This is a genomic window from Glutamicibacter sp. BSL13, assembly GCF_052928425.1.
The window spans coordinates 1-54,378 of record NZ_JAVGCZ010000006.1 but is presented as its reverse complement, the minus strand read 5'-3'; the positions used below and the strand labels follow the sequence as shown (position 1 = coordinate 54,378).

The following is a 54,378-nucleotide window of genomic DNA, read 5'->3' as shown; positions in this document are numbered from 1 at the left end:
GGTGCCGGTGGTGCTCTCTGACCCGGACGCGGAGGTGTCCCGGCGGCTGCGGCAGATCTCCCGCACCCTGGTGCACCGGCCCCGTGGCCTGGCCGGGCGCTCGCTGCCGCTAAACGTGTAGTCCGCGGCCGGTCACGGGGTGGACCGGCATCGCGCAGCGTCTTGCCCCGGCGCCGCGGCGCTGCTAATGTCCTAAGCACGCTGCGGCGTCCTGGATCAGCAGACAGGCAAACTGAGCTGGCATTTTACTTTTTCAACGAAAGGAATGTCGGCCATGCCGCACCCGAGCACCCTTTGGATCAAAAACCCGCAAGGCATCCTCAGCGACACCGATGCCGGCAACGGCATCGTCGTCCGGGACAATCTGATCATTGAACTGGTCCCCTGCGGGGCGCAGCCCACCACCGCGTATACCGAGGTCTTTGACGCGGCCAACCATGTGCTCACGCCGGGGTTGGTCAACACGCACCACCACTTCTACCAAACCCTGACCCGCGCCTGGGGACCGGCGGCCAACGCCCCGCTCTTCCCGTGGCTGCAGAACCTCTACCGGGTGTGGGCGCGGCTGACCCCACAAGCCCTGGACGCCGCGGTGCGGGTGGCGCTGGCAGAACTGCTGCTCTCGGGCTGCACCACCGCCGCCGACCACCACTACCTCTTCCCGGCGGGCATGGATGAATCCATTGACATTGAGGTCGCCGCGGTGCGGGACTTTGGGATGCGCGCCACCTTGACCCGCGGGTCGATGACGCTGGGAGAGGATGACGGAGGGCTGCCGCCCCAGTCCACGGTGCAGGAGCTGGATGTGGTGCTGGCCGACAGCCAGCGGCTGATCGAGGCCTACCACGAGCCCGGGGAGGGCGCCACGATCCAGATCGCCCTGGCCCCCTGCTCCCCGTTCTCGGTGACCACCCAGGCCATGAGCGAAAGCGCGCGCCTGGCCGGGCACTACGGGGTGCGCCTGCACACGCACCTGGCCGAAACCCTGGATGAGGAGGAGTTCTGCCTGAGCCGGTTCGGGCTGCGGCCACTGGACTACCTGGACAGCGTGGGCTGGCTGGGACCGCACACGTGGCTGGGGCACGGCATCCACTTCAATGACGCCGAGATCCGCCAGCTGGGCGCGGCGGGCACCGCCGTGGCCCACTGCGCCACCTCGAACATGCGCCTGTCCTCCGGCATTGCCCGGGTGCTGGAGCTTGAGCAGGCCGGGGTCCCGGTTGGGCTGGGCGTGGATGGTTCGGCCTCCAACGACGGCTCGAACATGATCCTGGAGGCCCGTCAGGCCCTGTACCTGCAACGGCTGCGCTACGGGGCGGACGTACCTGTGGAACGCGCGCTGCGCTGGGCCACCGAGGGGTCGGCGCGGGTGCTGGGACGCCGGGACATTGGCCGCATCGCGGTGGGCCAGCAGGCGGACCTGGCGTTCTTCAAGACCGATGAGCTGCGCTTCTCGGGCAGCCACGACCCGTTGGCCGCCCTGCTGCTGTGCGGTGCGGACAAGGCCGACCGGGTCATGGTCGCCGGGCGGTGGCGGGTGCTGGACGGTGCCATCCCGGGACTGGACCTGCCGGCGCTGATCCATGAGCACCGCCGCCACGCGCGGGCGCTGGTGGATTTGTCCACCCCGGTAATCCAGTACAGCTAGCCGTTCTCCGGCCGGATGCCGGTTCGCCCTTTACCGGCAGCGAACCGGTGTCGGGCTTTAGGAACAAGTAATCCCCTGCTGCCGGACTCATACCGGGGCAGGGGATTGTGTCGTTGGGGGAAGCCTCCAGGCTAGGTGGCCTCGTCGTCGAAGGGGGCCGGCTCCCCCGGGGCCAGGCGGTCGGTGGCCGCCGGGGCCACGGATTTGCGGATCGGGGCGGCCGGGGCGGATTTTGCGGCGGTGACCGCCTCATCGAATTCGTCGACTAGGGCTTCCTTGATGATCCGCCGCGGGTCGTACTGGCGCGGATCCAGTTTCTTCCAGTCCATGTCGGCGACTTCGTCGCCCACTTCCTCCCGCAGCTGCTCCCTGGCCCCGTTGGCCATGCGGCGCAGTTCCTTGACCAGGTTCGCCAGTTTCCGGGCGTACTCGGGAAGCTTTTCGGGGCCCAAGATCACCACCGCGAGAATCGCCAAAACGACGAACTCGCTACCGTTGATACCTGCAAACTCCACGATAGAAAGATTACCCTGTCATCCGGGCATCGGCCTAAGCGCGCTGCCGTGTCGAGAGCCGGTGCCCCGGCGTGCTAGCTGGCGCTGGGCATGATCTTGCCGGCGATGCGCGGCAGCGAAACCGTCAGCGGGGCCTTGGTGTTGGCGGGGTTGCGGTGTGCCAGCGCATCACGCAGCATCGCCCGTCCACGGTGGATGCGTGAGCGCACCGTGCCCAGTTTCACGTTCAGGGCGTTGGCGACTTCCTCGTAGGAGTACCCCTCCAGGTCACACAGGACAATCGCGGCTCGGAACTCCGGCGCCAACGCCTTCAGGGCGCTGTGCACGTCCACATCCAGGTTGTTCAGTTCAAAGCCGCGTTCGGGGCCCGGCGCGGTGCCTTCCAAACGGTCCTCGGCCCCTTCGGCGAAACGGTCGAAGCGGATCTTGGAGCGGCGGCGCGCCCCGTCCAGGAACAGGTTGGTGGTGATGCGGTGCAGCCAGCCGCCCAGGGTGCCCGGAGTGTAGTTCTCCAGGCCCTTGAAGGCGCGCACGAACGCTTCCTGGGACAGGTCCTCCGCGTCCTGGCGGTTACCGGTCAGCCGGTAGGCCAGGCGGAAGATGCGATCCCCATGTTCGCGCACCATGGCATCCCACGTGGGTGCGGGATCGGCGGGGGCGGCGAGTTCGTTGCGTGTAGTGCTCACGTATTAAGTCTCGGCTCTCCAGCTGAGCACAAGCTAAGAATCCACTGCGCTGAAGCCGTCAGTTGTCCTTGGGCAGCACGCCCCGGCCCGGTTAAGCCACTGCGGGGAACGCCCGCGATCGCATCAGCGCCGGGACTTCAAGGTTCTGTGACAAAGAGCGCTACGATGGACGGTGGCCGCCATTTTCATGGAATGAGGAACGCACCCACATGCCGTCGATGAACACCGAGTTGTTTGCCAGCTGGACCCATGCCCAGAACGCCGTGACCGAAGATGAGGTCATGACCCGCGCCCGGGAGCGCGGCAGCGAACTGGGAGCGCACACCATCGACCCGGCCGGCGCGTCCATCCTGCAGCTGCTCTCCAATCTTTACAGCCCCCGCAACGCAGTGCAGATCGGCGCCGGGGTCGGGGTCGCCTCCCTGTCGATCCTGCGCGGCATGGGAACCAACGGCACCCTGACCGTGATCGAAAGCGACCTGGAGAACGTGGGGGCGCTGCGCGAGGCGCTGCGCGAGGACCGGGTGCTGGGCGCCCGGGCGCGCATCATCACCGAACGCGCCGCCACGGTACTGGGCCGGCTCACCGATCGAGCGTACGACATGGTGCTGATCGATGCCGAGCACGAGAACCTGCTGGACTACGTCGCCGAGGCCAAGCGCCTGATCGGCAAGCGCGGGGTCATCATCATCTGCAACGCCTTTGACGAGCACCGCCTGGCCAAGCCAGCCGTGCGCAAGGCCTCCACGGTGGCCATGCGTGATGCCATGCGGATGCTGCGCGAGGACCCGAACCTGCTGTGCCACCTGCTGCCCACCGAGCAGGGCTTGTTCATCGCGGCAGCCAAGCACTAGTACGTCCGTAGGACGCAGGAGGAACGGGGCCGCCCGCCGCGGCGGGTGCGCGACGGGCTGGTGACAGACCAAAGGGCCGGCGAATGCCGGCCCTGAGAATCCTTATTCAGTGACGTTTACCAGACAATTACGCAGCTCGGTGGCCTCATCTGCATTCAATTCGACCACCAGGCGACCGCCGCCATCGATGGGCAGGCGCAGGATCAAGCTTCGGCCTTCCTTGGTGACTTCCATTGGCCCATCACCGGTGCGTGGCTTCATCGCCGCCATGTACGTTGTTCCCTTCGTCAGTGACCGGAACGTTCAACCGCATACCGGTTCAACGCCCGAGCCGTCCTATAGTCCGCTCAATCAGCTGGGATTACCTTGTTGATTTGGAGACTCTATACTCTCCATTATTCCTAATTTTCGCCCGTGTCGCTAATCACACGCCGCGACTCGATGTCATGAATCTTATTCTCCAGCCGGTTGATGCGCGCAGCGAGCTGATCCAGAACGTCGTCCACCTGGTCGCACCGGTAGCCGCGCAGCCCAATGGAAAAACGCACCGCATCCACGTCGCGGGCCGAGGGTTCATCGGGCAGCAGCACCGGCGGCAGTGACGCCTCGGGCTCAATCAGGCCGGCCACCGGTTCGCGCGGCACCTCGAAGCGCCGCCCCGCGGAGCGTGCCGGACGGCGCAGCGCACTGAGGTAGAACGCCGCCGCACCACACAGCACAATCGCCAGCGCCACCAGCAGGAAGGACATCAGATCCCTTCCGAGTTATGCGAGGAGTTTGCATCAATCAGCGCGCTGATCACCACGTCAACCGCTTCGTCCGGGTCATCGGTGAGGGTGAACAGGTTCAGGTCCTTCGGCGAGATGCAGCGCTCCTCGGCCACCACGTTCGTCAGCCAGTCGACCATGCCGCCCCAGTAGTCCTTCCCCACCAGCACGATGGGGAAGCTGGTGATCTTCTCGGTCTGAACCAGGGTCAGCGCCTCGAAGAGCTCATCCAGGGTTCCAAAGCCGCCGGGCAACACGATGAAGCCCTGGGAGTACTTCACGAACATCGTCTTGCGCACGAAGAAGTAGCGGAAGTTGATTCCCTTGTTCACCCACTGGTTCAGTCCGGTTTCGAAGGGCAGCTCAATGCCCAGCCCCACCGAGACTCCCCCGGCGTCGCTCGCGCCGCGGTTCGCCGCCCCCATGATGCCCGGGCCCCCGCCGGTGATGGTGATCAGTCCGGCTTCGGCCAGGCGGCGTCCGATGCGCTCTGCCTGTTGGTAGTAGGGGCTGTCTTCCCCGGTGCGGGCCGAACCAAAAACGGAGACGGCCGGGCCGATCCCCGCCAGGGTGCCGAAGCCGGAGACGAACTCGCTTTGAATCCGCAGCACGCGCCACACGTCATTGTGGGTGAAGTCCTCCTGCGGCCCGGAAAGCAGGTAGCGGTCCAGCTGCATGCCCGGGGTCTTGCCGGGCCACGAGGCTTCGACGTGCAGTTTTCTGCCGGCTCGTGCGTTTTGTTCACTCTTGCTTTTGTGGGCCATGACTTCACTCTATCCGTCCCGCCACCACTATGGGCTGCTTCATTGCATCCTGTTAGCGAACAAATGACGCCCTTGCTCCCGATCCGGCGCCGCACCCCTACCCCAGGGCAGGTGCCGCCACACCCACTCCGCTGCTGGCGGATGCCTTCACCGCCCTTGGCAGCTAAGACTGGGTTCACCTTTCGTGAATCGCTCGGACCCCAGGCACGCAAGGCGCCTGCCCGCGCACCGGCCTGGTCCCGCCTTTGCACCCCGAATTTGCGCGATTCCCGCTGCGACGTGCGCGTTACCATTTGGTAACAACTTCTGGACGAGTGTGATTCGTATCGCGTTACCCCGGTCACATGGGCTAATGTCTAATCTATGAAAAGAGATCCTGCGACTCAATCTTCATATGACGGCCCGATTGTTCAGCTGACCGCGGTCAACAAGCATTACGGTGCCCTGCATGTCTTGAACGACATCAACCTTGAAGTTACCAAGGGCGAAGTAGTCGTGATCCTCGGTCCGTCGGGCTCAGGGAAGTCGACCCTGTGCCGTGCCATCAACCGCTTGGAGACAATCGATGACGGCACGATCAAGATCGATGGCGAGACCCTGCCCGAAGAGGGCAAGGCCCTGGCCAACCTGCGGGCCGATGTCGGGATGGTTTTCCAGTCCTTCAACTTGTTTGCGCACAAGACGATTCTGGAGAACGTCACCCTGGGCCCGATCAAGGTCAAGGGTATGAAGAAGACCGAAGCCGAGAAGCTGGCCATGCAGCTGCTTGAGCGGGTGGGAGTGGCCAACCAGGCCAACAAGCTGCCGGCCCAGCTCTCCGGCGGCCAGCAGCAGCGTGTGGCCATCGCCCGCGCACTGGCCATGCGCCCGAAGGTCATGCTCTTTGATGAGCCGACCAGTGCGCTGGACCCGGAAATGATCAACGAGGTGCTGGACACCATGGTCACCCTGGCCAAGGAGGGGATGACCATGCTGGTGGTCACCCACGAAATGGGCTTCGCCCGCAAGGCCGCGGACCGGGTGATCTTCATGGCTGACGGAAAGATCGTCGAACAGGCCGCACCGAACGACTTCTTCACCAACCCGCAAACCGACCGGGCCAAGGACTTCCTTGGCAAGCTCATCACCAACCACTGATACACACACCCGCATCACAAGTAGGAGAACATCATGCGTAAGACACGTTTCGGTTCGATTCTCGCCATGGCCGCGGTGGCAGGCCTGGCCCTGACCTCATGCGGCGGATCGGGCTCCGATGACGCCGGAAGCGGCGACGGTGGCGGCGAGAAGGTGCGCATCGGCATCAAGTTCGACCAGCCGGGCCTGGGCTTCAAGGAAGGCGATGAGTACACCGGTTTTGACGTGGACGTCGCCAAGTACGTCGCCAAGGAGCTGGGCTACGACGAGGGCAACATCGAGTTCGTCTCCGCCCCCTCGGCCAACCGCGAAACCCTGCTGGAAACCAACCAGGTCGACATGATCTTCGCGACCTACACCATCAATGACGCCCGCAAGGAGCGCGTGGCCTTCGCTGGCCCGTACTTCGTGGCCGGCCAGGACCTGCTGGTGCGCACCGATGATTCCACGATCACGGGCAAGGACTCGCTCGATGGCAAGAACCTGTGCTCGGTCACCGGTTCCACCTCGGCCGAAAACGTGAAGAAGGACATCCCGGGCGTCAATCTGGTCGAGCAGCAGGGCTACGCCGACTGCCTGGGCCTGCTGGAGACCGGTGGGGTGGACGCGATCACCACCGATGACATCATCCTGGCCGGCTTGGCCGCCACCGAGGCGAACAAGGGCAAGTTCAAGGTCGTGGGCGCACCGTTCAGCGAAGAGCCCTACGGCGTGGGCCTGAACAAGGAAAACGACAAGTGCGAGGACATCAACACCGCCATCAAGAAAATGATCGATGAGGGCGAGTGGGAGAAGGCGCTGAACGCCAACACCGAAGGCACCGGCTACAAGCCGAACGCCGAGTTGAACCCGCCGACCGAATTCGAGGCCTGCAGCTAGTCAGGCCAGCGCACTAACGACGTGGTGCCGTGTTTCGGTTCGCACCGGGCACGGCACCACCGGTTTCCACCCCATCCACCGACCAAGGAGAACACGTCGTGGAAGGCTATTTAAGTCTTTGGGATGAGTACGGTGAGCGGATCCTGGAGTCCTTCTGGGCCAACCTGCAACTCACCTTCTGGGCCGCCTTGGCATCGCTGGTGCTGGGCACCTTGCTGGCCATCATGCGGATCAGCCCCATCCCCAGCCTGCGGGCCTTTGGCACCGCCTACGTCAACATCTTCCGAAACACCCCGCTGACCATCATCCTCACCTTCGGTGTGCTGGTGCTCTTTGGCGTTTTTGAGCTCAAGCTCAGCTCGGATTTCAACCTGAACTTCTTCCAGATCGCGATCATCGGCCTGAGCATCTACCATGCCGCGTTCTTCTGTGAAGCCATCCGCTCCGGGGTCAACACGGTGCCGCTGGGACAGGCCGAGGCGGCCCGCGCCATCGGGCTCAGCTTCCTGCCCGCGGCGCGCATCATCATCCTGCCCCAGGCGTTCCGCGGGGCGATCGCCCCGATGGGCAACGTGCTGATCGCACTGATCAAGAACACCACCGTGGCCATCGCCGGATCAGTCGCCGAGATTTCCGGGCTGATGAAGACGATGCTGGAGTACCGCGCCGACGTGGGCATCCTGATCTTCCTGACCGTGGCACTGATGTTCGTCATCGTCGTGCTGCCGATCGGAGCGCTGACCACCTGGCTGTCCAAGAAACTGGCGGTGGCACGATGAGCAACGCACAATCGGTTCTCTTCGATGCCCCGGGGCCCAAGGCGCGCCGGCGCATCATGGTCCTGAACATCATCGGCATCCTGCTGGCCCTGGCCCTGATCGGCTACATCCTGTACGTGATGAACAGCAAGGACCAGCTGAACCCCGAACGCTGGGCGGTCTTTGCCAAGGGTTCGATCTGGTCGAACTACGTGCTGCCGGGCCTGCTGAACACGCTGAAGGCCGCGGCGATCTCGATCGTGACCTCCCTGGTCTTTGGCTTCATCTTCGGCATGGGACGCCTGGCCCACAACAAGCTGATCAACTTCCTCAGCTCGGTGGTCGTGGAATTCTTCCGCGCCGTGCCGGTGCTGCTGATGATGCTGTTCCTGTGGATCATGCTGGCCCGGGCCGGCTGGGTTGAACCGGCCAGCTCACCGTTTGTCGCGGTCGTGATCGGGCTGACCCTTTACAACGGGTCCGTGGTGGCCGAACTGATTCGCTCCGGCGTGCATGGGCTGCCCAAGGGCCAGCGTGAAGCGGGCATCGCCATCGGGCTGACCCGTGGCCAGTCGCTGCGCCTGATCGAGATCCCGCAGGCGCTGACCGCGATGCTGCCGGCACTAATCAGCCAGTTCATCGTGATCCTGAAGGACTCGGCGCTGGGCTACATCATCAACTTCAACGAACTGCTGTTCAACTCGAAGCTGGTGGGTACCGGCAACTCGAACATGCTGCAGGCGCTGGTGATCTGTGCGCTGATTTTCATCCTGCTGAACTTCGCCCTGTCGAAGCTGGCGGAGATCGTCTCCCGCCGGCTGAGCAGCCGGGTTCCGCGGGACAAGAAGGCGGCCCCGGCACCCAGTGCCACCATGCCGCCGGATGTGGGGATCCCGGCCGCGGGAAACAACTAGGGATGAGGGGCCTGCCCCTTGCCACTCCCCCGAATAGCACTGCAGCGCCGGCGATGGAACACCCATCGCCGGCGCTGCAGTTTTTTCGTGCCCGGCGCCAGGGCCTGTCCGTAAAGGCCCGTAACGCTTCCGGCGCTACTCCTGGAGCCAGCTGCGCAGCGCCTGGGCGCAGCGCCGGATGGCCTCCAGGGGCACGTGCTCATCATCGGTGTGGGCCAACAGCGCGTCCCCGGGACCGAAGTTCACGGCCGGGATGCCCATGGCCGAGAACCGGGCCACATCCGTCCAGCCGTACTTGGGTTTGGGCTCCTGGCCCACGGCGGCCACCAGTGAGGCGGCGATCGGCTGGTCCAGGCCCGGGGTGGCCCCCAGCGCCCCGTCGGTGCGCTCCACCTCAAAGCCCTCCATCAGCTCCCGCACCACGGCCTCGGCCTGCTCCACGGTCTTGTCCGGGGCAAAGCGGTAGTTCACGCTCACCTCGCACAGGTCCGGGATCACGTTGCCGGCGATGCCGCCGCTGATCCGCACGGCGCTCAGCGACTCCCGGAAGGCCAGGCCCTGCACGTCCACGGTCTGGGCCCGGTAGTCGGCCAGGCGCTGCAGGATCGGGGCGGCGGCGTGGATCGCGTTCTGCCCCATCCAGGCGCGCGCAGAGTGCGCCGCCCGGCCCTGGGTGCGCACGATGAAACGGCTGGTGCCGTTGCAGCCGCCCTCCACCGTGCCGTTGGTGGGCTCCAGGAGTATTGCGAAGTCCGCGGCCAGCAGGTGCGGGGCCTCGCGCTGCAGCCGGCCCAGTCCGGACTTGGCCGCTTCCACCTCCTCATGGTCATAGAAGATGTAGGTGATGTCGTGGGTTGGGTTGCGCAAGGCGGCGGCCAGGTGCAGCTGCACCGCCACCCCGCCCTTCATGTCGGTGGCGCCGCGCCCGTAGAGCACCCCATCGATTTCGCGCGCGGGCACGCCGCCGCGGGCCAGCGGGTCGGTGGGCAACGGGACCGTGTCCAGGTGTCCGGCCAGCACGACCCGGCGTTCCCGGCCCAGGTTGGTGCGCGCCACGATCGCATCCCCGTATCGGTGCAGTTCCAGGTGCGGGCAGGCTTCGAGGGCGCGGTGGATCGCATCGGCCAGGGCGCGCTCGTTGCCGGAGACCGATTCCATGTCGATGAGTGTCGCGGTCAGCTGGGCGACATCCGCTTCCAGGTTCAATTCCATCGGGTTCAACCTACTCATTCCTGCTGCTCATTGCGTAATGGGAACGTCATTTGCCCACGATACCGGCAGGATACGCCGGTACGATATCTTCATGACTTCAGCAGTTGACTCAACCCATCCTCCCGTCCGCCTGGCGTCGGCGCACGGCCTGGCCACGATCGCCCAGGACGGCACCGTCCTGGATGTTTGGTACCCCGGCCCCTGCCTGGGAGTGCTCAACGACCTGGAGCCGCAAACCGGCGAGCTGGCGGCCCTGGCCGTGGAGGATACGGCCCGCGGCACCCGCCAGGAAGTCATCTCGCTGACCATCAACCTGGATGTCGCCCCGGCCGACACCGCTGACGTGTGGCTGCGCCTGCACCTGCTCTCGCACCGGCTGGTCACCCCGAACTCGATCAACCTGGACGGGATCTTCTCCCACCTGCCCAACATTGTCTGGACCAACTTCGGCCCCTGCCTGGCCGAGGGGTTTGAAAAGACCCGGCTGCGGCTGCGTTCACGCGGGGCGGTGACCGTGTACGGGGTGGACAAGTTCCCGCGCATGGTCGACTACGTGGTGCCCTCCGGTGTGCGCATCGCCGACGCGGACCGGGTGCGCCTGGGCGCGCACCTGGCCACCGGCACCACGGTCATGCACGAGGGGTTCGTGAACTTCAACGCCGGAACGCTGGGCGTCTCCATGGTGGAGGGCCGGATTTCGGCTTCGGTCGTGGTCGGCAACGGCTCGGACGTCGGCGGCGGCGCATCCATCATGGGGACCCTCTCCGGCGGCGGCAAGGAGCGCATCTCCATTGGTGAGCGCGTCCTGCTCGGGGCCAACGCCGGGGTGGGGATCTCCATCGGGGATGACTGCGTGGTGGAGGCCGGGCTCTATGTCACCGCCGGCACCCGGGTGAGCTTGCCCGATGGCCGCACCGTGAAGGCCCTGGAGCTCTCCGGGGTTCCCGGCCTGCTCTTCCGGCGCAACTCGGTGACCGGCGCCGTCGAGGCGCTGGCGCGCACCGGCGGGAAGGTGGAGCTGAACACCGAACTGCACCAGAACTGATCAGGCGGCGCCCAGCCCCGAAGCCGGGCTGCCCCCGCACGGCACAGGCCGTGGCCGCCACCTTTCCCCGGTGGGCGGCCACGGCCTGTGGTTGATCTGATTCCGTTGGGTCAGTGATCCGTTGGAAGGCTACCGGGAATCGGCATGGGTGCCTCCGCGCTCGTGGTCCAGATCGCTGTCTCCGCGGATCAGGCGGTAGCAACCGTAGACAATCACCATCACGCCCCAGATAACGGGGATCCACAGCGGACTGCGTGACACCTCATGGCCTTGCGGGACCAGGAACAGGAATGCCGCAAATGCCAAGGTAAAGATCAGTCCGCTGAAGGCAAAGGCCAGACCACGCGTGTTGCGTCGCGGGTGGCTGATTGCTCCATGGAACACCATGATGTCCTCCATCCTGCCGTGTTGCCGCATCGGCCGACCGCAAGGACGGCCGAGGGCTACTGAAGTTCAGGTCGCGAATCGTTCATATGTTCTCCCTCCCCCGGGATGCGCCACCGAAGCAAAGACCTCGCCCCGTGACCCGGCTTGGCTCTCATTATCCCCATTAAGCTCGACGACGGGAAGGGTGGGCAGGATCCTGTCCGGCTCTTCCGCTTGGTGGGCACTACATGAAGATGATGCTCACGATCGGCTCGATGTAGCCGTGGAAGGCCTTGCCGTCGCGCATCAGGGAACTGCTGGCCACCACGGTGGCCTGGCCCATCAGCCAGGCGCGCGGTTCGTTCAGCGGCACCTCCACCAGCTGCATGTGCACCGCTTCCCGCCCGGCCAGGTGCTCGATGCCCCGGTCGGCCAGCAGCACCTCGATCTCATCCATCCGCTTGGGAACATACTGGGCGCTGCGCAGCACAAAGTCTTCAAGGCATTCATGGGCAAACAACGTGGTTTGCCCGTAGTGCGCGTTGGCCAGCTTCGCCAGCTCCGGGTAGCCCTGAGCATCCAGGTCAGGGATCCCGCCCACGTGATGTCCGTTTTGCAGCGAGCGCCCGTCTTTGACCAGGCTTTCCCACCACGAATACCATTCCTGGCGGATCTGTCCGTGGGAGGCCGGCGGCTGCAGGGGTCGCAACCGTCCCCGCTGCTCCAGTGCGCAGTTGGGGCCGAGCTCGTGGGGGTTGATTCCCCCCAGCTCGCGCAGGTACAGGGCCATCAGCAGCTGCGGGTTGGCGCAAACACCAATTGACCAGTTATTCCCCTGCCGGAAATACATGCGCACCACCTTGCCTATCGACGCACATCCCCCATAACCTTCCACGATACGCCGTACCCACTGCTTAAAAAAGGGCACCGGCACCCCGTGGCCCGCTGGGGCCTGGGGGTGCCGGTGCCAGGAGACTGGCGCTACACGGGTTTAGAGGCCCGGGTAGTTGCGCTCGGTCTCGCCGATGTACAGCTGACGCGGACGGCCGATCTTGGTGTCCGGGTCCTTGATCATTTCGCGCCACTGGGCAATCCAGCCGGGCAGGCGACCGATGGCGAACAGCACGGTGAACATCTTCTCCGGGAAGCCCATCGCCTTGTAGATCAGGCCCGTGTAGAAGTCCACGTTCGGGTAGAGCTTGCGCTCGATGAAGTAGTCATCGTTCAGCGCCTTCTCTTCCAGGCTCATGGCGATGTCCAGCAGTTCGTTGCTGCCCTGCTTGGCCAGGATGTCATGGGCGGTCTTCTTGATGATCTTCGCGCGCGGGTCGTAGTTCTTGTAGACGCGGTGCCCGAAGCCCATCAGGCGCACGCCGTCTTCCTTGTTCTTGACCTTCTCCATGAACTTCTCCGGGGAGATGCCCTGGGCGTGGATTTCGCGCAGCATCTTCAGCACGGCCTCGTTCGCGCCGCCGTGGGCGGGACCGAACAGGGCGTTGATGCCGGCCGAGACCGAGGCGAAGAGGTTCGCATCGGAGGAGCCGACCAGGCGCACGGTGGAGGTGGAGCAGTTCTGCTCGTGGTCTGCGTGCAGGATCAGCAGCAGGTCCAGGGCCTTGACCATGTCCGGGTCCAGCTCGTACGGCTCGGCGGCGGTGCCGAAGCACAGGCGCATGAAGTTCTCGACCATGTTCATCGAGTTGTCCGGGTAGAGCAGTGCCTGCCCGATCGACTTCTTGTGCGCGTAGGCGGCCAGCACCGGCAGCTTGGCCAGCAGGCGCATCGTGGAGCGCTCGACCTGTTCGTCGTTGTTCGGGTCCAGCGAGTCCTGGTACCAGGTCGACAGTGCCGACACGGCCGAGGAAAGCACCGGCATCGGATGGGCGTCGCGCGGGAAGCCGCCGAAGAAGCCCTTGAGCTCCTCGTGCAGCAGGGTGTGGCGGCGCAGGCGGTTGTCAAAGTCTGCCAGCTGCTCGGCGGTGGGCAGCTCCCCGTAGATCAGCAGGTAGCTGACCTCGACGAAGCTGGACTTCTCCGCCAACTGCTCAATGGGGTAACCACGGTAGCGCAGGATCCCTGCATCCCCGTCGATGTAGGTGATCGCGGACTTGGTGGCCGCGGTGTTCATGAAGCCCGGGTCGTAGGTGACCGCACCGGTGGTCTTCAGCAGCGGAGCCACGCTCAGCCCCTGGTTGCCTTCGGCGGCCGGTACCACTGGTAGTTCCAGGTTCGTCTGCCCATATGTGAGCTGCGCAGAATTGATCTCTGTCATTGCTTCTCCTAACCGGAAAGCTTGTAGTTCCGAAAGGTCAGTCGTCATCGTCGAACATACCGCCAATTGGCCTCACCGCGCTAATCAGCGGATCATTTCAGCCCTGGCCGGCAGAGGTCAACCGCTCCACGGCCTGGGCGACGCGCTCGTCGGAGGCAGTGAGCGCGATCCGTACGTGCGCTTCGCCTTCAGAACCGTAAAAAGCGCCGGGACCTGCAATGATTCCCAGCTCGGCAAGCCGTTGCAGGGTGTCCCAGCTGGAACGGCGTTCGGTGCACCACAGGTACAGCCCGGCCACGGAGTCCTCGATCCGCAGCCCGAAGCCCTCCAACGCCGGGCGCAGCGCGTCGCGCCGGGCCCGATAAATGTCTTTTTGTTCACGGACATGCGCCTCATCGTTTAGCGCGATGACCATGGCGTGCTGCACGGGTGCCGGGACAATCATTCCCGCGTGCTTGCGGTTGTTGATCAGGGCCGGCATCAGGTTAGGGGCCCCGGCCACGAACGCGGCGCGGTACCCGGCCAGGTTGGATTGCTTGGACAGGGAGTACAGCGCCAGCAGGTCATCGATGTTTCCGTCGCACACCCGCGGATCAAGGATGCTGGGGACCTGGTCCTCGTATTCATCCCAGCCCAGCTCCGCATAGCATTCATCGGAGGCCACCACGGCCCCCAGCTCGCGGGCCTGGCAGACCAGTTCACGCAACTCCTGAATGTCGCGGACCTTGCCGGTGGGGTTCCCCGGCGAATTGACCCACACCAGTTTCAGGTTCGCCCGCTGCTGCTCGTCCAGGCTGGAGAGGTCATCGGTGGCCACACTGGTGGCGCCGACCAGTTGTGCGCCGATGTCGTAGGTCGGGTAGGCGATGCGCGGGCGCACCACCACGTCCCCGGGCCCCAGCCCGAGCAGCAGCGGCAGCCAGGCCACCATTTCCTTGGAACCGACCGTCGGCATGACGTCGTCGGTGCTCAGTGAGGTGACGTTGCGGCGCCGGGCGTACCAGTCCACGATGGCCTGGCGCAGCTCGGTGGTGCCGTGCGTGGTGGGGTATCCCGGCGCGTTGCTGGCTTCGCGCAGTGCTTCCTGGATCAGTTCCGGGGTCGGGTCCACCGGGGTTCCGATGGACAAATCGACACTGCCCCCCGGATGCTTGGCGGCCACCTCGCGGTACGGGGCCAACTGGTTCCAGGGGTAATCGGGAAGCTGGAGCATGCGGTGATGAACCTCAGTCTTGGTTTTGCGGCGGCAGGGCGGCGACCAGCGGGTGGTCAGTGCCGGTGTTGCCAATTTTAGCCGCACCACCGGGCGAGCCCAGTTCGTCGAAGAAATCAACGTTAACGTTGTAGTAGTCGGCCCACTGCTCCGGGACATCGTCCTCGTAGTAGATGGCCTCTACCGGGCAGACCGGCTCGCACGCGCCGCAGTCCACGCACTCATCCGGGTGAATGTACAAGGAGCGTTCACCTTCGTAGATGCAGTCGACCGGGCACTCTTCGACACACGCCTTGTCTTTCACGTCCACGCACGGCTGAGCGATGATGTAAGTCACGGACCCGAGACCTTTCCTTGCACTTTTGATAGTTTCAACGTCTAGTCACCAGCGCATTACCGGCCTGTAGGCGGAACGCATATCTGGCTTTCTGGATACCAGTCTAGTCCTGTTGTGCAATGTGGGAAGCTCCCGGAGGCCCGCTGTGACGTAACCGACCGAGGCCACCGGACGCAACGGTCTCGAAATGAAATTTTTGGAAATCTTGGAGCTGCACGGTGCTTAACATTGACGATTTAAGACCCGGGGACCGGGTTGTGTTGCGGTATCGGCTTGACCAGCCCGCACCGACGGGGCACGGAGAAACGCTAACCGACGCGTTGGGTGAGATCGTGACCGTCACCGAAACCAGCGTTAGCGTGCAGACCCGGCGCGAAGTCGTCACGGTGAAGCGTTCGCGCATTACCCACGCCAAGCGGGTTCCCCCGCCGCCGCCCCGCCGTGCCCGGCGCCCCCAGCAGCAATAGCGCGGTGCCGCCGACCGGCGTGGAGGAGCGCGAAACGCGATGTGATTTGAAGATACCAATCACTGACGGAAAATCACGTATGCTGGCTGTATGCCAACCGATGAGCAAGTCCAGGCCCGGGCGCGGGCCCTGAGTTCGCCCCTGCGGCTGAGGATTCTGCGCCTGTGTCTCCATGAGTCTCGCACGAACAAGGAGATCGCCGACATCCTTGAACTGAACCCGGCAACCTCGCTGCACCATGTGCGCACACTGGTCAGCAACGGGTTCCTGGCCGCCGAGGAGCCGCGGCGCGGCAACCGCGGGGCGAAGGAAGTCCCCTACCGCAGCACCCGGCAATCCTGGGGCACCCGGATCCCGGATGCGGCGCCGATGCTAGTTGACACGTTCCTGCAGGAGATCAACGGGCTGGATCCGGAGGAGATCCAGGTCATCCGGGTGGGTCTGAAGCTCTCCGAAGCCACCCAGAAGGAAATGATTGGCCGGTTGCGCGAAGTGATCGAGGACTACGCGTTGCGCGAGCCCGAAGCCGACGGGGTGCCGACCTCCCTGTTCATGGCCCACCACCTGGACATCACCGGCAACTGATGCGCCACGGGTGCGGCCTGGCTCCCACCCAAAAACCAGCAGCGGTCCCCGCGTCCCCCGGCAGTGCCGGGGACGCGGGGACCGCTGCTTGTCTGTTGCTGTTCTCTAGGGCCGGGCGCCAATCGCGGCGCGTGCGGGCCGGCGCAGGTTGCGCCGGGCCAACAGCAGGGCCACGACCGCCGGAACCAGCATGCCGTAGACCCATAGGGTCGAGGCCAGGGCCGGGCCGGGCATGTAGTCGTACAGGCTCAGCGGGGTGATCAACCGGTCGTTGCCGTTGAAGGTCAGCACCCCGACCACCACGTAGCATCCGATGAAGCCAAGGGCACCGCCCAGCAGCTTGCCGCTGGCCACGCTGGCCCAGTAGACCAGCAGGCCCAACAGCAGCCAGGCCAGTGCCAGACCCCAGAACACCGGGACATCCCCGGCGTAGAACAGGGAGGCGTGGATGGTGCTGCCCAGGAGCCCGGCCACGAGCGCTGTCACCAGCGCCCGCCACAGGGCCCCGGGCAGCGATCCGCGGAAGGGGCCCTGGTTAGCTGCGCGCGCGGGCACGGTAGGCCTTGACGCGGTCGTTGGCCGAGAGGATCACCTTGCGGATGCGGATCGCCTCCGGGGTGACCTCCACGCATTCGTCCTCACGGGCGAATTCCAGCGACTCTTCCAGGGTCAGGGTGCGCGGCGGGGTCAGGTTCTCGAAGCTGTCCGAGGATGCGGCACGCATGTTGGTCAGCTTCTTTTCCTTGGTGATGTTCACGTCCATGTCCTCGGAGCGCGAGTTCTCACCCACGATCATGCCCTCGTACACCTCGGAGGTCGGCTGCACGAAGAAGGTGCCGCGTTCCTGCAGGTTGATCATCGAGTACGGGGTGGCCACACCGGCGCGGTCGGCGACCAGCGAACCGTTGTTGCGGTATTCGATGGCACCGTGCCACGGCTCGTAGCCCTCGGCCAGCGAGGCGGCGATGCCGGCACCGCGGGTTTCGGTCATGAAGCGGGTGCGGAAGCCGATCAGGCCGCGGGCCGGAACCATGAACTCCATGCGCACCCAGCCGGTGCCGTGGTTGGTCATGTTGGTCATCCGGCCCTTGCGGGCGGCCATCAGCTGGGTGACGGCGCCCAGGAACTCCTCGGGCACGTCAATGGTCATCAGCTCCATCGGCTCATGCACCTTGCCGTCGATGACCTGGGTGACCACCTGCGGCTTGCCCACGGTCAGTTCGAAGCCCTCACGGCGCATCTGCTCGACCAGGATCGCCAGGGCCAGTTCGCCACGGCCCTGCACCTCCCAGGCGTCCGGACGCTCGGTCGGCAGCACCTTCAGCGACACGTTGCCGATCAGTTCGCGGTCCAGACGGTCCTTGACCTGACGGGCGGTGACCTTGGCTCCCTTGACCTTGCCGGCCAGCGGGGAGGTGTTGATCCCGATGGTCATCGAGATGGCCGGCGGGTCAACGGTGATCATCGGCAGCGGCTTCGGGTTTTCCAGGTCGGTAAGGGTTTCACCGATCATGATGTCCTCGATGCCGGCCACGGCCACGATTTCACCCGGCCCGGCTTCGGTCGCCGGGACACGGTTCAGGCCTTCGGTGGCCAGCAGCTCGGTGATCTTCACCTGCTTGTAGGTGCCGTCCTGGCGTGCCCAGGTCACCTGCTGGCCCTTGCGCAGGGTGCCGTTGAAGATGCGCAGCAGCGCCAGGCGGCCCAGGAACGGTGAGGCGTCCAGGTTGGTGACGTGCGCCTGCAGCACTTCGCCCGGGGTGTAGGACGGGGCCGGGACGTGGTCGATGATGGTCTTGAACAGCGGCTCAAGGTTGTCATTGTCCGGCAGTTCGCCGTCGCCGGGCTGGTTGGTGGAGGCGTAGCCGGCCTTGCCCGAGGCAAAGACGATCGGCACGTTCAGGATCTGGTCGATGTCCAGGTCCGGGGCCTCGTCGGCCAGGTCGGAGGCCAGGCCCAGCAGCAGGTCCATGGAGTCGGAGATGACCCCGTCAATGCGGGCATCGGGGCGGTCGGTCTTGTTGACCACGATGATCACCGGCAGGTTGGCGCTCAGCGCCTTGCGCAGCACGAAGCGGGTCTGCGGCAGCGGGCCCTCGGAGGCGTCCACCAGCAGCACCACGCCGTCGACCATGGACAGGCCGCGCTCCACCTCGCCGCCGAAGTCGGCGTGCCCGGGGGTGTCGATGATGTTCATGGTGATCTTGTGGCCGTTCGCGGCCGGGCCCTCATAGAACACGGTGGTGTTCTTGGCCAGGATGGTGATGCCCTTTTCGCGTTCCAGCTCACCGGAGTCCATCACGCGGTCTTCGGTTTCGCCGTGGCTGTCGAACGCACCGGTCTGCTGCAGCATCGCGTTGACCATGGTGGTCTTGCCGTGGTCAACGTGCGCCACAATGGCAACGTTGCGAAGATCTTCGCGAAGTGTGGTGTTTTCTGACATGCGTGAAGGCTCACTTCCGTCCGAGGAATTTCGGGTCATAGGGATCGGGGCCACTTTTGACCCAGCTATTTATTTTACGCGCTGCCGAGAAGTCCTCCGGTTTTCTGTGGCGTATTGAACACAAAAAAACTTCGGGAACCGCGTTTCAGGCGGTCGGGACCCAGAACCTGAGCACCGTGGTGTCCCCGTTGTAGACGACGGCGGGTTGCGCCGCATCGGGCACTCCCCCACATCGTTCGATGGTAGCCCGGGACGCGGCGTTTGTCTCATTACAGGTAATCAGCGCCTGCTTTATCCCACGCTGGGCCAGCTCGGCGAGCGCGAAACGGCAGAGCCTGGTGGCCACCCCCTGGCCCCGGAAACCCGGTCGCACCCCGTAGCCGATGTGTCCGGCGAATTCGCGCAGGTAGTCGTTTAATTCATAGCGCACTCCGACACGCCCGACCAGCCGTCCGTCGATGAAACCACCGAAGGTGCCCGAGGCGACCCACCCGTCGGGAAGCCCCACCCCCTGGCGGTTGGCCTCCAACCTGTCCACAAAGTCCGCCCAGCTCTCCTTCGCCCCTCGGCCAACCAAAAAGTCGAAGTCATCGGCCTGAAGTTCGGCCTGGGCGGCCAGCGCCTGCTGCTCATCGGCCAGCTCGAATGGTCTGACCTGCCAGGACATTGTGTTCTCCATTCAGCCATTATTCGCGCCCGGGCCTTGAATCGTCGAATTTCTGCAGCCACACTGGTCACAATGGCGGCGCACCTGCCGGCACGGAGGGCGCCGGGAAGGAGCGGGAGCTTGACGATTCCCGATATCGGGCAGCGGCCGCGGGTTCCTGCCGCCACCCAGGTGCTGGTGCTCAGTGCCGCCTCGGCCCTGGGCTGCTACCTGCTGGCCCTCTCGCTGCCGGCCCCGCACACCTGGTTGCTGATTCCCTTTGCCACCGGCACCGGTCTGCTGATCGCTTTGGCCGGTGGCCTGGAACAGGCCTGGATGCGTATCCTGAGTGCCGTGCTGTTGGCGGCCTGTGTGCTCGCCGCGGTGCTGATCGGCTCCGCGGCCCTGTTTTCCTGGAGCTTCGCTCCGCTGGTGTTTGTGCACCTGCCCGCCGCGGTCGCCACCTGGATGCGCCGGCGCAAGGCGATGACTCCCCGGGCAGGGGCCGGCAGACGGTGAAACACTGCCGGCTCGCTGGCACTAGTAGACCAGGGTCCGGCCCCGAACCTGTTCGAACCACTGCACCGTTCCGCCCTGAAGGCTGAAGACCTGCGCATCCGGGCGCTCTTCGCTCAGGATGCGTGCGGCACGCTGGGAACGCACCCCGGACTTGCAGGCCAGCACCAGCTGGTCCGCCGTGGCCAGCCCATCCAGCGCCGCCCAGCCCTGCTCCGTCAGCCGTTCCAGGGGGATGTGCACGCTGCCGGGGATGCTTCCCATTTCGCGTTCCCAGGCTTCACGCACGTCCACCACCAGCACCTGGTTTCGTCCCTGCCCGTCCTGCAGTTGCCCGGCATCAATCTGCCGTACCGCGGCCGGCAGGGCGCACCCGTGCTCGTAGTCCTGCAGCTCGGTGACGGGCTGGCGATGCGGGTCCGCGGCAAAACGCAGGATGTCGGTGGTGGCTTGCAGGGCGTCGTAGCGCCAAAAGCGACCGATCAGGGGTTCCCCGATCCCGCAGATCAGTTTCAGCGCCTCGGCGGCCATGGTGGAGCCCACCACCCCGCACAGCGCCCCGAACACCCCGCCTTCGGCGCAGCTGGGCACCGAGTCGGCGTCGGGGATTTCCGGGAACAAATCGCGCAGCATCGGGCCGCGGCCCGGGGCAAAGACTGACACCTGGCCGCTGAAGCGGAAAATGGTTCCCCAGATCAGTGGGGTGCCGCTCAGCTCCGCGGCGTCATTGGACAGGTAACGGGTGGCGAAGTTGTCGGTCCCGTCCAGCACCAGGTCGTGGGCGGCGAACAGTTCCACCGCATTGTGCCGGGTGAGCTTGTCCACGACGGCGGTGAGGTTGGCCTGCGGGTCCAGGCGCAGCGCGGCCTGGCGCGCCGACTCCGCCTTCGCCCGGCCCAGGTCCTGGTGCCGGTGGATCACCTGGCGCTGCAGGTTGGAGGCTTCCACCACGTCATCATCGATGACGCTTAGCTGCCCCACCCCGGCGGCGACCAGGTAGTTGATGATGGGGGCGCCCAGTCCCCCGGCCCCCACCACCAGCACCCTGGCGTTGCGGATCCGGCGCTGGCCCTCGGGCCCGACCCCGGGCAGCGTCAGGTGCCGGGAGTAGCGGGCCAGCTGGTCCGGCGTCAGTTCGGGGCCCGGGGCCACCAGCGGTTCCAACGGGCTCATGAGAACTGTCCCGCCAGGCTTTGCATGGTGCCCTCGACCGGGGAGGAGGCCAGGGCCAAGTCCCGTTTGGGGATGCGCCCGGCCAGCCGGGCGGCCCGTCCGGCGCTGACCGCGTCCCGCATGGCCGTGGCCATCAGCGGGGCGTTGTGCGCCCGGGTTACCGCGCTGGCCAGCAGCACCGCCTCACAGCCCAGTTCCATGGCCAGGGCCGCGTCCGAGGCGGTGCCCACCCCGGCATCCAGGATCACCGGGACGCTGGCCCGGTTCACGATGGTGGCGATGTTGTGCGGGTTCAGGATGCCCAGCCCGGAACCGATCGGGGCGCCGGCCGGCATGATCGCCGCGACTCCCACATCATCCAGTCGCTGGGCCAGGGCCGGGTCGTCATTGGTGTAGGCAAAGACCTGGAACCCGTCGGCCACCAGCTGTTCGGCGGCGGTAAACAGTTCGATCGGATCCGGCAGCAGGGTGTGCTCGTCGGCGATCACCTCCAGCTTGATCCAGTCCGTTTCCAGGGCCTCGCGCGCCAGCCTGGCGGTGAGCACCGCATCGCGGGCGGTGTAGCAGCCGGCGGTGTTCGGCAACGTCAGCACGCCCAGGCGCTGGAGCATGGCGAACACCGAATCCCCACCGGCTGCGGCATAGTGCCTGATGGCCACGGTGGTGACCTCGGTGCCCGAGGCGACCAGGGCCTCTTCCAGGGTGCTTAGGGAGGTCGCTCCCCCGGTGCCCATCACCAGGCGGGAGCGCAGTTGTGCCCCGGCAATGCTGAAGACATCTTCGGGCGTGTGGGGTGCTTCGTTGCTCTGGGTCATCTTCCTCATCCTCCCTGTGCGGCGGTGACCAGGTCTATGCGCGCCCCGGGCGCCACCGTGTGGCTGGCCCAGGCGCTGCGCGGAATTACGTCCCCGTCGATGGCGAGGGCGATTCCCAGCCGGGAGCCGTCCACGGCCAGGCCTTGTTCGTTGATGAGCTTTTTGGTGTGCCCGGCGACGATGTCACGCACGGTGGCCCCGTCGGGCAGGTTCAGTCTCTGGCCGTTGAGCTGCACCTCGATCTCGGTGATTTCAGGCATTGCGTCTCGTGCCTCTCTTTCTGGTTGCTTTGGCTTTGTCTGGTGGCGCTCACCGGGGTGGCGGGCGGCGCCGGATGTCTGGGGTTGCCCGGGTTCGGGGCCGGCTGCGCGGCGGACAGGACCGCCTGATCGGGTGACCGGGATCAGTGGCTGGTGCTGCTGGCCGCGACCGGAAAGCGGTGCAGCCCCAACAGCCCACGGTGCGTCCCCGGGTCGGCGCCCAGCAGCAGGTCACTGGCGATCCGGGCGCCCAGGGGTGCCAGCAGGACGCCGTGGCGGAAGAACCCGTTGCTCACCACCGTGTGCGCGTCCACCCGGTCGATGATGGGCCGGTCATCGGGGGTGCCGGGCCGGGGCCGGGCGATCACCTCACGCAGGGAGGCGTCCATGATCCCGGGCACCAGGCGCCGGGCATCATCCAGCAGGGTGTACAGCGCCTCCACACTGACCAGGTCGTTGCCGTCCTCGCGGCTGCTGGCGCCAAGCACGATGCTGCCGTCGCTGCGCGGCACCAGGTACACGTTGCGCCGGTGCACCACCCCGCGCACCGTGTGGGTGAGCAGCGGGTGTAGGTGGGCCGGCAAGTGCAGGCGCAGGATGTCGCCGTGCACCGCCCGCAACGGCAGCCGCGGGGTGCCGGGCACCTGTCCCAGGCCCGTGGCCAGCAGCACCTGGTCCGCCTCCAGCACCCGCCCGGTCTGGGTGTGCACCCGCGCCGTGGCGCCGCAGTGCTCCACTTCGCTGACCTGCTCCCGGATCAGGTCCTGCCCAAAATGCTCGATGAGGATGCCGGTCAGCGAGCGCGGATCGACCTGGTGGTCCTCGGGGAATACCAGGGCTCCGGCGATGTTCCCGGCCAGGGCCGGTTCCCTGCGCCGCGCCTGGGAGCCCAGCAACATTTGGGTGGGCAACCCCAGCCGGTGGCGGACCTCCTCCAGCTCCGCCAGCGCCTGGCGGTCGGCGGCCTCGGCGGCGACGACCATGGTCGGGTTTTGCCGGTACGCCACCGTCGCACCGGTGGCCTGCTGCACGCGCGCCACCAGTTCCGGGTAGAGCTGCGCCGAGTCGGCCATCATCTGGTGCAGCCGGTCCTGTCCCCAGACGATTTCCGCGGCCGGGGCCAGCATGCCCGCCGCCGCATGGCTGGCGCCCCCGGCGGGGTCAGGGTCGCAGAGCGTGACGCGCACCCCGCGGCTGCGCAGTTCAAAAGCGGTACATAGTCCGGCGATCCCGGCACCAACGATCACGACATGCATCAGGGCACTTTCCTTCCTACGGCGGCATGACCCGCATCAGGTGTGGCGGTCGGCACGAAGCCCTCTCAGCCCGGATCAACAGATCGCGCAGGCTCCCGCGGAGTTAGAAGGATTATAGGCATGGTGCAGCTCACAAACACCAATTGCATGACGGCCGGTCCCGCCGGCGGGCCGCCGCACACACAACCCGTGGTTCACTGGGAGGCATGAACGCATCCGGCACCACTCACAACGCGCAGTCCTACCCCCGGCTCCTGGAGCGCAGCGACCCGTTGGCCCAAGAGCTGCTGGCCCTGGAAGAGCAGTTGCTCTCACCAGCGGTCCGGGGGGATGCGCAGCAGCTGGCTGTGCTGCTGCACGAGATGTTTGAGGAGGTGGGGGTCTCGGGCCGGCACTACACGAAGGACGAGATCATCGCGCTGTTGGCCACCCAAACGCGCACCGATAATCCCCCGGCCGCCCTGCACGCCCCGAGCCTGTTGGCCTTGTCCGAGCATCAGGTGCTGCTGCGCTGGCAGAGCACCGGGGTGCGTACCGCCCACCGTAGTTCCCTGTGGCAGTTGGAGCGGGGACGCTGGCAGCTGCTGTACCACCAGGGCACCGCCAGTGCCGTTGGCGCGCAGCAGCAGTCGACCCCGGCGCCACGCCCGGCCCCAGCCCCGGCAGGACTGGAAGCGACGAGGGCGCGTCTGCGCCCGCTGCGCCCCACCGACGCCCCGGCGGTGTTGGCCGCGTTCACCTCGGATGCGCAGATGAAGCGCCAGGGATCGGTAAGAACCCTGGATGAAGCCCACGCCTACATCGACCGGCTGCTGGCGTCCCCGCAGGAGCAGCGCCCCTACGCCATCGACGTGGACGGGACGCTGGTGGGCCTAGTGTGCGCGAGCCTGGACCGGGCCAACACGCTGGGCTGGTTCTGGTACTGGGTGGCCGCCGGATACCGCGGCCGGCAGCTGGCCAGCCGGGCCGCGGCCACCGTGGCTGATCACCTGCTCAGCAGTGGCGGCGTGCACCGGCTGGAACTGGGGGCGCGGGCGAACAATCCCGCGTCCCTGCGGGTGGCCCGGGCCGCTGGCTTCATCCAGGAGGGTGTGGAACGCGAAAAGTTCGTCATGGACGGCACCCGGGTGGATGTGCTGACCTTTGGACGGCTGCGCAGCGACCCGTTCCCGGCCATCGCCGCCCTGGAGCTGGAACCGGCTCCGGGCGAGGCATAGCTGCGCTGTATCCGCGGTTGGCCCCAAGCCGGGGTGCGCGGCCCGGAAAGGCGGGGGCGCCACCGGCATCAGCCGGCGGCGCCCCCCTCGCGTTCCTAGTTTTCGACCCGCGTGCTGGTCACCGGCGTGCCCAATTCCACGGTGCGTGAGACCGTGCAGTACTTGTCGTGTGAAAGCTTGATGATCCGGTCAACCATTCCAGCGGCCTTGCGCCCCTCCTCGGTGTCCGGGAACTTCAGGTCGAAGGACATGGAAATGTCCTTCATGCGGCTGGCCCCATCCTCGGTCACCTTGTATCCGGCGGCCTCCACCTTGAAGGTCTCCGGTTCACTGCGCCGGGTGGTGGCCACATCAACGTCAATTGACGAGCAGCCGGCAATGGCGGCCAGCAGCAATTCGACCGGGCTGAGCAGCCCCTCGCCCTGCCCGAATTCGATGCTGGCTCCGGTTTCGGTGCTGGTGGCGCGGTATTGGCGGCTGGTGGTGCGTTCGACGGTTACCGCACGTAATTCTCGTTTCTCTTCACTCATGACTCCATCCTGCCACTGTCCCCGCTGGGGTCGGAACCGGAAACGGCAAGCCGCAGCACCGTACCGTGGGGTACACCGTCCGTGGTTTCCGCCGGTGCGAACCCCACCGCGCGCAGGAACGCCGCGACGGCATGCTCCGGCTGACCCACCTCGACCTGCAGCTCAAAGCTGAGCGCTTGTGCGTGGCCGATAAGTGCCCGGCCCACGCCACGGCGGCGGTGCTCGTGGTGCACCCAGAGCAGGCAAAGCCGCGCCCCCTCCAGGGCCAGGGATCCAACAACCTGCCCCTCGCGCTCGGCCACCACCACGCGGGCGTTGCCCAGGTAGACGGCCTCCAGCGCCTGGGCCAGCCGATCCATGTCGGCGGCAGAGACCAACTCGCGTCCGGTTGCAGCCGAAGCCCGCCAAATCTCCAACAGCCCCGGCACCTCGTCCACCGTTGCGATCTCGCGTGTACTGATCATCGCTGCCCCTCCTGTTGCTGCCACCGCTTAACTTCTCCCAGCCAGTGCCGTACCGCGCACACCACCGCGGCCGGTTGTTCCACATGGACGTTGTGTCCGGCCCGCTCAATGACGTGGTGGCTCATCATTGGGTAGCGGCGCTGCAAGAGCCGGGCGTCCTGACTGCCCACAATATGGTCTTGCGCGCCGCTGATCACAACGACCGGGACCCTGAGCTGGGTCATGCGCCGCACGGGGACCGGGTCAAGGTCATAGCGCTTGGCCAGGCGCGCCATGGCCCGCAGGTTCGCGGATTCCGTTCCGGGCAGGATCTGGGCGGCGAAGCGCCGCCATGTTGCCTCGTTCTGCAGAACTGTCATGGTCCGAAAGTTTTCACGTGCCGGCAGAGGCAGGCGGGCCAGCAGCTGGGGATCTTCTTCCAGCACGGTGCGTGGCGGCAGGGTGCGCTCTTCGGTGCGCGGAAAGACCACCGGGGCCAGCAGCCCGAGCCCGAGGATGCGCTCCTGCATCCGGTCAGCCAGTTCCTGACAGAGCAGCCCGCCCATTGACTGCCCGAACGCCACGAACCGGCGCCGCCCCAAATGACGGTGTACCCAGTCCTCCAGCCAGTCGGCCAGCTCGGGCAGACCTCCCGGGGAGTGCAGGGGCGGGGTCGCGCCGTATCCGGGCAAATCCAGGTAGTGCCGGCGGAAAGCCGGTTCGGCGGCAAAGGCTTGATCCAGCATCAGCAGGTTTCGGTGATCCAGCCCGTTGCCGTGCACGATGACCAGCTCAGGTTCCTGCCCCGCCCCCTGCCCGAAGGTCGCCCCTGGCGGCCTACCCGGCATGGAGTCCAGCGGGCTCAGCTGCCTGGTTGTCTTCTTGGACTTTTCGGGCCACCGCCCACGCCAGCAGGCTTTGGCCGAGTACGTAGGTTGAGATGATCCAAAACCCGGAAACCGGGATTTGAAGATCGGTGAAGGAACGAAACGCGATCATCGCGTCGGAGGCGAGGAAGCTCGCCGCACCGGCACCAGCCAGCGGGCCCAGCCCGGTAGCAAGCACGGCCATGGTGCTCAGGGAGATTCCGTAAAGCAGCACCGGGAGCAGGAACTGGCCGGCCTGTGGTGCGCATCGCACGACCAAACCGGCCAGCGCCAGGACGTAGGGCGCCAAACCCCATGGCCGGCACAGCAGCGAGGTCGCCCGGTAGGGCCAGAAGGCGGCGATGTAGGTGCCCTGTGCGGCCAGGAAGGACAGGACCAGTGCGAGAAATCCGGGTTCTGCCCTCACAAAGCGTGGGATGGTGTCCCCCAACCAGGAAAAGACCAGTGCCGCGCTCACCAGCGGCACCAATCGGTGCTGGTGACCGCCGGTGGCGGCATGAAAGGCGGCAGCCAGGGCAGGCATCAGCAGTATTTGGGTCGCATCGGCCAGCAACCCGTCGGGTTCAAAGAACTGCACCCCCAGGTGCAGTGCGCTGCATAGACCAAGCGCACCAACACCAACCCAGACTCCCGGTGCGAGCCGTGAAGCTGCGGAACCCGAACCTGACCGGCCGCGAACACCGTCGCAAAGCCGGTGCTTCCCGGAAATTTCCCCGCACCCAAAGCTGCGCGATCCCACCCAGCGCGGCACGGATTCCTGGTACTCACGGTAGGCCTGGGGGTGAATTTTCTCCAGGGCCCGTTCCTCGGCCGGGATCTGTTTTCGGTCCAGCCACACCCACAGCCCGGCAGCCGGCAGCAGCCCCCAGGGGTTTTGGCGCCATAGTGCATGAGCGGTGACCACACCGGTTAGTCCCAGATACATCGGGTTTCTGGTGAACGCGTTGACCCCGTCGGTGACCAAGACGCTGGATTCCTCCGGCTGGGCGGGATCCAGGGTGGTTCCGGACTGTCGAAACCTTGCCACCGCGGCACCGGCTACGGCTGCTGCGCAGGCGGCCAGCCCAGTCGCCGCGATCTTCATGGTGCGGCTGGGCTGGGACGAGCGCGGCAGCAACCGCTGCGCAGCCACTGCCAGACCGGCGGCCACGGGAGGTATCAGACGGGGCACGTGAGGTAGGTCCATGTCCCTCATCCTACTTCGGTGACGAGGCACCCCAATAGATCCCCGGGTAAATAACTAGTGACTAGTCAGCACGCAAAATTCGTTGCCGGACGGATCCTGGTAGACCCGCCAGGGCAGTTCTCCCCAGTCTGGGTGCAGTTCCCTGCCGCCCTTCTGACCAATCACGCCCGCCAGGACTGCAGGATCCTCTCCAGGATCCAACCGGATATCCAGGTGCCAGCGGTTCTTCTGCTCCCCCTTGGGCTGTGATTCGGCTGCGAACTCCAGCGTCGGGCCGCGGCCGGATGGGTGCCGCAGTTGGTCGTGCGCTGAATTCGCCGGCCGTTTCCATCCGGTCAGATACGCCCAGAACTCAGCATCGCGCCCCGGCTGGGCCGAGGCCAGCACCACCGTTTCCAAGCCGCCGCGGCTGTTGTCTCTTGCCTCCGATGGTTCAATCGAAAAAGGGTTTCCCTCCGGATCTAGAAACCACCGGGCGGCTGGCTGCCCGATTGCATGACCCGGTGCCTGGGCTGGGGTGCTTGGCTTCCCACCCCGGTGAAGAATCCACTGTTCGGCCTGGGCGCCAGTCCCGGGCCACACAGCGCAGACATGCATTCGTGGCCGCGCGAGCGGTGCCTCGGCAACCGGCTGGAAGCACAGGTCCAGGTAGGCGTCGTCGGCGAATCTCGTACGGGTCTCGAAGCCCGATGGCGAGTCCGTCAGCTGTTCTGCCTGCAGCAGCTCTTGCCAAAATCTGCCCAGCCGCTGGGGATCGTGTGCGTCGATCACGATATTTTCCAAGAACATGAGCTCACCCTACTCCCCCGATCTTCAGCAAGACAGGGCCACCTTGGGCGCTCAGCCGGCTGCTGGTCACTAATACCCCAGGCCCGGATTGCGCGGGCCGGGAGGGGTGTCCTCCACAAATGCCAAGGAGCCAAGGTGTCTGCGGCGCACACCACCTTGGCTCCTGCTGATGAGCACAACGCTCTAGGCTTTGGACCAGATTCTCGTGTTCAGGTTGAAGTCTTCGACCAGGGACAAAAAGGCGACCAGGTCCTCATAGATGGCCTTGGCTACTGCGTAGCCTCCGTCGTTCTTCTTATCGACCTGAAAACTGAAGCGGTCCTCGTCAAGCACGACCGCGAAATACATCCACGAGCCACGAAACGACACGGCGATGTGTTCGGAGTTCATCCGCGCAGCCGCATCGCTGATGGCCAGCATCAGTTGCGGGGTGATCAAATAGCGCGCTTCGGTTTGGTCGGTGGTCCAGCCAACGAAGCGTTCGGTGATGCCGGGATCCTCCAACGTCATCGGCGCCAGACCGGTTTTCGCGGCACTTTCCTCGGTGAAGTTCCGGATGGCCAGGTCGACCGGCCGGCGCGGCAGCAAATAGGTTCTGGAGGTGAACTCCTTGTGAAAGTCCGCCGCGAAGACGATCATCGACGGACCCATCTTCTCGACCGAGCTTTCGAACTGCGCGTATTTTTCCTTCACGGTCTTTCTGACCGAGGCGGGAACCAAACTCAACAGGGAGGAGTTCTGCAATGGGTCGCTTTGGTGCAGTTTCCAGTCACGTCCGTATTGCTCCCGGAGTCTACGCTCTCGAGTTCTGCGGGCCTGACGCTCGAGCCGCTGCTGGGCCTCTTCGCTGAGCTCGACCTTGGAACTCTGCCATTTGACGTCCGAGAGCATGAACTGGGTTTGCCCCAGAGTTCCGATGATGAAATCCTCCTGCGGGGCCCTGGCATCCCGAATGAATCCGGCGTTGCTCAGGACGCTGACCGGCATCGATCCCTCCGGCGTGTATTTGGCGCTCAGACCCGCTTCCGAGCCGGTCACTGAAGAAACCCGCAACTGTTGCACCAGCTGCTCGACCATCGGTGCCACCACTTCTTGGGCGTGTTCTTCCGAAGCTGCCTCGAAATGCCTAATGCCGTAAATAACCGAGGGCGCGGCGAGCACGATCGCCAGGACGAATGCAATCATGCCTACGAGCCCGTCGCCGATGAACATGGAGCCCAGGGCCACAACGAACAGCAGCAGAGCGATGATGATCGGGATCATCAACAGTAGGCTCTTGCCTCCCCAGCGCCCCATCCACGCGGTTCGTTGAGAGAGATCCCCTGCCGACTCCTGCACCGTGGCCCAGACCGTTTCGAAGTCCGGAACTGAAATTCGAGTTTGCTCGCTCATGACTCAAGAAACCCTTCCAGGTCGTACTGGTTGTGCTTGCGCTGATCCGAGAGCTCAAACAGGTCGTGCCCACCAAATCCCAAAAGCCTGGCAATAATCACCGTCGGGAAGACCTGGCGCGACGTGTTGTAGTCCGTTGCTGCCCGGTTGTACACCCGGCGAGCTGCCTGCAACCGTTCCTCGGTCTCGTTGATGGTGCGTTGCAACAGTTCCACGTTCTGCGTGGTTTTCATCTCTGGATAGTTTTCCAGTGACGCCAGGGCTCCCGGCCCGGAGCCCAGCCCCTGAGGCTTCCCTGCCTCCGCGACGATTTTTTGCTGTGCGTCATCCATTGCGGTGTTTAGTTCCGTTTTTTCTGAAACACTCAGCTGCTCGATGGTGCGACCGGTGCGCAGTGACGTGCTCCCCAAGATGAGGTCCACTTCTTTCTTTACCACTCCAGCGACCGCGTCGGCTTGCGCCTTGATCTGATCAAACCTGTTTTCCAACGCAATATCGATCCCTTGCAGGGATTCTGTGGAGGAGTTTCTCTTCGTCACCAGCCGGTTGTAGACGGCAATGGCCCATCCGATGATGAGAAGCACCAGGACTCCGATGATGATCGCCGGAGCCCAGGAAGCGAGTGATGAGTTGCCCATTAAATCACATCCTTAATAAATCCATCCATAGTGGCAAAACTTCCCAATACGCTACCAAACAAGCACAGGGACTTCAGGAAGATGACGTGACCGCAACGACCCCGTGACCTCCGGGCGTTGAAGCTCCCAGCGGATCCGGGTGCTTTGGAATAAGAGCCGAAGGGGCGGCAGCAATGGCGCGTCGCCAATCCCTGCCAAGTCAGAGAGTTAGTACTTCCATTGGCTTGTTTCTCTGGCGACAGGTTCAAAGGAGCGGGCCTCGGGGTCTGTGCCGTTTGATGATGCCGCCATGGCCACCCAAATGACAACTACGCCGTGCACGTCGAGAGCATGAAGCTCGTTCTTCAGTACAACTGCGGACAATGCGCGCAAAAAAGCGGCCACCCATTCCAGAATGGAATGTGTGGCCGCTTCTCCTCACGGAAAGGGCCTTGATTCAGGCAATTCCCCGTCCGATCGACGCTGGCGTAAGCAGGGCCGATCAGCGAAAGGTTGTTCGGGGGGTACGGCTACCGGACCCACTTGGTCAGGGCGTCTGCTGAGACCCCGGCCAGCCATTTCTGCCACAGTGGACCGAAGGACACACGGCGCACTCCAAGGGAAGACAAGGCCGGTAGGTCACCCGCGCCGTGGCCCTTGACTGGATCGGCGGTGACGTTGAGAGGCACGCTCACGGCTTCCGCCAGCTGGCGGACCTGATCGGCGGTGCTCAGCCCCACCGGATAGACCGAGCGGGCACCGGCCTGTTCCATGAGCTTGATGCGCTCGGCGGCCTCTGCCAGCGGATCGGAGAACACGTCGGTGCCAAGTTTGACCGCGTCGGTGCGCCCGTTGATCACGAACGCGACCCCTGCCTCGTCGGCGGCCTGTCGAGCTGCGGCGATGTAGTCCGCATGTTCCTGGCGTTCCCGGACGCGTTTTCCTTCCGAATGCACCACGTCCTCGATGTTAGCGCCCACGGCGCCGACTTCCAGCAGACGCTGAATCAGCTCAGCCGGCTCCAGACCGTATCCGGATTCCACATCGGCGCTCACCGGCAGGTCGACCGAGTCAACGATGCGCTTGACCACCGCCAGGTAGTCCTGGAAGTCCATGTTCTCCCCGTCGGAACTTCCGATCGCGTCGGCCACGGGGTGGCTTCCGACGGTCAGTCCCTTGAAGCCGGCATCAGAAGCCATCTTCGCGCTCCACGTATCCCACACCGTGGGCAAAACGATCAGCTCGTTGGATGCGTGGGCATCGGCGAATACTTGAGCAAGCCGTGTTACGTCGGACATTTGATTCTCCTTCAGTTGGCTCAACAATCGTCAGCCTACCAGCCGGCCCACCAGGGGAATATGGCGCCAACCGGCCCGGTGCCACACCACGGCCACGAGGAGCACATGCGGCACATAGAGCTCGGCCGATCCCAGCTCGATACTCTGCCGGTGTTCGGACAGCAAGAACTCATGGGTTGCCGCAACGGCGCTGCGCCACACGGTAACCCGCTGCGCGAATTCTTCGAGTTCCCACACCTGCCGGATCACGACATCGTGGTACGCAGGCGCCATCATAGGATGACGTCAGCAGCCTCCCGGTTCACTGCGCCGCATTCCTGCAGCCCGACCATGGCAAACCCTCCCCTATCGACTCAAATCCGCGACCAGTCGCTGTGCCAGTTCTGCAGCGGACTTTGGATTTTGCCCAGAGTACAAGTTGCCGTCAACCACAACATAGGACCGCAACGGCAACCGTCCCTTGCTGTAGTTCACCCCCATTTCCTTCAGCTTGTCCTCCAACAGCCAAGGAGCCTTGCGGGCGAAGCTATTGAACAGCTCCTCACGGTTCGAAAGCCCAGTCATCCGCCGTCCACTGAAGGGAGAATGTCCCGCCTCATCGACGGTCGCCAGGACCGCGGCCGGGGCATGGCAAAGCAGCGCCAAAGGCCGACCGGACTCCAACCGTTCCCGCAGCAGTTCCCCAGATCGATGGTCGTAGGCCAGATCCTCCATCGGACCATGGCCTCCGGGGTAAAAGACAAGGTCGAAGTCATCAGCGGAAACCTGCTCAAGATCCACCGGCTGTTCCAAGACTGCAGACACGCGGGCCAGGTTCCGGCGCATCTTCTTGGTTGTTGAAGGCAGCCCGCCAGCCAGACCCAGACTGAGCTCATCGACCACCGGGGTTTTGCCGTCCGGCGTTGCAACGCCACCGACAATATCTTTGAGACAACAAAGTTCATCATGCGCTTCCCGGATTATAAGGTCACTACCTACAGTGAAGGGCTCAAGGCAATCCGCGAGGAATCCAATGCCATCCCGGGTGGCGGCACCAGGTAGAACAGTCCAAGACGTAGGCGCTGAGTCCGGCCCCGCGCCAGCAGACTTCCCGAGCTTAGGATTCGTTATTCAAAGTGCACCGCCGCGGTCAGACTCGGATGACTCAGCCTGAACCGCGCGCACCCTGCCGTTCGTACATAATCGGTGCGATAATCCTGAGACGACCGGCGAGCGCGCCGCTGACCGACGGGCTCGAATCCAATTGGCATAAGGGTGACCCGTGAACACTGCCCAAGACTTCCAGCTGCGCGACGGACGCCGTACCAAGATTCATTTCTCCGGATCCCGGGAATCGGAAGCAAGAACGCTGGTCATGCATTATGGAACGCCGCATAGCGGGCAGCACCCTTCACCCCTCGTAGGATGCGCTACCGATCTCCAACTCCGTCTGATCTCGGTGACACGGCCTGGTTTCCCCGGGGCTGAACGCCGGCCCGGACGCACCGTCGCCGACAGCGCCAAAGACGTCATCGAAGTAGTCGACGAACTGGGAATTGAGCATTTTGCCACCGCCGGATATTCCGGTGGCGGGCCCCATGCACTCGCATTGGCCGCATTGCTCGGCGAACGGGTCACGGCAACGGCAGCGTTCGCCAGCCCGGCGCCCTTTGAACCGGCACCTTCCTCGTTTAAAGGCATGGCCGGCGGGGGTGCCGGATTGCGGGCAGCAGCACAAGGTGTTGAGGCCAGAACGGCGTACCAGAGTACCGCCGAATTCCCTGCGGACAGCTTCACCGCGGCGGACTGGCAGGCCCTGTCTGGCCGTTGGGCCAGCATAGGTCAGCAGGCACAAGCTGCAGCTGACGAAAGTGATGATGGGGAGATTGACGATGATCTCGCCTTTGTTTCGCCCTGGGGCGTGGACCTGGCCGGGGTGTGCGGGGCGGTGGATCTCTATCAGGCAGTGGACGACCATATCATTCCCCTGCATCACGTGGACCTGCTCGCCTCGATGATCCAACAGGCCAGGATTCACAAGATGCACAGTTCCGGACACGTGGCCGTCCTGGATGAACTCCTGCCGTGGATGCGCAGCCTGGTCGCAGATTAGTGCGCCGCGTATGTGGCCCGGCCCGGCCGGTGTTGGCGCCGGCCCCAGGAATGTAGGCTAATGAGAATGCGCCCGATTCTTCCCGCCGATTGGTCTGCCTGGCGCGCGCCCTCTCCACTGGGTGGCCGCCGGCCCGACCGGTCCGATCTTGAGCATGCCCTTCGCTCCGACCTAGGCAGGGACGATGTGCTGCCCTACCCGACGGACGAGCAGTCCGCCGGGATGTTGCAGCTGCTCATGGTGGGCATCAATCCCAGCCCCTGGACCTCCGCCGTCAATGCGCCGTTTGCCCGGCCGGGAAACCGGTTTTGGCCCTCCTTGCACCTCGCTGGCCTAACCGGTCGGCTGGTGGATGCTTCCCGGGGCCTGGTCCCGGAAGATGAGCGGATGCTGGCCGAGCTGGGGTTGGGCATCACCAATCTGGTCGAGCGGCCCACCGCCCGGGCCGCCGAGCTCGCGGCCGCTGAACTGCGCGAGGGGGCATGTCGGCTCGTTGAACGGGTGCAGGTGCTGCGTCCCAGCGCCGTTGCCGTATTGGGCATCACGGCAGTTCGGGCCGCGTTCGAACTGCCACGGGCCCAACTGGGCGAACAGGACGTCTCCGTCATTGACCGCTGGCCCACGAATGTTCCGCTTTGGGTGGTGCCCAACCCCAGCGGCCTGAATGCTCACGAAACAACGGCGAGCCTTGCCGAGAAGTGGCGCCAGGTGTTGGCGGCAAGCACCGCGCGGTCCGCGTCATCCCGGAGAGATGTGGTTGACCGATGAAGCGAGAAACTGATCGACAGGAGAGCTCTTAAAGTCCAGTGATCAGTGTGGCAGCGTTCTCCAAAGCTAGCGGAATAAGCGTGTAATAGGCCCATGTTCCGCGCTTTTCGCGTGCCAGCAGACCGGAATCAACAAGGATCTTCAAGTGGTGTGAGACAGTCGGCTGACCCAGCTGCAACGGCTCGGTCAGATCGCAAACACACGTGCCATCCGCCGGTCCGTTCTTCACGATCGAGAGCAGGCGCAACCGGTTAGGATCAGCCAAGGCTTTCAAGACCCGGACACGTTCCTGGGCAGCGACTTCACTCAACACCTCAGCGGCAGGCGCAGCGCAGCACGCGGCCTCAGCGGCCGCCGCGCTCATGGATGTTGCGGTCATGCAAGCGCACTCCATCTAGATTGACAATCTTCGATGCAAACAATCATACTCGAACCGAAACTGAATATCGATGAATATCAATATTGCGTAAGGATGTGTTCGTGTCTTCACCGACCACGTCGCAGACTCAACAAGTCTCCGGCAAACTCTCTACCCTTGACCGCTTCCTGCCCGTCTGGATTCTGCTGGCCATGGCCCTGGGACTGGGGTTGGGCCGACTCATCCCTTCTTTCGGGCAAGCCGTGGATTCGGTGCAGGTCGCCGGAGTCTCCCTGCCCATCGCTTTAGGACTACTGGTGATGATGTACCCGGTCCTGGCCAAGGTGCGCTACAACGAAACCGGACACGTCCTGGCGGACAAGAAGCTGATGATCACCTCCCTGGTGATCAACTGGCTACTGGCCCCAGCCTTCATGTTCCTGCTGGCCTGGGTTTTCCTTCCCGACCTGCCTGAATACCGTACCGGGCTGATCATCGTCGGGTTGGCACGCTGCATCGCCATGGTGTTGGTCTGGAACGACCTGGCCCGCGGCGACCGGGAAGCGGCCGCGGTGCTGGTGGCGGTCAACTCGGTGTTCCAAGTCTTCGCGTTCGGCCTGCTGGGCTGGTTCTACCTCCAGGTCCTGCCCGGCTGGCTGGGCCTGCCCACCACCAGCGCCGAATTCTCCGTCGGGGCCATCACCCTGTCGGTGCTCGTGTTCCTCGGGATCCCGCTGCTGGCCGGATTCCTCACCCGCACCTTCGGCGAGAAGGCCAGGGGACGCGACTGGTATGAGAACAGTTTCCTGCCGAAGATCGGCCCCTGGGCACTCTACGGGCTGCTGTTCACCATCGTGCTGCTGTTCGCGCTGCAAGGGGACACCATCATCAGCAAACCCTGGGACGTGGCCCGCATGGCGCTGCCGCTGCTGGTGTACTTCGTGGTGGTGTTCGGCGCGGGGATGATCATCGGCCGCGCACTGAACCTCGGCTATGAACGCACCACTACCCTGGCCTTCACCGCAGCCGGCAACAACTTCGAGCTGGCCATCGCGGTGGCCATCGCGACCTTCGGGGCCACCAGCGGCCAAGCCTTGGCCGGGGTCGTCGGTCCGCTGATCGAAGTCCCGATCCTCATCGCCCTGGTCTATGTGGCGCTCTGGTCGCGCAAATTCTTCCCCACTGCTTCTCTGCCGTTGAAAGGCTGAACCATGAATACCAAACCCTCTGTTTTATTCGTTTGCGTTCACAACGCCGGACGCTCGCAAATGGCCGCCGCCTACCTCCAGCACCTTGCCGAAGGCCAGATCGAGGTCCGCTCCGCCGGGTCCGTGCCGGCTGATCAGGTGAACCCCGCAGCGGTGGAAGCGATGCGGGAAGAAGGCATCGACATGTCCACTGACATCCCGAAGATCCTGACCACCGAAGCGGTGCAAGCCTCGGACGTGGTCATCACCATGGGCTGCGGCGACACCTGCCCCATCTTCCCGGGCAAACGCTACGAGGACTGGAAACTCGAGGACCCCGCCGGTCAAGGCGTGGAGTCGGTACGCCCGATCCGCGATGAGATCCGCACCCGTATTGAAACCCTCATCGGCGAACTACTTCCCCTGCGTTAGGAGCAACCCCTCATGATCACTGATCATCCCGTCCTCATCATTGGTGCGGGCCCTATCGGGTTAGCCACCGCTGCGCACCTGCGCGAACGCGATCAGCACGTTCTCGTCCTGGAATCCGGTGACCATGCCGGAGCGGCCATGAGCCAATGGGCACACATCAAGCTGTTTTCCCCGTGGAAATTCAACGTCAATGCCGCAGCACGCCGCCTGCTAGAAACCCCCACGGACACCTACCCCGGTGACTGGGCCATGCCAAGGGAAACCTCGCTGCCCACCGGCGGCGAACTGGTGGAAAACTATCTCAAGCCGCTGGCCGCGCATCCCGAGCTGGCCCCGGTAATCCGCTACCAACACCGCGTCACAGGGATTTCCCGACTCACCGAAACCGGGCTGGGGCTGGATAAGACCCGTACGAACGGACGCGAGCAAGCGTTGTTCCTGGTCCGCGCCCAGACCCCAGAAGGTGTCCAGGACTTCACCGCCAGAGCCGTCATTGACGCCTCCGGCACCTGGAATACGTCCAACCCAGTAGGACGCGCAGGACTCAGCGCCCCAGGAGAAGCGGAAGCTCATGCTCAGGGCCACATCACTTCACCGCTGCCTGATCCGCTGGGCGCTGACCGGCAACTGCTGGCAGGAAAAACCATCCTGGTGCTCGGGGCAGGTCACTCGGCCGCGAACACCCTCATCTCTCTGGGACGGCTCAAGCGAGAACAGGAGGACACCCAGATCCTGTGGGGTCTGCGCGGGATCGCGAACCCGACCAAGCTCTACGGCGGCGGCGCAGCCGATCAGCTGCCCGCTCGCGGGCAGCTCGGTACGAGCGTGCGCCGCTTGGTAGACACCGAACAAGTCACTCTCCTGGAAAACACGGCCATCACCGGCCTGACTCCGGGCGAGCGACTGCACGTGCAGCTCGCTGACGGACGAGAACTGAACGTGGACTACCTTGTCCCTGCCACCGGTTTCCGACCCGATCTGAACATCCTTTCTGAGCTGCGCCTGGAACTTGACCCGGCGGTGGAGGCTCCTCGGCAGCTTGGTCCGCTCATCGACCCCGAATTCCATAGCTGCGGCACGGTCAGCGCCCACGGCGAACAGGTGCTGGCACACCCTGAACCGAACTTCTATATCGTCGGCATGAAAAGCTACGGACGTGCGCCCACGTTCCTTATGGCCACCGGCTACGAACAGGTCCGATCCATCAGCGCACACCTCGCCGGGGATACCACCGCTGCTACCACCGTCGAGCTGAATCTGCCTGAGACTGGCGTCTGCTCCACCGACCTCGGCGGTTCCTACGATGCTGCGTCCATCGACGCGACAAGCTGTGAGACTGCTGAGTCTGGACGGAGTGGTTGTTTGCGCTGATCCGTAACCGGCGACTCTCGGGTTCCCTACCGGAACACTGCACGATTTCACCGAGCCGCGATCCACGAAATGTCGCGTGAGGGTAGCCCCGTTGAATGCCTCGGACCATGGCTACCCACGGTGAGCCCGAACGACGAACACGTGTTAGTTGAAGATTCCATGTTGGTGCTCTTGGCCATGGTGGATCGATGGAGATTTATGAAAGTGATACCAGTGGGTGTTGGTGGCTCTCCAGCTTGGGGTTCCTGAACATACTTGATGTGGCTCGGCTTCCATACGGGGTACGCACGTAGCTACAGGTCATCACCGCCAAACCGCCGTTGACCGCCCGGACTTGTTGCTCAGATCGGCCAGCCGGCCGGGGTGCGACTGGCAGAACCCTGCGGCTTGTCCGTCCACCCTTGCCCGGCAGCTTCCGAGGCGTTAGATTGATCAGCATTCGACGACGCCGTCTGGAGGCACTTTCCGTGGGGCATCAGTTACATTTCACAGTCGACGGCCAGGAGCACACATTGCCCCTGGACCCCCGAACCACCCTGCTCGACGCACTGCGCGACCGGCTGGGGGTGATGTCTGCGAAGAAAGGGTGCGACCACGGTCAGTGCGGCGCGTGCACGGTCCTGGTCAACGGGCGGCGGCTGAACTCATGCCTGGCGCTGGCGCTCTCCTACGACGGAGCCGAGATCACCACCGCCGACGGTCTGGCCGAGGCAGGTGAGCTCTCCGGGCTGCACCGGGCGTTCCTGGAACAGGACGCCTTCCAGTGCGGCTACTGCACTCCCGGACAGGTGTGTTCGGCCGCCGGGGTCATTCAGGAGGCCGCCGACCAGGCGCCCAGTGTGGTCACCGAGGACCTGCAGGCACCGGTGGAACTGACCGACGCGGAAATCCGCGAGCGGATGAGTGGGAACCTGTGCCGGTGCGGGGCCTACATCAACATCGTGGCCGCGGTCCGCCAGGCTGCCGAGGATCCGCGATGAAACCTTTCGAGTTTCAGCGTGTGAGCGACCCCAACGATGCCGTGGCGGCCGTGGCAGGGAATCCCAAGGCGAAGTTCCTGGCCGGCGGCACCAACCTGGTTGACCACCTCAAGCTGGGAATCACCACCCCCGAACTGCTGGTGGACATCAGCCGCCTGGACCTGACCGAGGTGGAAGAACTGGAGAACCAGGGCCTGCGGCTGGGCGCCATGGTGCGCAACAGCGACGCGGCCGCCCACCCGCTGATCCGCCGGAACTACCCCGTACTCTCCCGGGCGCTGCTCTCCGGTGCCTCGGGACAGCTGCGCAACGCCGCCACCACCGGCGGGAATCTGCTGCAGCGCACCCGCTGCGTGTACTTCCAGGACCTATCCACTGCGTGTAACAAGCGGGAGCCGGGCAGCGGCTGCTCGGCCCTGGACGGGTATACCCGCTATCACGCGATCCTCGGTGCCTCACCACACTGCATTGCCACCCACCCCTCGGATATGGCGGTCGCCCTGACCGCGCTGAATGCCACCGTGGTGGTGTGGGGGCCGGAGGGGGAACGGCGCATCCCGATCAGCAAGCTGTACCGCCTGCCCGAAGACCACCCCGAACGTGACACCGTGCTGGAGCACGGGGAGCTGATTACCGCGGTGGAACTGCCGCCGCCCTCCGGTGCACGCTCCACCTACCGCAAGATCCGCGACCGCGCCTCATATGCCTTCGCCCTGGTATCGGTGGCCGCTCTGGTTGACGTCGATGACTCCGGGTCGACCCCGCTGATCCGCGACGTGGCCATTGCCCTGGGCGGGGTGGCGCACAAGCCATGGCGTGCCGAACGCGCCGAGGCGATCCTGCGCGGCAGTGAACCGAGCCTGGAGGCTTTTCGGCGGGCGGCGGACGCCGAACTTCAAGGCGCCGAACCGGTAGCGGGCAACGCCTTCAAGGTCCAGATGGCCCGTGGGGCCATCACCACGGTGCTCGCAGAACTGACGGATCTACAGGAGGCCGACCATGAGTGATCCGCTGAAGGTTTCCTCAATCGGGACCCAACCGGTGCGTTTGGACGGCCCGAACAAGGTGCGCGGCCGCGCCCCCTACGCCTACGAGCATGAAGTCGAAGACCCCCTGTTCCTCTACCCGGTTCAGGCCGAAATCGCCCGTGGGAAGGTGGTGAACCTGTCCACTGCGGCGGCCGAGGCGGCCGAGGGCGTGGTGCACGTACTCACCGCCCAGAACGCTCCGGCCCTCAAGGACACGGAAGACGGTGAACTGGCGATCCTGCAGTCCCCCGCGGTCCGCTTCCGGGGGCAGTACCTGGGCGCGGTCATCGCCACCACCCCCGAGCAGGCCCGCAGCGCCGCGGACCTTATCGAAGTCGGCTATGAACGCGAAGACCACGACGTCCAACTGCGCAAGGACCATCCCGGGGCGCGGAAGCCGCAGTCCGGCGGGGGTGATGTCACCGAGGGCGACTTCGATGCCGCCTTCGCCAAGGCCGAGGTGAGCATAGACACCTGGTACAGCACGCCAATGGAACACAACAACCCGATGGAGCCGCACACCACGGTGGCCAAATGGGACGGCAGCACGCTGACGCTGTGGACCTCAACCCAGGGCGTACACCCCGCCCGGACGGCGATTGCCCCGGTGCTGGGACTGGACCCGGAGCAGATCCGGATCATCTCCCCGCACGTGGGCGGCGGATTCGGGTCCAAGGGCGTGCCGCACGCGGACATGATGCTCACCGCGCAGGCCGCCCGCGCACTGCCCGGACGCACCGTGAAGTATGCGGTTTCCCGGCAGCAGATGTTCTCCATCACCGGATACCGTGCCCCAACCCTGCAGCACATCCGGTTGGGTGCCGGGGCCGACGGGCAAATCACCGCCTTTGGTTTTGATGCCTTGTCAATGTCCTCCCACACCAAGGAATTCCCGGAGGAGGCAACCAAACCGGCCCGCATGATGTACGCCGGGGAGCATCGCCGGCTGACCCAGCGTGTGGTCCCCCTGGATGTGCCGGTCCCGTCCTGGATGCGCGCCCCCGGGGAGGCTCCGGGCATGGTGGGCCTGGAGATTGCCATGGACGAGCTGGCCGTGGCCTGCGGCATTGATCCCATTGAGCTTCGGGTGCGCAATGACCCACAGACCGACCCGGACACCGGGTTGCCGTTCAACCAGCGCCGCCTCGTGGACTGTCTGCGCGAAGGTGCCAGGCGCTTTGGCTGGGCCGCGCGCAGCGCACAGCCGGGCACCCGGCGGGAGAACGGGTGGCTGATCGGGTTGGGCGTGGCCTCCTCCACCTACCCGGCCAGCCGACAGCCCGGATCCATCGCCCGGATCCGGCGTATACAGGACGGCTACCAGGTGACCATCGGCGCCGCGGACCTGGGGACCGGTACCTGGACCGCTCTCACACAGGTCGCCGCCGACGCCCTGCAGGTTCCACTGGAGCAGATTCAGCTGCAGATCGGTGACACCAGCCTGCCCAACGCCACCGTGGCCGGCGGTTCCACCGGCCTGGCCAGTTGGAGCGCCGCGGTCCTCGCCGCCGCCCAGGCGCTGCATGCCGAGCATGGCAGCGATCCGGCGGTCGGGGCCGAGGCCCAGGGCGAGGCCAAGAAGAACCCGGCGGCCGAAAAATGGGCGATGCACTCCTTCGGCGCCCAATTCGCCCAGGTGCGAATCCACGAATCCACCGGTGAAATCCGGATGGACCGGATGCTCGGTGTCTTCTCGGCCGGGCGGATCGTGAACCCGCGCACCGCCCGATCCCAGTTCATCGGCGGCATGACGATGGGGCTGGGCATGGCGCTGCATGAAAAGAGCGTCCTGGATCCGCGGTTCGGGCACGTGGTCAACCACGACCTGGCCGAGTACCACGTCCCGGTCAACGCGGACGTGCCCGACATCGAGGCAGCCTGGCTGGACGAGGAGGATCCGCTGGCCGGCCCCGTCGGTGCGCGCGGCATTGGCGAGATCGGCATCGTGGGCGCGGCGGCCGCCATCGCCAACGCCGCGTACAACGCCACCGGGGTGCGGGTGCGGGAGCTGCCGCTGTTCGGCGATGCCTTCCTCCCCCAGTGAGCATGCCATCGCGTTGACTACGGTGTTTGATCAGGATCAGCGGGCCCCCGCGGACCACGCGGTGGCCCCGGTGGGGCTGGTACTGGCCGCTGGTGCCGGCCGACGGCTCGGCCAGGGTCCCAAGGCCCTGCTGCGGATCAACGGTGCCCCGTTGGTGGTGTCCGTGTCCAGCACGCTGCTCGCCGGGGGTTGTTCCGACGTCGTAGTTGTCACCGGGGCCGGAGCCGCGGACGCCACGCACGTCCTTGCGGGTCAGCCCAGTGTGCGCACCGTGCACAATCCCAGCTGGGTGGAGGGCATGGGGACCTCCCTGCGCCGCGGACTACAGGCCATTGCACCGGATCGGGACGTCATGGTGACCCCCGTGGACCGGCCGGGCATCACGGCCGCGGAAGTTGCCCGCATCATCGCCGCCCATCGGCCCGGACGCATCACGGCGGCCGCCCATCAAGGCCCCGACGGGAGGCTGCGGCGCGGCCACCCGGTGCTTTTCGATGCCCGCTGGTGCCCGGCGGCGAGCGCTGCGGCGCACGGTGATGTGGGGGCCAAGCAACTGCTCAGGGAGCAGGGTGCAATGCTGGACCTGGTTGACTGTTCGGATCTGGAGGATGGCTCGGATCTGGACGTCCCGGCGGATCTTGCCCGTTGGGTCCGCTCCCCGATCCCTGCTCCCGCGTCAGGTGGTACTGGGGTGTAGCGGTTGGCTGCCGCGGCTGAGCGGAAGAATCCGTGCGTGCCCACCTTGTACGGCCAGGATCTCGGCCAGGATCGAGACGGCCACCTCCGCGGGGCTCTGCGCACCCAGCCCCAGACCTATCGGTGAGTGCAGCCGCTTCAGCGCCTCATCGTCCACCCCCGCTCGTTGCAGGGCGGAGCGCCGCTCACGGTCACTGCGCCGCGAGCCCATGGCGCCCACGTAGCCGACGCCGAGACCGAGCGCGCAAGTCAGGGCCGGGATATCGATCTTCGGGTCATGGGTGAGGATGCAGATCATGGTGCGCCGGTCGAATTCGCCCGCCTCTGCCGCGTCGGCCAGGAAACGGTGCGGCCAGGCCTGCACCACCTCGGCGTCGGGAAACGCTGCGGGGTCGGCGAAGGCGGAGCGAGGGTCGCACAATGTGATCCGGAAACCGAGTGGCTTGGCGGCTTCCACCAGCGCCTGCCCGAACGCGTTCGCCCCGACAACCACCAGGTGTGAAGGTGATTCTCGCGTCTCGACGAACAGCTCGACCGGCTCGTTGCTGCCGTCCGGGGCAGCAACCCGCACGGTACCGGTCCGCTCGTGGCGGATCATGGACGCTACCTGCTCCGCTACCGCAGCGAGCGCCTTGGCCTCCACAAGCGGTTCCAGAGCGGCCAGCATCCCGTCCCCGTCACTGTCCCGAACGGCAGCGAGGTGGCTGCGCTGCTCCCGGTGGGTGGAGGGAAGCCGCATGACCATCGCTACCGGGTCGTCCTGGGTTGCGCACTGAGCCACGTCTGCGTCGCCGATGCGGAAAGGCTGCACCAGGACCTCGATGGCACCGCCGCACATCAGGCCGACGGCAAAGGCGTCCTCATCGCTGTAACCGAAGGTGTGAACCGCGCAGATTCCGGTGGCCAGGGTTTCCTGGCAGGCCTCGAACACGGCGCCTTCGACGCACCCTCCACTCAGGGAACCATGTACCGCGCCCGCCGAGTCCACGAACATTGAAGTTCCTACCGGTCGCGGGGCGGAGCCCTGGACCGAAATAATGGTCGCGACCGCGAGATCCCGTGGATTGTCCAGGTCGAAGAGCCGCTGCTGTGCGGCAGTGAGAATGTCCAGCACAGTGCAAAGCCTATCCCGCATCGCATGGCCCGCGAAGGCCCTTGGATCTTGTTCGAAGCTTTGGCCCAAGGAGTTGCTGACACGTCCTCACCATGATCGACCATAACGCTGCCTGAATACGTCATGATGGCGTCGGCAAGAGCTCTCCGGTTATCGCGAAGGAGGTGCGGTCAACGCCGCGCAGGTGAGGGGTGCTCCTGGAGTCAGGAACACTCCTCACGACGCCGCCGGGTGGCCCACATTCGTTACCGTGCCACCCGCACAAGGGCAGGCCGATGGCTACTCGGAGATAGAACCGACCACAGCCCGAACGATCTCGATGATGCGTTGTTCCGTAGCCGCATCCACGGTCTCGAAGTACCAGGCCGCGGGCATGAGCGCTCCGTCGGCTCCTCCTGCAGCGCGGAACGGCACTTTCTCGGTGAGTGCGAGGTTCAAACGCTCATCGTTACGCAGTGTCACGAGCGCGGGGGTACTCGCCGACTTCGCGTATGCGGGCATTCCGTACCAAATCCGCGGCTTCAGCGTGGGAGCCGCGGCCACGATGATCTCATGCACACGCTGCATGGTCGAGCGCTCCGGCTCGTCCATCTTTGCGATCTTCTCGATCACCTGCGTCAGATTCTTCTCATCCTTCGACGACATGTCATGTCCTTTCGTCAGCCGATGCGTGGCAGCGGCGGAATGAAGTTGGCGCACGAGTGCGCCGCACCCCAACGGGACATGTCCTGAATGCCTCAGGCCTCTCCGCGATGATTCACGTGATCCTCACGTGGAAGCGCAGTCAGTGGTACGCGACCACCACCAGAATATCCGAAGAACCTTCCAGCCGCCCGTTCCTTCGGGTCCTAAGAACTGCCGCCACCGCAACCACCGGATTAGTAAGTGGCAGCATCTTCACCGCAAGACCATCACGCTCTCCGACGGCAGAAGCCGGCACACCCGGCTGACCGCACCATACCTCGGCGTCGCCGACGCGAACATAATGATGCATCGTGCCATTCGCAGCCATCGAGCGCGATTGGCAAGGCACCCGTCGAGCGCGACCTAGAATGAGTACATGTGCGCGATGAATCTCTGGGTGGTGAACGCCGCCGCCTTCACACAGCAGTTCTGCCGGTTCACGGCGGAGCAGATCGGCGTCGAGCCGGTGCTGTCCGACCTGCGCATCGCGTCGGGTCGCATCCGCAGTTCGTCAGTGGTATTCACTCTGACGCGCAACATGTGCGATTGCAGTACACTCATCGGCGGTCGCAACGATGCCCCTGCGCGGGATGAGGTGGCGGCCGAAGCGTGGCTTGACTGGTTGCGCACACTGCCAGCTCACGTACCCCACGTGTCTCGTGTCGCGGTGCTCCGTGCCTGGAGCCCAGAGGAAGACAGCGTGGTTCCAGCTCAAGCGCGTGGCATCCAGATCAGCGAACTCGACGAGGATGTGCTGCGCGATATTCGCGACGATGGACTGCTGACGATCGATTACCCTCGCGTCGATTGACCAGATCAGGTGCACTCACACGAGCAGATCTCCTCAGCGCGGTCATTCGGGACATAAAGAGTTGGTTCGGAAAACTGTCCGACCCATGAAGCGGATCTGCATCCGTCGACAACCCGCGACCGGAACCCGCATAGGCCACCGTTTCTAAGCGTTCCACCGGCGTTCAGCCACGCGCACGGGCATCACACCCAATGACGAGTACTCCAGGCCAGCCCGACAGAAAGGTCGGATGCACGCGGTCGACGGATCGTACTACTTTCAAAAACTGCAACTAGTTGCTATCGTGAGTCCTATGGATGACGCCAAGCCCCATGAACCCGAGCTCCTTTCCCCCGGGGAAGCACAGCACCTGCTCGATCTGGTGCCCAGCCGACCCAGAAGGGAATTTCGCATCGGCGATCATCTCAGCACCGCCGCCACGGTAGCTCTCTCCCTCATCGCCGGGGCTCTGGCCCTGGGCGGGTACCCCTGGTGGGCCGCCATCCCTGCGCTGTGCGCCATCATCAACGCACACACGTGGATCAGCAAGCGCCTCAATCGCGCAAACGAGCCTCGCCTGAGGCCAACATTTATCTCTGCCGCGTTCACCGTTTGGGTTCTCATACCGGTATGGCGAGGTGTCAGGCATGGCGAGACGATCCCCTTTCCCGAGGCATGGCTCTTCGCAGGCCTCGCTCCCGGCGCTTGGCTCGTGTTCTATCTCGTGCTTCTGATTCGTCGCTGAACGCCATGTCATATACGGAGATCAACGCGCATCTCGTCGCACCGAAGCGCTTCGTGACGATGGCGCACCTGAATCAGGTCGAGCAGGCCGACTATCCGGCACTGCAAGAATCAACAGGTTTGTCGGTGTCCGACCTTTCGAAGATCCTGCGCGACCTTGAAGAACGCGGCTTGGTTGAGATTTCCAAGGAGCGCCGCACACGTTACGGGGCGACCTTGGTCAGGCTCTCGCCCCAGGGCAAGAAAACCTTCGGCAACCTCCTGGCGACGCTCAATCGGATCGCCGGACACTGAGGCAGCGGCGTCAGGAAGACTCCGTGACAATACGGCCGAGTTGCGCACCGAATCCGGCGCACAGGACGTGTGCCTGTTCAAGCGGCATCCACCAGCACGTCCAATTTTGGGGCGCGCCACCGTCGGATGGTTGTTCTTCCCCCGCACTCCATCGCTCTTCGACGTCGGCATCGAGCGGGGCAAGCTGGAAGAAATGCCGTTGGTGCATTTCCGGTTTAGACGGCCAAACGTCGTAGCGTTCGATGCCGAGCGCTCGCACGATGCGCACACGGAGTCCAGTCTCTTCAAACACTTCCCTCACGACTGCTGCCTCAGCCTGCTCAGCAGCTTCAATCGTTCCAGCGGGCACCTGGATCCCTGCAACTTCAAGGGGGATCCCGTCATGCGCGAAAACCAACAGCCGACCGTCGTGCACGACATATCCGACAACCTTTCGCACGACACGACGCTCAGGCTCAGCTGCCAGTTCCGCCTGGGAAATGATGTCCGGCTGTTCCTTCCCAAGGTCGAGAACAGCCAAGTCGGGGCGCAGCACGTCGTCATACATACGTGTCAGATCCCGCCGCAGCTGCGCGAGTGATTCCCCAAAGGGGCGCGCACTGCTCGCCGTGTATGCCGGCGCCTCATTGACCTCCGAGCCGTACAGCTCCCGCACGTCCCATGCCTCATCCCCGTTGCCGTCCACTTGTCGGCATGCCACGTATCGCCATGTGTGCTGACCCATCGCTGCCCTCTCACCAATTCGTCTGCTGAAACTCAGGATATGTGGTGGATGCGCACGCTATCCCGATGCGGTCATCAGCCACCACGTAATCGACAACTATTCCTCCGCCGACTGTTTCCATCGTTCGACCCATTCTCATTGCCCTTTCGGCCTGTCCAAATGCGCATTGAACAGTGCGTATGCCACCGAAAATGTTCTTCTTGGGCCATCAACTCCAGTCTGGAGCTTTGTCGCCAGCAATCAATAAAATCGCCCTCCGGCCGGGACCAAATGCGGACAGAATCCTCAGTTGGGTGTTGCCGTAGGAACCTGTCCGCAGTTCCTCTATCTCAAGTCGACGCAGATCCGCGACCGCGTATTCCCCCGCATGCCGTGCTGGCCTCAACGACCGTCCACCAGTCGCTCCCGTCGACGTCCGGAGGAATTCGGGGGTTTGCCAAATCCTGGGCCGCTTGGATCAGTTCTAGCTTCCGCAGGGTCGTGGGACGCACGGGTGTCACCAGTTTGTTGCTATGGGTTTGCGGGTGGCGAGTGACTAGGCTGGGGGCATGGCGACAGTTATTCTCGTGCGACACGGCCGATCTACAGCCAATGCCACCGGACTGCTGGCTGGCCGGTCCGAAGGTGTCAGCCTGGACCAGGTGGGGCGGGATCAGGCGGCCCTGGCCGGACAGCGGCTTTCAGCAGTGCCATTGGTCGCCGTGGTTTCCAGTCCTCTTGAACGGTGCCAGCAGACCGCCCAGTTCATCCTCGATCGCCAAACCGCACCGCCCTACGCGCCCATCGATCCCGAACTCGTCGAGTGCGATTACGGCCAGTGGCAGGGCCGCCCGCTCAGTGAACTCGCGACCGAGGATTTGTGGAAGGTTGTCCAGTCCCAACCCTCCGCCGCCACTTTCCCCGGCGGGGAGTCCCTGGCGGTGATGCAGGCCAGGGCCGTGGCAGCGGTTCGACGCCATGATGCGGCGTTCGAATCCGAGCATGGGCCTTCAGCTATGTGGGCGGCAGTGAGCCACGGGGACATCATCAAGTCGATCCTTGCCGATGCGCTGGGTATGCATCTTGACATGTTCCAGCGCATCAACGTGGGCCCCTCCTCCATCTCCATCGTGCGCTACGGAACTGCTCAGCCCAGCGTTTACGCGATCAACACCGATGCCGGTGACCTGTCATGGCTGGCGCAGGGCGCCCATTCTGGTGACGCTCCAGTAGGGGGCGGCGCCGGGCACCAGACGTCGGGAACCACTTCGGCCTAGAATATTGACATGTCTACACGAGTTCACGAGTTTTCCTGGCCAGATCGTGTCATCGTGGGGGTCATTGGCTCTCCAGGGTCGCGGGCGTTCTACCTGCAGGTGCGTGCAGGCAAGCGGCTGGTGAGCCTGGCCTTGGAAAAACAGCAGTCGGCGGCGCTCGCGGAGAAGATCGACGAGGTTCTCGATCAGTTGGGTGCAGTTGCGGGCAATCCCTTCAGCGTTCCGACAGGAACACCGATTGAGCTTGTCGATAACGACCCGCTCGAAGACGTCGAGGTGCAATTCCAGATTGGCACCATCAGTCTGGGCTGGGATGCCTCCCTGGCTCAAGTCGTCGTTGAGCTCTACCCGCTACGTGACGAAGACTCCGCCGATGACGATGAGATGATGGTGGTGCGGATGCCCGTTGGCACTGCCCGTGCCTTCGCCAAACGCACCCGTGAGATCGTGGCGGCCGGTCGTCCGATGTGCCCGCGCTGCGGTGACCCCATGGACCCCGAGGGGCACAGCTGCACCCCTGACGACTTGTGATGACATCACCGGATCTGCTGGCCGGGGAGCTCACTCTCAGCGGTCGCATCACCACAGCCTCGAACGCCACGTTTCTTGGCAGCATCGGCGATACAGCGGTTGTCTACAAGCCCGTCGCCGGCGAGAGCCCGCTATGGGATTTTCCCCACGGCATGCTGGCCCACCGGGAGGTGGCTTCCTACCTGGTCTCGCAGGTCCTCGGATGGGACGTTGTGCCGCATACCTGGCTGCGCGATGGCCCACTGGGTGAGGGCATGGTGCAGCTGTGGAAAGAACCGGACCCCGACCAGAACCCCGTAGACCTCCTCCCGGCGGAAGAAGTGCCGCAGAGCGGTTGGAAACACGTGCTCAAGGGACAGGATGAGACCGGACGGATCGTCGAGCTCGTCCACGAAGACAGCCCGGCGCTACGGCGCATGGCGGTATTCGACATCCTCGTGAACAACGCCGACCGCAAGGGCAACCATATCCTTGCCATGCCGGGTGGTCACCGTTACGGAGTGGATCACGGGCTCACCTTTCACCGGGAGCACAAGCTGCGTACGGTCCTGTGGGGCTGGCTGGGCGAGACTCTCACCGACGAGGAAGCAGCAGGCATAGATCGAGTCACCGGTGGACTGGGCGGTGAACTCGGTGCCCGTCTGGATGACTTGCTGAGCGCCGAGGAGATCGCGGCGCTGGCTGCGCGGTGCACGATGCTGCGCGCGGCAGGGCGGTTTCCGGCGCCCAGCGGCCAGATGACAGCGGTGCCATGGCCGCTATTCTGAAGCAGGAAGCTGCGGACGCACGCTAACCAGCCCACGTCGTACGGATCCTCCAAGAACCGGCAGCAATATCGCATCGCCGCAGCCAGACGATGATCCCGGCAGTTAAGCGGAACAACTGGCTATCGCTGACGCAGGCTGCGAGGCGCGATAGCCAGTCGCACATATCAGTCCTGCAACACGTAGCGCAGCGTTTCCACGACCTGATCGGTGGTCTTGCACCACCCCTGGGCCTCCGCGTCAACTTCCTTGAGCGGATGAACGATGTCCTCATCGTGCAGGGTCACGTAGGGCTTGCCCAACGCGGCGCAATAACCAGCATCGAAAGCCGCGTTCCACTGCTTGTACTTGTCGCCGAAACGCACCACAACGAAGTCCGCCTTTTCGATCAAGGTGCGGGTGCGAATCGCATTGATCTTGGAGGACTGGTGATCACGCCAAAACTGGGTGGAGGTCTCCCCCAAGTAGTCGCCGGCGGCATCGCTGGCAGGGTGGTCGGTTACCGGTGCGGTGAAGACGACATCCAAGCCGGCGGCTTGCGCCCCGCGCTGGATCTCCTCGCGCCAGTCAGTGTGGATCTCACCGGAAAGATAGACGTTGAAAGTCAATATTCAAGGCTCCTTGATTCGAGATGAACGGACGTGGCTGGTCCACTGGATCAACCACCCATCCTAGTGAGTTGCACCACCGGTATCATGAGACGCACGTCATCATCTGTCATCGGAGCGCTTTCACTTGCAATATCGCTGCAGATCGGCGAAAACTCCGGAGCCCGGCCCAAAGCCATCGACGACTGGCTATACGCGTCGTCATGAACTAACCGTGGCCGTGAATGCGATCGAATTACTTCCGGGCCTTAACGTAGCAACGACTACGCCCGGACTCTCTTTCTTAACGGCAGCAGCGTGTTCAGCGTGCCGAGGAACCGCGTACCCTCACCTCTTAGGCTCTTCTTTATGGGAGAGAGGAAGCCGAATTTCTCATAGCAGGGCCTCGTACACGCGTACCAATCGTCTGCGTGTGATGGCCCCAAGATCTTCACGGCAAGCAAGTGAACCGCCCGGCCGTCCCGCCGCGCAAAGAGCTATCTCCCACTGATCCCGGCGAGCGTCGAATCAGTTTGAGGACCGCAACTTCGCTATGTGCCCTCGTGTAAAGTCACTGGGTCAGTAGTGGTAGCGGGCCTGAAGAATCACGAGGTCCTCATCCTCCACCAGGTAGACGAGCCGGTGCTCATCGGTGATGCGCCGTGACCACGAGCCCTGCGCTCCGTACTTTAGCTGCTCGGGCTTGCCGATCCCGGAGAACGGTTCGCGCAAACAGGCATCGATGAGAGTGTTGATGCGCTTCAGGATCCTCCGGTCGGCAGTCTGCCAGTGCTTGTAGTCCTCCCAAGCTGACTCGTCCCAGACTAGACGCACTCAGGATTCCTCGTCGGCGCGATCCAGGTCGTGAACCTCGTGCTTTCCGGCGCGGGCACGTTCGTAGGCATCGAGCAGCCGGCGGGCGTTGGCCGGCGAGCGGAACAGGTAGGCGGTTTCCTGCCACGCAGCATATTCGTCGGCCGACATCAGAACAGCGTTGCCCTTACGAGAAACGATCTCAACGGCATCACGGTCCTCATTTACGCGCTCAATGAGAGGGAACAAGGTCTTGCGCGCCTCGCTTGCGCTGATGGACATGATGGCATCCTCCCCATTTGGACCAGTGGTACTTATTTATGGTACCACTCACCTTTGTCGAGTCACCTCGGGCACGGAGATCGGCGACAACTGTGCTCACCGTACTCGCCGGGCAGACTCAAGTAGACTCGCACTGCTCAAAGGTTGCTTACTTCTTGTTTCCAGACGCTAGACGTTGAACCGAAACTCCACGACGTCGCCGTCCTTCATGATGTAGTCCTTGCCTTCAATGCGCGCCTTGCCTGCGGCCTTGGCGTTGGCAACGGAGCCGACCTCGACCAGGTCATCAAAGCTGACCACTTCGGCCTTGATGAAGCCGCGCTGGAAATCGGTGTGGATCACCCCGGCGGCCTCCGGTGCGGTGGCCCCCTTGGGAATGGTCCAGGCACGGGTTTCCTTCGGGCCGGCAGTCAGATAGGTCTGCAGCCCCAGGGTATCGAAGCCAACCCGGGCCAGCTTGTCCAGCCCGGATTCCTCGATGCCCGCGTCTTCGAGCATCTCCACGGCCTCGTCTTCTTCCAGCTCGGCCAGCTCGGCCTCGAACTGGGCGTCCAGGAAGATCGCCTCGGCCGGGGCCACCAGCTCGGAGAGCTTGGCCTGCATCTCGGCGTCGGCCAAGCCCGCCTCATCGGTGTTGAACACGTAGATGAACGGCTTGGTGGTCATCAGCTGCAGCGGGGCGATCTCCTCCAGCTCGACCCCGGCCGCGGCGCCGGCGGCGTAGAGCGTCTTGCCCTCTTCGAGCACCTTCTGCGCGGCGAGCACGTTGTCCATGAAGGACTTGTCGATCTTCTTGCCGCGCAGTTCCTTCTCCAGGCGGGGCAGCTGGTTCTCAATGGTCTGCAGGTCGGCCAGGATCAGCTCGGTGGCGATGGTCTCGATGTCCGACTCCGGGTCCACCTTGCCGTTGACGTGGATGACGTCGTCGTTCACGAACGCGCGGGTGACCTGGCAGATGGCGTCGGCCTCACGGATGTTGGCCAGGAACTTATTGCCCAGCCCTTCACCCTCGCTGGCGCCCTTGACGATGCCGGCGATGTCCACGAAGGACACGGTCGCGGGCAGGATGCGCTCGGAGCCGAAGATTTTGGCCAGCACCTTCAGCCGCTCATCGGGCAGCGGGACCACACCGACGTTGGGTTCGATGGTCGCGAAGGGGTAGTTGGCCGCCAGCACCTGGGCACGGGTCAGCGCGTTGAACATGGTGGACTTGCCGACGTTGGGCAGTCCGACGATTCCGATAGTAAGAGCCACGGGAGACGATTCTACCTTTTGCTAGGGGTGGGAGGTGAACTGGGTGCGCCGCGCACCTTTTGGCGCGTGGCGGAGCCGGGCGGGCAGTGCGCGATTAACGCGAGGTGGTGGGGGTGCCGCGTCCGCCCAGGGCGCGGGAGTCATCCCCAGCTTCCTTGAGCTTGCCGCGGATTTCCTTGGGCAGCGAGAAGACGATGTCCTCCTCGGCCAAGGTGATTTCTTCCACGTCCCCAAAACCGTATTCGGCCAGCAGCTCCAGCACTTCCTGCACCAGCACGTCGGGCACGGAGGCCCCGGAGGTCACACCCACGGTGGAGACTCCCTCGAACCAGGACTCATCTACTTCGTGAGCGAAGTCCACCCGGTAGGCGGCCTTGGCGCCGTAGTCAAGGGACACCTCGACCAGGCGCACCGAGTTGGATGAGTTTGAGGAGCCCACCACGATCACCAGATCTGATTTGGGGGCGATTGTCTTGATGGCCACTTGTCGGTTGGTGGTGGCGTAGCAGATGTCGTCGCTGGGCGGGTCCTGCAGGTTCGGGAAGCGCTCCCGCAGCCGGCGCACGGTCTCCATGGTCTCGTCCACGCTCAGGGTGGTCTGCGAGAGCCAGATCAGCTTGTCCGGGTTCTTCACCTGGACGGTGTCGGCCTCTTCGGGGTTGTTCACGATGGTGGTGGCGTGCGGCGCCTCACCGTAGGTGCCCTCCACCTCCTCGTGGCCCTCGTGGCCGATGAGCAGGATTTCATAGTCATTCTTGGCAAAGCGCACCGCTTCGCGGTGCACCTTCGTCACCAGCGGGCAGGTGGCGTCGATGGTCTGCAGACCACGGTCCTCGGCGGAGCGCACCACGGCCGGGGAGACGCCGTGGGCGGAGAAGACCACCAGGGCGCCCTCGGGCACCTCATCGGTTTCCTCCACGAAGATCGCCCCGCGGGCCTCCAGCTCGGAGACCACGTGCAGGTTGTGCACGATCTGCTTGCGCACGTACACCGGCGGGCCGTAGTGCTCCAGCGCCTTTTCCACCGCCACCACGGCACGGTCCACCCCGGCGCAGTAGCCGCGCGGGGCAGCCAACAGCACCTTGCGCTGGTTCACATTCGGCGAAGCGTCGGCAATCTCCTGAGGTGAACGTCGGGTCCGCGGGATGCGGGGCATCGGCAGGGAAACCGGAATGGAAGTGGAAGTAGCCATGGCACTAGTCTACGAAGTGGACGCAAGTAAGCCCATGCTCATATGATGCGCACCACCGCCGCGGGCCTGTGAGGTTGGCCTCTGCCGGTCAAGACCAGGGCGCCGTGCGGCACGGAATTGTCGGTGCGGTGGTGTAGCGTCACAGGTGCGAACGGGGCCGGTCCAGGCCTTATTCGCCCCGGACCCAGGTGAGGAGAAGCGCGAATGGAATCCCGTGCCCCGGACACGATGCCGCTCACGGCCCGTGAAACCAGCCCGGAGAACCCGTGGCCGCTGCGCGTGCTCTCCGAGAAGCTGAAGGCCCATATTGAGAACTCCCCCATCTCCTGGGTGGAGGGCCAGCTGCTGGAGGCCAATATCCGCAACGGGCACGCCTACCTGACGCTGCGTGACGTGGATGCGGACTACTCCTTCTCGGTGACCGTGTGGGCCTCGGTGATGCGCGGGCTGGCCACCAAGCCGGAGGTGGGCTCCCGCGTGGTGGCCCGGGTGAAGCCGAATCTCTA

65 protein-coding genes and 1 riboswitch (1 of these 66 only partly in view) are annotated in these 54,378 nt (G+C 64.5%); of the genes, 28 read left to right on the top strand and 37 right to left on the bottom strand.

Translation table 11 applies throughout. The features are described from left to right. Both RCJ92_RS02085 and RCJ92_RS02080 read left to right on the top strand, forming a co-directional pair. Positions 1-121, top strand: the 3' portion of a protein-coding gene (locus RCJ92_RS02085) for an Mrp/NBP35 family ATP-binding protein (protein ID WP_446753623.1). It extends 983 nt beyond the left edge of the window; 121 of the gene's 1,104 nt are visible here — the last part of the coding sequence; the start codon falls outside the window, past its left edge; the stop codon is at positions 119-121. A gap of 153 nt (positions 122-274) precedes the next feature. Further along, complete coding sequence (locus RCJ92_RS02080; RefSeq protein ID WP_138177420.1) at positions 275-1,648, top strand: 8-oxoguanine deaminase; 1,374 nt, start codon at positions 275-277, stop codon at positions 1,646-1,648. Positions 1,649-1,779: 131 nt separating this feature from the next. Here RCJ92_RS02080 and RCJ92_RS02075 read toward each other — a convergent pair whose 3' ends face one another. Continuing rightward, a complete protein-coding gene (locus RCJ92_RS02075; protein ID WP_138177418.1) occupies positions 1,780-2,163 on the bottom strand; it encodes a sec-independent translocase in 384 nt (127 codons plus the stop codon). Between the two features lie 74 nt (positions 2,164-2,237). Next, complete coding sequence (sigE, locus tag RCJ92_RS02070) at positions 2,238-2,849, bottom strand: RNA polymerase sigma factor SigE (RefSeq protein ID WP_446753622.1); 612 nt, start codon at positions 2,847-2,849, stop codon at positions 2,238-2,240. Positions 2,850-3,058: 209 nt separating this feature from the next. Between sigE and RCJ92_RS02065 the strand changes: the two genes are divergently transcribed. Then, positions 3,059-3,703, top strand: a complete 645-nt coding sequence (locus tag RCJ92_RS02065; RefSeq protein WP_138177416.1) for an O-methyltransferase — start codon at positions 3,059-3,061, stop codon at positions 3,701-3,703. Positions 3,704-3,805: 102 nt separating this feature from the next. On the opposite strand, the gene RCJ92_RS02060 is transcribed toward RCJ92_RS02065, so the two are convergent. The 3 genes from RCJ92_RS02060 to RCJ92_RS02050 form a co-directional block, all read right to left on the bottom strand. Further along, positions 3,806-3,973 carry a DUF3117 domain-containing protein gene (locus tag RCJ92_RS02060; protein ID WP_138177414.1) on the bottom strand — a complete coding sequence of 56 codons (168 nt, stop codon included), beginning with the start codon at positions 3,971-3,973 and terminating at the stop codon, positions 3,806-3,808. A 131-nt stretch (positions 3,974-4,104) separates the two neighbouring features. Next, complete coding sequence (locus RCJ92_RS02055; RefSeq protein ID WP_360028799.1) at positions 4,105-4,452, bottom strand: DivIVA domain-containing protein; 348 nt, start codon at positions 4,450-4,452, stop codon at positions 4,105-4,107. Continuing rightward, positions 4,452-5,147, bottom strand: coding sequence for an LOG family protein (locus tag RCJ92_RS02050; RefSeq protein WP_249354555.1), 696 nt, complete (start codon positions 5,145-5,147; stop codon positions 4,452-4,454). Before RCJ92_RS02050 ends, RCJ92_RS02055 begins: the two co-directional genes overlap by 1 nt. Before the next feature lie 450 nt (positions 5,148-5,597). On the opposite strand from RCJ92_RS02050, the gene RCJ92_RS02045 reads away from it, so the two are divergent. The 4 genes from RCJ92_RS02045 to RCJ92_RS02030 all read left to right on the top strand — a co-directional run bounded on the left by RCJ92_RS02045 (position 5,598) and on the right by RCJ92_RS02030 (position 8,922). Then, positions 5,598-6,371 (top strand): amino acid ABC transporter ATP-binding protein, encoded by a 774-nt coding sequence (locus RCJ92_RS02045; RefSeq protein WP_446753621.1) that lies wholly within the window; start codon positions 5,598-5,600, stop codon positions 6,369-6,371. A 33-nt stretch (positions 6,372-6,404) separates the two neighbouring features. Further along, on the top strand, positions 6,405-7,250 hold the full coding sequence (locus RCJ92_RS02040; RefSeq protein ID WP_054821281.1) for a glutamate ABC transporter substrate-binding protein: 846 nt from the start codon (positions 6,405-6,407) through the stop codon (positions 7,248-7,250). A gap of 98 nt (positions 7,251-7,348) precedes the next feature. Continuing rightward, positions 7,349-8,029, top strand: a complete 681-nt coding sequence (locus RCJ92_RS02035) for an amino acid ABC transporter permease (RefSeq protein WP_054821280.1) — start codon at positions 7,349-7,351, stop codon at positions 8,027-8,029. After that, the gene (locus RCJ92_RS02030; protein WP_138926522.1) at positions 8,026-8,922 is read left to right on the top strand and encodes an amino acid ABC transporter permease; all 897 of its coding nucleotides are present in this window, start codon (positions 8,026-8,028) and stop codon (positions 8,920-8,922) included. Before RCJ92_RS02035 ends, RCJ92_RS02030 begins: the two co-directional genes overlap by 4 nt. A 135-nt stretch (positions 8,923-9,057) precedes the next feature. On the opposite strand, the gene dapE is transcribed toward RCJ92_RS02030, so the two are convergent. Further along, positions 9,058-10,134 carry a succinyl-diaminopimelate desuccinylase gene (gene dapE, locus RCJ92_RS02025; RefSeq protein WP_346921644.1) on the bottom strand — a complete coding sequence of 359 codons (1,077 nt, stop codon included), beginning with the start codon at positions 10,132-10,134 and terminating at the stop codon, positions 9,058-9,060. 91 nt (positions 10,135-10,225) lie between these two features. Here dapE and dapD point away from each other — a divergent pair, with 91 nt between their 5' ends. Beyond that, entirely contained in the window at positions 10,226-11,179 is a 954-nt protein-coding gene (gene dapD / locus RCJ92_RS02020) for a 2,3,4,5-tetrahydropyridine-2,6-dicarboxylate N-succinyltransferase (RefSeq protein ID WP_446753620.1), read from the top strand. Positions 11,180-11,308: 129 nt separating this feature from the next. Here the strand turns inward: dapD and RCJ92_RS02015 are convergent, their stop codons facing one another. The 5 genes from RCJ92_RS02015 to fdxA form a co-directional block, all read right to left on the bottom strand. After that, on the bottom strand, positions 11,309-11,578 hold the full coding sequence (locus tag RCJ92_RS02015) for a hypothetical protein (RefSeq protein ID WP_138177403.1): 270 nt from the start codon (positions 11,576-11,578) through the stop codon (positions 11,309-11,311). 211 nt (positions 11,579-11,789) lie between these two features. Next, positions 11,790-12,395 (bottom strand): hypothetical protein, encoded by a 606-nt coding sequence (locus RCJ92_RS02010; RefSeq protein WP_346921642.1) that lies wholly within the window; start codon positions 12,393-12,395, stop codon positions 11,790-11,792. A gap of 141 nt (positions 12,396-12,536) precedes the next feature. Next, positions 12,537-13,817: a citrate synthase gene (locus RCJ92_RS02005; RefSeq protein WP_138177399.1), complete on the bottom strand. Its 1,281-nt coding sequence runs from the start codon at positions 13,815-13,817 to the stop codon at positions 12,537-12,539. A 97-nt stretch (positions 13,818-13,914) separates the two neighbouring features. Further along, the gene (dapC, locus tag RCJ92_RS02000; RefSeq protein ID WP_346921641.1) at positions 13,915-15,030 is read right to left on the bottom strand and encodes a succinyldiaminopimelate transaminase; all 1,116 of its coding nucleotides are present in this window, start codon (positions 15,028-15,030) and stop codon (positions 13,915-13,917) included. A gap of 13 nt (positions 15,031-15,043) precedes the next feature. Beyond that, positions 15,044-15,367: a ferredoxin gene (gene fdxA / locus RCJ92_RS01995; RefSeq protein ID WP_054821193.1), complete on the bottom strand. Its 324-nt coding sequence runs from the start codon at positions 15,365-15,367 to the stop codon at positions 15,044-15,046. A 218-nt stretch (positions 15,368-15,585) separates the two neighbouring features. On the opposite strand from fdxA, the gene RCJ92_RS01990 reads away from it, so the two are divergent. Continuing rightward, positions 15,586-15,834 carry a putative acetyltransferase gene (locus RCJ92_RS01990; protein ID WP_138926526.1) on the top strand — a complete coding sequence of 83 codons (249 nt, stop codon included), beginning with the start codon at positions 15,586-15,588 and terminating at the stop codon, positions 15,832-15,834. A 90-nt stretch (positions 15,835-15,924) separates the two neighbouring features. Further along, the gene (locus RCJ92_RS01985) at positions 15,925-16,419 is read left to right on the top strand and encodes a helix-turn-helix domain-containing protein (protein WP_054821192.1); all 495 of its coding nucleotides are present in this window, start codon (positions 15,925-15,927) and stop codon (positions 16,417-16,419) included. 105 nt (positions 16,420-16,524) lie between these two features. Here RCJ92_RS01985 and RCJ92_RS01980 read toward each other — a convergent pair whose 3' ends face one another. The 3 genes from RCJ92_RS01980 to RCJ92_RS01970 all read right to left on the bottom strand — a co-directional run bounded on the left by RCJ92_RS01980 (position 16,525) and on the right by RCJ92_RS01970 (position 19,541). After that, complete coding sequence (locus RCJ92_RS01980) at positions 16,525-16,974, bottom strand: hypothetical protein (RefSeq protein ID WP_346921638.1); 450 nt, start codon at positions 16,972-16,974, stop codon at positions 16,525-16,527. Further along, entirely contained in the window at positions 16,955-18,862 is a 1,908-nt protein-coding gene (gene typA, locus RCJ92_RS01975) for a translational GTPase TypA (protein ID WP_138177391.1), read from the bottom strand. Before typA ends, RCJ92_RS01980 begins: the two co-directional genes overlap by 20 nt. 145 nt (positions 18,863-19,007) lie before the next feature. Further along, a complete protein-coding gene (locus tag RCJ92_RS01970; RefSeq protein ID WP_446753619.1) occupies positions 19,008-19,541 on the bottom strand; it encodes a GNAT family N-acetyltransferase in 534 nt (177 codons plus the stop codon). Between the two features lie 108 nt (positions 19,542-19,649). Here RCJ92_RS01970 and RCJ92_RS01965 point away from each other — a divergent pair, with 108 nt between their 5' ends. Next, the gene (locus tag RCJ92_RS01965; protein ID WP_446753618.1) at positions 19,650-20,027 is read left to right on the top strand and encodes a hypothetical protein; all 378 of its coding nucleotides are present in this window, start codon (positions 19,650-19,652) and stop codon (positions 20,025-20,027) included. A gap of 21 nt (positions 20,028-20,048) precedes the next feature. Here RCJ92_RS01965 and RCJ92_RS01960 read toward each other — a convergent pair whose 3' ends face one another. The 4 genes from RCJ92_RS01960 to thiO form a co-directional block, all read right to left on the bottom strand. After that, positions 20,049-21,197, bottom strand: a complete 1,149-nt coding sequence (locus RCJ92_RS01960; RefSeq protein WP_446753617.1) for a ThiF family adenylyltransferase — start codon at positions 21,195-21,197, stop codon at positions 20,049-20,051. Then, entirely contained in the window at positions 21,194-22,012 is an 819-nt protein-coding gene (locus RCJ92_RS01955) for a thiazole synthase (RefSeq protein ID WP_446753616.1), read from the bottom strand. The genes RCJ92_RS01960 and RCJ92_RS01955 overlap by 4 nt, the downstream gene beginning before the upstream one ends. 5 nt (positions 22,013-22,017) lie before the next feature. Beyond that, positions 22,018-22,272: a sulfur carrier protein ThiS gene (gene thiS / locus RCJ92_RS01950; RefSeq protein ID WP_446753615.1), complete on the bottom strand. Its 255-nt coding sequence runs from the start codon at positions 22,270-22,272 to the stop codon at positions 22,018-22,020. Positions 22,273-22,415: 143 nt separating this feature from the next. Further along, positions 22,416-23,528, bottom strand: coding sequence for a glycine oxidase ThiO (gene thiO, locus RCJ92_RS01945; RefSeq protein WP_446753614.1), 1,113 nt, complete (start codon positions 23,526-23,528; stop codon positions 22,416-22,418). Further along, positions 23,525-23,637: riboswitch (TPP riboswitch) on the bottom strand. (Overlaps the previous gene by 4 nt.) Positions 23,638-23,734: 97 nt before the next feature. Between thiO and RCJ92_RS01940 the strand changes: the two genes are divergently transcribed. After that, positions 23,735-24,745: a GNAT family N-acetyltransferase gene (locus RCJ92_RS01940; protein WP_446753613.1), complete on the top strand. Its 1,011-nt coding sequence runs from the start codon at positions 23,735-23,737 to the stop codon at positions 24,743-24,745. Between the two features lie 95 nt (positions 24,746-24,840). On the opposite strand, the gene RCJ92_RS01935 is transcribed toward RCJ92_RS01940, so the two are convergent. The 10 genes from RCJ92_RS01935 to RCJ92_RS01890 form a co-directional block, all read right to left on the bottom strand. After that, positions 24,841-25,275 carry an OsmC family protein gene (locus RCJ92_RS01935; protein WP_138926534.1) on the bottom strand — a complete coding sequence of 145 codons (435 nt, stop codon included), beginning with the start codon at positions 25,273-25,275 and terminating at the stop codon, positions 24,841-24,843. Then, positions 25,272-25,739 carry a GNAT family N-acetyltransferase gene (locus RCJ92_RS01930; RefSeq protein WP_446753612.1) on the bottom strand — a complete coding sequence of 156 codons (468 nt, stop codon included), beginning with the start codon at positions 25,737-25,739 and terminating at the stop codon, positions 25,272-25,274. Before RCJ92_RS01930 ends, RCJ92_RS01935 begins: the two co-directional genes overlap by 4 nt. After that, on the bottom strand, positions 25,736-26,566 hold the full coding sequence (locus tag RCJ92_RS01925; protein ID WP_446753611.1) for an alpha/beta fold hydrolase: 831 nt from the start codon (positions 26,564-26,566) through the stop codon (positions 25,736-25,738). The genes RCJ92_RS01930 and RCJ92_RS01925 overlap by 4 nt, the downstream gene beginning before the upstream one ends. Continuing rightward, positions 26,556-27,791, bottom strand: coding sequence for a lysoplasmalogenase family protein (locus RCJ92_RS01920; protein WP_446753610.1), 1,236 nt, complete (start codon positions 27,789-27,791; stop codon positions 26,556-26,558). Before RCJ92_RS01920 ends, RCJ92_RS01925 begins: the two co-directional genes overlap by 11 nt. Positions 27,792-27,845: 54 nt before the next feature. Continuing rightward, the gene (locus RCJ92_RS01915) at positions 27,846-28,580 is read right to left on the bottom strand and encodes a VOC family protein (RefSeq protein ID WP_446753609.1); all 735 of its coding nucleotides are present in this window, start codon (positions 28,578-28,580) and stop codon (positions 27,846-27,848) included. Positions 28,581-28,763: 183 nt separating this feature from the next. Further along, positions 28,764-29,972, bottom strand: a complete 1,209-nt coding sequence (locus RCJ92_RS01910; RefSeq protein WP_446753608.1) for a DUF3137 domain-containing protein — start codon at positions 29,970-29,972, stop codon at positions 28,764-28,766. Then, on the bottom strand, positions 29,969-30,610 hold the full coding sequence (locus RCJ92_RS01905; protein ID WP_446753607.1) for a LemA family protein: 642 nt from the start codon (positions 30,608-30,610) through the stop codon (positions 29,969-29,971). Before RCJ92_RS01905 ends, RCJ92_RS01910 begins: the two co-directional genes overlap by 4 nt. 509 nt (positions 30,611-31,119) lie before the next feature. Further along, the gene (locus RCJ92_RS01900; RefSeq protein ID WP_446753606.1) at positions 31,120-31,887 is read right to left on the bottom strand and encodes an isocitrate lyase/PEP mutase family protein; all 768 of its coding nucleotides are present in this window, start codon (positions 31,885-31,887) and stop codon (positions 31,120-31,122) included. Between the two features lie 30 nt (positions 31,888-31,917). Next, entirely contained in the window at positions 31,918-32,136 is a 219-nt protein-coding gene (locus tag RCJ92_RS01895) for a hypothetical protein (RefSeq protein WP_175419391.1), read from the bottom strand. 96 nt (positions 32,137-32,232) lie between these two features. Next, on the bottom strand, positions 32,233-32,769 hold the full coding sequence (locus tag RCJ92_RS01890; RefSeq protein ID WP_446753605.1) for a type 1 glutamine amidotransferase domain-containing protein: 537 nt from the start codon (positions 32,767-32,769) through the stop codon (positions 32,233-32,235). A 379-nt stretch (positions 32,770-33,148) separates the two neighbouring features. Here RCJ92_RS01890 and RCJ92_RS01885 point away from each other — a divergent pair, with 379 nt between their 5' ends. Both RCJ92_RS01885 and RCJ92_RS01880 read left to right on the top strand, forming a co-directional pair. Beyond that, positions 33,149-33,979, top strand: coding sequence for an alpha/beta hydrolase (locus RCJ92_RS01885; RefSeq protein WP_446753604.1), 831 nt, complete (start codon positions 33,149-33,151; stop codon positions 33,977-33,979). Positions 33,980-34,165: 186 nt separating this feature from the next. Continuing rightward, entirely contained in the window at positions 34,166-34,747 is a 582-nt protein-coding gene (locus RCJ92_RS01880) for a mismatch-specific DNA-glycosylase (RefSeq protein WP_446753603.1), read from the top strand. 28 nt (positions 34,748-34,775) lie between these two features. On the opposite strand, the gene RCJ92_RS01875 is transcribed toward RCJ92_RS01880, so the two are convergent. Next, complete coding sequence (locus tag RCJ92_RS01875) at positions 34,776-35,126, bottom strand: metalloregulator ArsR/SmtB family transcription factor (protein WP_054820687.1); 351 nt, start codon at positions 35,124-35,126, stop codon at positions 34,776-34,778. A gap of 101 nt (positions 35,127-35,227) precedes the next feature. Here RCJ92_RS01875 and arsB point away from each other — a divergent pair, with 101 nt between their 5' ends. The 7 genes from arsB (at position 35,228) to RCJ92_RS01840 (ending at position 42,844) form a co-directional block, all read left to right on the top strand. Continuing rightward, positions 35,228-36,313, top strand: a complete 1,086-nt coding sequence (arsB, locus tag RCJ92_RS01870; protein ID WP_446753602.1) for an ACR3 family arsenite efflux transporter — start codon at positions 35,228-35,230, stop codon at positions 36,311-36,313. 3 nt (positions 36,314-36,316) lie between these two features. Then, complete coding sequence (locus RCJ92_RS01865) at positions 36,317-36,724, top strand: arsenate reductase ArsC (RefSeq protein ID WP_138926549.1); 408 nt, start codon at positions 36,317-36,319, stop codon at positions 36,722-36,724. Positions 36,725-36,736: 12 nt separating this feature from the next. Continuing rightward, a complete protein-coding gene (locus RCJ92_RS01860) occupies positions 36,737-38,095 on the top strand; it encodes an FAD-dependent oxidoreductase (RefSeq protein ID WP_446753601.1) in 1,359 nt (452 codons plus the stop codon). 467 nt (positions 38,096-38,562) lie between these two features. Continuing rightward, positions 38,563-39,075 carry a 2Fe-2S iron-sulfur cluster-binding protein gene (locus tag RCJ92_RS01855; RefSeq protein WP_343832067.1) on the top strand — a complete coding sequence of 171 codons (513 nt, stop codon included), beginning with the start codon at positions 38,563-38,565 and terminating at the stop codon, positions 39,073-39,075. Continuing rightward, positions 39,072-40,082, top strand: coding sequence for an FAD binding domain-containing protein (locus tag RCJ92_RS01850; protein ID WP_446753600.1), 1,011 nt, complete (start codon positions 39,072-39,074; stop codon positions 40,080-40,082). Before RCJ92_RS01855 ends, RCJ92_RS01850 begins: the two co-directional genes overlap by 4 nt. Then, positions 40,075-42,147 (top strand): molybdopterin cofactor-binding domain-containing protein, encoded by a 2,073-nt coding sequence (locus RCJ92_RS01845; protein WP_446753599.1) that lies wholly within the window; start codon positions 40,075-40,077, stop codon positions 42,145-42,147. The genes RCJ92_RS01850 and RCJ92_RS01845 overlap by 8 nt, the downstream gene beginning before the upstream one ends. A gap of 22 nt (positions 42,148-42,169) precedes the next feature. Beyond that, the gene (locus tag RCJ92_RS01840) at positions 42,170-42,844 is read left to right on the top strand and encodes a nucleotidyltransferase family protein (RefSeq protein WP_446753598.1); all 675 of its coding nucleotides are present in this window, start codon (positions 42,170-42,172) and stop codon (positions 42,842-42,844) included. Here the strand turns inward: RCJ92_RS01840 and RCJ92_RS01835 are convergent. Together RCJ92_RS01835 and RCJ92_RS01830 are read right to left on the bottom strand one after the other, a co-directional pair. After that, the gene (locus RCJ92_RS01835; protein ID WP_446753597.1) at positions 42,824-43,957 is read right to left on the bottom strand and encodes an XdhC family protein; all 1,134 of its coding nucleotides are present in this window, start codon (positions 43,955-43,957) and stop codon (positions 42,824-42,826) included. The genes RCJ92_RS01840 and RCJ92_RS01835 overlap by 21 nt on opposite strands. 279 nt (positions 43,958-44,236) lie before the next feature. Further along, entirely contained in the window at positions 44,237-44,602 is a 366-nt protein-coding gene (locus tag RCJ92_RS01830) for a DUF1801 domain-containing protein (RefSeq protein WP_446753596.1), read from the bottom strand. 415 nt (positions 44,603-45,017) lie between these two features. Between RCJ92_RS01830 and RCJ92_RS01825 the strand changes: the two genes are divergently transcribed. From RCJ92_RS01825 to RCJ92_RS01815, 3 genes are all read left to right on the top strand, one after another. Next, on the top strand, positions 45,018-45,452 hold the full coding sequence (locus tag RCJ92_RS01825) for a hypothetical protein (RefSeq protein ID WP_446753595.1): 435 nt from the start codon (positions 45,018-45,020) through the stop codon (positions 45,450-45,452). Between the two features lie 292 nt (positions 45,453-45,744). Continuing rightward, complete coding sequence (locus RCJ92_RS01820) at positions 45,745-46,176, top strand: hypothetical protein (protein WP_446753594.1); 432 nt, start codon at positions 45,745-45,747, stop codon at positions 46,174-46,176. Positions 46,177-46,181: 5 nt separating this feature from the next. Further along, complete coding sequence (locus tag RCJ92_RS01815) at positions 46,182-46,469, top strand: transcriptional regulator (RefSeq protein ID WP_446753593.1); 288 nt, start codon at positions 46,182-46,184, stop codon at positions 46,467-46,469. A gap of 10 nt (positions 46,470-46,479) precedes the next feature. Here the strand turns inward: RCJ92_RS01815 and RCJ92_RS01810 are convergent, their stop codons facing one another. Then, complete coding sequence (locus RCJ92_RS01810; RefSeq protein WP_446753592.1) at positions 46,480-47,124, bottom strand: NUDIX domain-containing protein; 645 nt, start codon at positions 47,122-47,124, stop codon at positions 46,480-46,482. 617 nt (positions 47,125-47,741) lie between these two features. On the opposite strand from RCJ92_RS01810, the gene RCJ92_RS01805 reads away from it, so the two are divergent. Genes RCJ92_RS01805 through RCJ92_RS01795 form a run of 3 tightly spaced genes read left to right on the top strand, consistent with a single transcriptional unit; the run spans position 47,742 to position 49,747 of the window. Continuing rightward, entirely contained in the window at positions 47,742-48,449 is a 708-nt protein-coding gene (locus RCJ92_RS01805) for a histidine phosphatase family protein (protein ID WP_446753591.1), read from the top strand. Between the two features lie 9 nt (positions 48,450-48,458). Then, positions 48,459-48,980: a DUF3090 family protein gene (locus tag RCJ92_RS01800; protein ID WP_360028831.1), complete on the top strand. Its 522-nt coding sequence runs from the start codon at positions 48,459-48,461 to the stop codon at positions 48,978-48,980. Next, positions 48,980-49,747 (top strand): SCO1664 family protein, encoded by a 768-nt coding sequence (locus RCJ92_RS01795; protein ID WP_446753590.1) that lies wholly within the window; start codon positions 48,980-48,982, stop codon positions 49,745-49,747. Before RCJ92_RS01800 ends, RCJ92_RS01795 begins: the two co-directional genes overlap by 1 nt. Positions 49,748-49,911: 164 nt before the next feature. On the opposite strand, the gene RCJ92_RS01790 is transcribed toward RCJ92_RS01795, so the two are convergent. From RCJ92_RS01790 to RCJ92_RS01770, 5 genes are all read right to left on the bottom strand, one after another. After that, positions 49,912-50,352: a YtoQ family protein gene (locus RCJ92_RS01790; protein ID WP_446753589.1), complete on the bottom strand. Its 441-nt coding sequence runs from the start codon at positions 50,350-50,352 to the stop codon at positions 49,912-49,914. Positions 50,353-50,910: 558 nt separating this feature from the next. Further along, positions 50,911-51,165: a Txe/YoeB family addiction module toxin gene (locus RCJ92_RS01785; RefSeq protein ID WP_421013986.1), complete on the bottom strand. Its 255-nt coding sequence runs from the start codon at positions 51,163-51,165 to the stop codon at positions 50,911-50,913. Beyond that, on the bottom strand, positions 51,166-51,426 hold the full coding sequence (locus tag RCJ92_RS01780) for a type II toxin-antitoxin system Phd/YefM family antitoxin (RefSeq protein WP_138177326.1): 261 nt from the start codon (positions 51,424-51,426) through the stop codon (positions 51,166-51,168). A gap of 168 nt (positions 51,427-51,594) precedes the next feature. Then, positions 51,595-52,680, bottom strand: coding sequence for a redox-regulated ATPase YchF (gene ychF / locus RCJ92_RS01775; RefSeq protein WP_446753588.1), 1,086 nt, complete (start codon positions 52,678-52,680; stop codon positions 51,595-51,597). A 94-nt stretch (positions 52,681-52,774) separates the two neighbouring features. After that, a complete protein-coding gene (locus RCJ92_RS01770) occupies positions 52,775-53,872 on the bottom strand; it encodes a 4-hydroxy-3-methylbut-2-enyl diphosphate reductase (protein ID WP_138177322.1) in 1,098 nt (365 codons plus the stop codon). A 204-nt stretch (positions 53,873-54,076) separates the two neighbouring features. Here RCJ92_RS01770 and RCJ92_RS01765 point away from each other — a divergent pair. After that, a partial coding sequence (locus RCJ92_RS01765; protein ID WP_446753587.1) for an exodeoxyribonuclease VII large subunit occupies positions 54,077-54,378 on the top strand: 302 nt, incomplete at its 3' end.

Bases quoted from the DNA above. Each gene is read 5' to 3' on its own strand.
- RCJ92_RS02080 (WP_138177420.1), top strand. From the start codon at position 275: ATGCCGCACCCGAGCACCCTTTGGATCAAAAACCCGCAAGGCATCCTC.
- RCJ92_RS02065 (WP_138177416.1), top strand. From the start codon at position 3,059: ATGCCGTCGATGAACACCGAGTTGTTTGCCAGCTGGACCCATGCCCAG.
- RCJ92_RS02060 (WP_138177414.1), bottom strand. From the start codon at position 3,973: ATGGCGGCGATGAAGCCACGCACCGGTGATGGGCCAATGGAAGTCACC.
- RCJ92_RS02055 (WP_360028799.1), bottom strand. From the start codon at position 4,452: ATGTCCTTCCTGCTGGTGGCGCTGGCGATTGTGCTGTGTGGTGCGGCG.
- RCJ92_RS02050 (WP_249354555.1), bottom strand. From the start codon at position 5,147: ATGCAGCTGGACCGCTACCTGCTTTCCGGGCCGCAGGAGGACTTCACC.
- RCJ92_RS02045 (WP_446753621.1), top strand. From the start codon at position 5,598: ATGAAAAGAGATCCTGCGACTCAATCTTCATATGACGGCCCGATTGTT.
- RCJ92_RS02040 (WP_054821281.1), top strand. From the start codon at position 6,405: ATGCGTAAGACACGTTTCGGTTCGATTCTCGCCATGGCCGCGGTGGCA.
- RCJ92_RS02030 (WP_138926522.1), top strand. From the start codon at position 8,026: ATGAGCAACGCACAATCGGTTCTCTTCGATGCCCCGGGGCCCAAGGCG.
- dapE (WP_346921644.1), bottom strand. From the start codon at position 10,134: ATGGAATTGAACCTGGAAGCGGATGTCGCCCAGCTGACCGCGACACTC.
- dapD (WP_446753620.1), top strand. From the start codon at position 10,226: ATGACTTCAGCAGTTGACTCAACCCATCCTCCCGTCCGCCTGGCGTCG.
- RCJ92_RS02015 (WP_138177403.1), bottom strand. From the start codon at position 11,578: ATGGAGGACATCATGGTGTTCCATGGAGCAATCAGCCACCCGCGACGC.
- RCJ92_RS02010 (WP_346921642.1), bottom strand. From the start codon at position 12,395: ATGTATTTCCGGCAGGGGAATAACTGGTCAATTGGTGTTTGCGCCAAC.
- RCJ92_RS02005 (WP_138177399.1), bottom strand. From the start codon at position 13,817: ATGACAGAGATCAATTCTGCGCAGCTCACATATGGGCAGACGAACCTG.
- dapC (WP_346921641.1), bottom strand. From the start codon at position 15,030: ATGCTCCAGCTTCCCGATTACCCCTGGAACCAGTTGGCCCCGTACCGC.
- RCJ92_RS01985 (WP_054821192.1), top strand. From the start codon at position 15,925: ATGCCAACCGATGAGCAAGTCCAGGCCCGGGCGCGGGCCCTGAGTTCG.
- typA (WP_138177391.1), bottom strand. From the start codon at position 18,862: ATGTCAGAAAACACCACACTTCGCGAAGATCTTCGCAACGTTGCCATT.
- RCJ92_RS01970 (WP_446753619.1), bottom strand. From the start codon at position 19,541: ATGGAGAACACAATGTCCTGGCAGGTCAGACCATTCGAGCTGGCCGAT.
- RCJ92_RS01960 (WP_446753617.1), bottom strand. From the start codon at position 21,197: ATGAGCCCGTTGGAACCGCTGGTGGCCCCGGGCCCCGAACTGACGCCG.
- RCJ92_RS01955 (WP_446753616.1), bottom strand. From the start codon at position 22,012: ATGACCCAGAGCAACGAAGCACCCCACACGCCCGAAGATGTCTTCAGC.
- thiS (WP_446753615.1), bottom strand. From the start codon at position 22,272: ATGCCTGAAATCACCGAGATCGAGGTGCAGCTCAACGGCCAGAGACTG.
- thiO (WP_446753614.1), bottom strand. From the start codon at position 23,528: ATGCATGTCGTGATCGTTGGTGCCGGGATCGCCGGACTATGTACCGCT.
- RCJ92_RS01940 (WP_446753613.1), top strand. From the start codon at position 23,735: ATGAACGCATCCGGCACCACTCACAACGCGCAGTCCTACCCCCGGCTC.
- RCJ92_RS01935 (WP_138926534.1), bottom strand. From the start codon at position 25,275: ATGAGTGAAGAGAAACGAGAATTACGTGCGGTAACCGTCGAACGCACC.
- RCJ92_RS01930 (WP_446753612.1), bottom strand. From the start codon at position 25,739: ATGATCAGTACACGCGAGATCGCAACGGTGGACGAGGTGCCGGGGCTG.
- RCJ92_RS01925 (WP_446753611.1), bottom strand. From the start codon at position 26,566: ATGCCGGGTAGGCCGCCAGGGGCGACCTTCGGGCAGGGGGCGGGGCAG.
- RCJ92_RS01920 (WP_446753610.1), bottom strand. From the start codon at position 27,791: ATGGACCTACCTCACGTGCCCCGTCTGATACCTCCCGTGGCCGCCGGT.
- RCJ92_RS01915 (WP_446753609.1), bottom strand. From the start codon at position 28,580: ATGTTCTTGGAAAATATCGTGATCGACGCACACGATCCCCAGCGGCTG.
- RCJ92_RS01910 (WP_446753608.1), bottom strand. From the start codon at position 29,972: ATGAGCGAGCAAACTCGAATTTCAGTTCCGGACTTCGAAACGGTCTGG.
- RCJ92_RS01905 (WP_446753607.1), bottom strand. From the start codon at position 30,610: ATGGGCAACTCATCACTCGCTTCCTGGGCTCCGGCGATCATCATCGGA.
- RCJ92_RS01900 (WP_446753606.1), bottom strand. From the start codon at position 31,887: ATGTCCGACGTAACACGGCTTGCTCAAGTATTCGCCGATGCCCACGCA.
- RCJ92_RS01875 (WP_054820687.1), bottom strand. From the start codon at position 35,126: ATGACCGCAACATCCATGAGCGCGGCGGCCGCTGAGGCCGCGTGCTGC.
- RCJ92_RS01865 (WP_138926549.1), top strand. From the start codon at position 36,317: ATGAATACCAAACCCTCTGTTTTATTCGTTTGCGTTCACAACGCCGGA.
- RCJ92_RS01860 (WP_446753601.1), top strand. From the start codon at position 36,737: ATGATCACTGATCATCCCGTCCTCATCATTGGTGCGGGCCCTATCGGG.
- RCJ92_RS01850 (WP_446753600.1), top strand. From the start codon at position 39,072: ATGAAACCTTTCGAGTTTCAGCGTGTGAGCGACCCCAACGATGCCGTG.
- RCJ92_RS01845 (WP_446753599.1), top strand. From the start codon at position 40,075: ATGAGTGATCCGCTGAAGGTTTCCTCAATCGGGACCCAACCGGTGCGT.
- RCJ92_RS01830 (WP_446753596.1), bottom strand. From the start codon at position 44,602: ATGTCGTCGAAGGATGAGAAGAATCTGACGCAGGTGATCGAGAAGATC.
- RCJ92_RS01825 (WP_446753595.1), top strand. From the start codon at position 45,018: ATGTGCGCGATGAATCTCTGGGTGGTGAACGCCGCCGCCTTCACACAG.
- RCJ92_RS01820 (WP_446753594.1), top strand. From the start codon at position 45,745: ATGGATGACGCCAAGCCCCATGAACCCGAGCTCCTTTCCCCCGGGGAA.
- RCJ92_RS01815 (WP_446753593.1), top strand. From the start codon at position 46,182: ATGTCATATACGGAGATCAACGCGCATCTCGTCGCACCGAAGCGCTTC.
- RCJ92_RS01805 (WP_446753591.1), top strand. From the start codon at position 47,742: ATGGCGACAGTTATTCTCGTGCGACACGGCCGATCTACAGCCAATGCC.
- RCJ92_RS01800 (WP_360028831.1), top strand. From the start codon at position 48,459: ATGTCTACACGAGTTCACGAGTTTTCCTGGCCAGATCGTGTCATCGTG.
- RCJ92_RS01795 (WP_446753590.1), top strand. From the start codon at position 48,980: ATGACATCACCGGATCTGCTGGCCGGGGAGCTCACTCTCAGCGGTCGC.
- RCJ92_RS01780 (WP_138177326.1), bottom strand. From the start codon at position 51,426: ATGTCCATCAGCGCAAGCGAGGCGCGCAAGACCTTGTTCCCTCTCATT.
- RCJ92_RS01770 (WP_138177322.1), bottom strand. From the start codon at position 53,872: ATGGCTACTTCCACTTCCATTCCGGTTTCCCTGCCGATGCCCCGCATC.